Genomic DNA, 57,671 nt, shown 5'->3' on the forward strand with positions numbered 1-57,671 from the left:
AACTCCTGCTCCATCCAGTTTAATCTTACTATTGTCCAAAGCATGAGGATTACTAAGGACATGAGCTATCGGTTTAAAATGTTTAAAAGTAGTTTCTGTAAATTCTAAAACAGGGGGGTGAATGACAGACTCACTACTAAACACTAATACTGCATCAAAAAGCGAAGAGTCTGTTGTTGTATAAGTATCAGTTACTTTAATGGAATCATTGAAATGATAAATTTTATTATCTATGATGCTATAGTTCATTCGGTGCTGTGCAAAAGCTTGAATCCATTCGGACAGAAGGGAGACGCTTGGGTCACCATTTAATAGAATTGCGACATTTTTAGAATCAGATTTAAAAATAGTATTGGACATACTTAGTGCAGGTGATTTTGCATCTGAATTTACTTCGTGATTTTCTTTAGGTAAAGGAGCTCCAACAATGTTAGCGACTTCTTGTGCTAATTGACGATCGACGTGGTTTAGGAGAGCAATTACATTTGCCTTCACCATGTCTGATTTACACTTCCCAACTTCAAAGCAAAAAGCTTCTTTTATGTGCTGCTTTTCAATAGGGCTCATACTATTGTAGAAAAGTTTAGCCTGAGAATAAAAGTTAAGAAAGCTTTTACTACGACCTCTAATTTTATGCCCATCAATCTTTTCTTGATAATGTTCATATCCTCCTTGTTCGGCTTGGACGGTTGCAGGTTGATTGTTATTTAATCCGTTAGGATGATAGCTTGTCTGACCGCGATGAATCTGCATTTGATGCATACCATCACGTTGATTATTATGAAAAGGACATACGGGTTGATTGATAGGGATTTGATGGAAATTAGGGCCCCCTAAACGAGATAATTGTGTATCTGTATAGGAGAATAATCTTCCTTGCAGAAGAGGGTCATTTGAAAAATCAATACCTGGTACGACATGACCAGGGTGAAAAGCTACCTGCTCTGTTTCAGCAAAGAAGTTATCAACATTTTTGTTCAATGTCATTTTACCAACTAATTTTACGGGAACTTCTTCTTCTGGCCATAATTTCGTTGGATCTAAAATATCAAAATCAAATTTATGTTCATCTTCTTCTGGAATTAACTGTAATCCAAGCTCCCATTCAGGATAATCCCCTTTTTCAATTGCTTCGTATAAATCTTGACGATGAAAATCAGGATTTTTCCCAGCAATCCTTTGAGCTTCATCCCATACTAATGAATGAACCCCAAGGGTAGGTTTCCAGTGAAACTTTACGAAATGGGCTTTTCCTGCTGTGTTAATGAGTCGAAATGTGTGAACTCCAAAACCTTCCATCATTCGTAAACTACGCGGAATAGCTCGGTCGCTCATTTGCCACATGACCATATGAGTGGACTCAGGATTATGCGCAACAAAGTCCCAAAAGGTATCATGAGCGCTAGCTCCTTGAGGAATATCATTATGTGGTTCTGGTTTAACTGCATGGACAAAATCAGGAAATTTAATAGCATCTTGGATAAAGAATACGGGCATATTATTACCCACTAAATCATAGTTTCCTTCATCTGTATAAAATTTTGTGGCGAATCCGCGTACATCTCTTACTGTGTCGTTGGATCCTTTAGAACCTTGAACGGTTGAGAACCGTACAAATACAGGTGTTTTCTTTGAAGGATTAGTAAGGAAATCTGCTTTTGTATAGGCTTCTAACGATTCATAAAGCTGAAAATAACCATGTACGCCAACTCCGCGCGCATGAACAATTCTTTCAGGAATTCGTTCATGATCAAAGTGGGTCATTTTCTCGCGAAAGTGGAAATCCTCCATTAAGGTTGGGCCTCTTAAGCCCATCTTTAAAGAAAATTCATCCTCGGCTATTTTTACTCCTTGGTTTGTTGTTAAAGCATGTTTGCGTTGATTATCCGTAACATGGTGCTTCAATTGCTCCATTTTTTTATTCACAATATAGGCCCCTCCTTTACTTTGTTAATTTAATAGATACCCTTTTTATTAGGACGTAAACATGTATTATGATTTTTGTATGTAAAAATCATAATTAAACCCTAAAACATCAAGGGGAAGAAAGGGGGGGTGTATAGCACTCTATGCTTAAGAAAAACAGGAGTAACATACCTAAAGTTTTTAATTAAGTATGAACGATAGGTTTAACATTAAAAAATAAAAAAGCCAAGGAGAAAATTTATTTGCTCCTTGGCTTTTAAGATAATTCTTTTCGTTAAAATGCGGAAATTCTTTGCTTCGTTTTTGGTACAATAATAAATTTGATCCAGAGTAACCCGACAATCATAATGATAAGGATATGTAAAAATTGACCTGTAGCAATGAGTATAACACTCGAAAATACAATGAGTTGAATACTTAGCAATATAAAGATTAAGTGAAGAAATTGCTTCATCCTTTCTTCAGTATGGATTGGATATAATGCTACAATAATATTTCCCGAAAAATATTTCCACAGGGAACGGAGCTGCATAGAAATCATATATAGAACGATGTAAGCGATAGCGCCTTTTACGTATATATTTGGTATGAAATATAAGGCGAAAGCACCGATCAATCTTAAGCGAATATATATACCGAAATAATCATTTCCACGTAAAAATGCTAATGTATGTAAATAGAAGAAAGTTGCTCGTTTTTTATGTAATAAAGGTTCAATCCAATTTGTAAGCCATTTTCTTTTATTTACTTGTTTATTCAGTTGCGGAACATCTGTGAAAATGCTAGCAAATTGATAAAAACGAACGTTCATTTTTTCTTCTTGCTCGATTATGTAATCCCACGGTATTCGTTTTGTAGGCTGTTTTTTCGTATATAGAAGTAGGAAAGCAAGTAGTAAGAGTAGTCCGCCCAATATGAGAACATTTGCGGAATAAAACAGCATGTAAATGATTAGGGCGTTACAAGTAATACGAATGATTAGCCATATATTTTTTTCGTGACTATCACGCCACATCCAATGTATGTACATGTTCCAGGCTTTCGTAATCATTAACACGATAAAGATTGTACATAAAAAAGGTACAGTTAATTGCAATGATTGCATAGCAAGTGGAACGAGAATAAGGAACGTAAATAATAATGGGAAAAGCTGCATGATGTAATTGTATAGAAGAGATTTTTTAAAATAAGATGTTAATTTCTCTTCTAGTGCTAGTAAATAGACAGCATCAGGTTTTTGAATAAATGTACGGATAGGGCATCTCGTTATAATGAATGTAAGTACAATCGTTATAATTATTAAAGATATTCCTTTAGAAGGAGATGCTTTTAGAAACTGAGCATAATAATATGCACCAACGCATGAAATAAAGATAAAGCTATATAGTAAACCGTTAATCATACGTGCAAAGTATGTAATGATATTTTGAATATGTTGTTGGAAGCGACTGCTCCATAGCGATTCGATTGACATGTTTTTCACCTCTTTGTTCTATTATATATGTTTTACAAAAGAAAAAACGAGCAAATTGCGTTATGCAACTTGCCCGTTTTTCTTTTCGTTATTTTTTTTCTGATCACGATTCATTAATGGATAGAAAGCAAATCCGATTACGAATAAACCAATTCCGAGAAGGAACGTTTTTATATCGGATGCGCCCGTTTTAATAACCCATAGTGCGTAGCAAAGTGCGATAACTGCGACTATGCCATCTGTAATTCTTGCCCGCATTTCATTTTTATATGTTTCACCAGTTGCGACTAGTTTTAACTGGAAGATTGGTGAAACGAGATATGGAATGAGGTAGGCCAGTGTCGATACGGTAATAACGAATGTATAAGCTTCCGCAATGGTTCCTGATAATGTTGAGAATAGGAATACTTGCGACATAATGTTTGTTAATCGTAATGAGTAAATTGGACTTCCTTTTTTATTTGTTTTTGTGAAGAAGGAAGGGAAGAAACCTTCTTTTGCTGCTTGATAAGGTACTTCTGAGCTTAATAAAATCCAGCCTAAGATAGAACCGAACAGGGAAGTAAGAGCAAGTAATGCCATCAGTTTCCCGCCGCCGTGACCCATTGCAGCGTTTAGTGCATCTGCTAATGGACGTTCAGAAGCTTGTAATTTATCAACGTGAAGTACACCCATTGTTAAAATTGTGATTCCTAAGTAGATGGCAACTGTAATAAGTAATCCCGCAACTGTTGCGCGTTTTACCGTTTTTGGAGAAACAGCACGGTTTGATAAAAGAACAGCTGATTCAATTCCGATAAACGCCCAAAGTGTTGTAAGAGCAGCTAAATTCACTTGTGAAAGAAGACCGTGTGATGCCCCTGATTTATCAATCATCGGTGTATACCATTGTCCAAATTTAGAAGCTTCGAATGCAAATAACGTAACGACGATGAATAAAAGGAATCCAGTTACTTTCGTTGTTGTTGCTAAGAAGTTTAGTTTTCCAGCTCCGCTTACACCGTTTGTTAATATAATATGAGTTCCCCAAAGTAAGATGGAACAAATCGTAAATGTAATTAGTTTTCCGACTTCTACGTTAAACGAGCCGATTGAAAATAGTAGTCGCGTATCTTTCATAATTGGGAAGAAGAGTGATAAATATCCCGCAAATGATGTAATGATGGCAACGTTACTTGCCCAGTTTGCAACCCAATATCCCCATACCATACTGAAGCCAGCCATTTTTTTCTTTTTTGGTGTTGAGAATAAAGCATATGCATGACTTTGTGGCCCTGTCGTTAAATCAGGACGACGAATTGCTAAATTACCGAAAACAAGAGCTAGCATTAAAACACCGAACCCTGTAGTTAACCAAGCTAAAGTGACACCGAGTGGGCTTGCTGTTTGTGCCAACGTACTTGGCACCATGAAAATACCAGCGCCAACCATGTTACCGACAACGAAAGCTGTTAGTACCCAAAAGCCCCATTTTTTTTGTTGCATAGAAAATACCTCCAAAGTTAGTATAACCAAGTCAAGCGAGGAGATATGTATGTCTTCCTGAGTCAGGAAGAGAAGTCCCAAACAAAACAAAAAAAGCACGTAATTTGCCGCTACATGCTTTCTATCTTATAAGAAACCCACGACATACCTCTCGATAGCTCTCCACAAACGAAACGTTTGTGACAGTTCTGCACTTATTAAATGCAGACCCAGCAAGCGTGCATGGTGGACACGACTTACTTCGGCAACCATTCCTTTCTCATTCCTTCATCAATGCCACTACATCTCCTGAAATGATACTCTTAATGATTGCAACCTCTACCTCACCGAGATACGAATGAGGATTTAAATATTAAATTAACGTCTTTAAGAGTAACAAATGTATTTTTATACGTCAATGGATATAGTAATAATCAGATTATAGAGAAGAGTTTGTGATTAAAAGTAAGAGGGATTGTTATGTGATATTTGAATTTTCGTAATATAATACATGTTATTAGCGCTAGATGATTGAAAAGGGGATGAAGTAAATGTCTGTATGTCATAAACATTCAGTAATAGGTGTGCTAGATTCGGGAGTTGGGGGATTAACAGTTGCGAGCGAAATTATAAGACAATTGCCTAAAGAAAGCATTTATTATATTGGTGATAATAAGCGTTGCCCGTATGGGCCAAGAAGTGTAGAGGAGGTGCAATCTTTCGTATTTGAAATGGTTGAGTTCCTCAAACAGTTTCCATTAAAAGCGCTAGTCGTAGCATGTAATACTGCTGCAGCTGCTGCATTGACTGAGCTGCAAGAAGCACTTTCCATTCCAGTTATTGGCGTTATACATCCAGGAGCAAGAGCGGCAATTAAAGTAACAAAGAAAGGGGAAATCGGGGTAATTGGAACTGTAGGTACGATAAAATCTAATATGTATGAAAAAGCATTACACGAGCTGGATACATATTTGGAAGTGCATAGCTATGCTTGCCCGACTTTAGCCACAGTTGTAGAAAATCAATTAGAAGATACAGCATATGTCACGCAGCAAGTGAAACAAGCTTTACTTCCATTAACGAAAGAAGATATAGATACGTTAATTCTTGGATGTACGCATTATCCACTTTTAGAGTCCTATATAAAAAAGGAACTAGGAGAAGATGTAACGATTATTAGTTCTGCAGAAGAAACGGCGATAGAGTTAAGTACCATTTTACAGCACAAAGGAATTTTGTCTGACAATCTGAATCCGAAGCATCGTTTTTTTACAACGGGATCTGTTTTATCATTTGAACATATTGCTGAGCGATGGCTAGGGTATCAAATTTCTGTAGAATGTGTACATTTGCCTATGAAAAATGCGTGTATGCATAATTAAGATTTAGTAAATTACGTTTTTAAATAAATTAGGTTCGTTTCATAAGAAGGAAAGAATAAGCTTTTAATTGAAATCATTAAGGTCATTTTAATTAAAGGAGAGGTTTGATTATGGAATTATCAAGATCTCAATTATTTGCTTTGGAGTATATTTCAAAATATGCAGAGAACGAAAAACGTGAGGCTAAAGCAACGATTAATCATATACTTAAAATGTCTAATATTACAGATGAAATATTTGAAGAGGCTGTCGCTAATTTAAAATCTCACGCAAGGATTGCTTTACACTTTCATCCAGACAGACTAGATTCGAGTAAGAAAAGTGTTGCTGAAGCACTATTTGAGCAAGGAGTATATAAAAGTCAGTTTGAAACATTGCTATCTAATGGAAGCGTATCTGCTTATCCTGGTGGTGAACGTGACCTTTGGGAAAAGAGAATATTTGGAGGGGCATATCAATTAGAAGGCGTAACGAATGATCAACGTCCAAAATACGGAGCGCTAAATTTAATGTTACATCCAGATGGGCCGGCTCCGCGTTTTGGTTCCTGTTATTTTCTCTTATCTCCAAAAGTTTCTTCGCGTTCTACATATACATATTTAGATTCACATCAAGATCCGAAAGAAAAGGGGACTTATGAGGAGTTTGATATGATTGTAGCTGCTCTTTTGGAAGAGACATTCGTAAGAGATTTTGCAATTGGTGAAGGAAATTTGACTCCAACAATATTAATTAATCATTTACTGGCTAACCTGAAAAGGCCGTTTATAGATGTAGTAAGCAAAGAGCCAGCCCGTAACCTTAATCATTATATTGAAGCGCAGATTCATGGAGAGATTTCTCTAAAAGAAGACGTGGAAGCGCTTGTCGCAGATCCTTCATTTAAGGGTACGGATGTAGGAAAAGTTTTAGAAGAAATTTGCCTGAAGTATGCTATTGATTTGTATTGGCACATCGGTTTTGTACTTGCGGTAGACGAAGTTCCGATGGATTTTAGAGGTTCAAAAATGCCATCTTTAGCAAGACGCATTGCACGGAATCATTGTATCGATGCAAATATAATTGGCTCTGCTGTAGTGGATTTGAAACGCAATCCATTATCTTGGAGTGATCGTGGAACTTATGAAGAAGTGCTTCAGGAATTAAAATTATTATGGCATGTTTTAGTTCGATTTGGAAAACCAAATCGGAAGTAGAATGAAATACTTCGTTTTTGGAAGTATTTATATAGAAAAGAAGCTGATCTATTTATAGATCAGCTTCTTTTTATAAGATTAAACTAAGTTTAATACAGTTACTTTTTCACGTGTCATAGACTCAAGGCTCTTACGAATACCTTGTGCGCCCATACCTGAACCTTTTACACCGATGAATGGGAAGTGGTCAGGGCCGCGCTCTGTGCGTCCGTTAATTTGAACAGAACCAGTTTCGATTTTGTTAGCAATTGCAAATGCTTTGTTAATGTCTTTAGTGAAGACACTTGCTTGCAGACCGAACTCTGATTTGTTAGCAATTTCAATTGCTTGTTCATCTGAAGAAACACGGATGATTGGAAGGATTGGGCCGAATGGCTCTTCCCAAGCAACTTTCATCTCTTCTGTTACGTGATCGATTAATGTTGGGTAAATTAAGTTACGCTCACGTTTGTTACCGATAACGATTGTAGCACCTTTTTCTACAGCGTCGTCAACTAAACCTTGAACGAAGTCAGCAGACTTGTCGTCGATTAATGGAACGATTGTGCTATCTTGTTCTGGAGATCCAACTGATAGTTCAGCTACTTGCGCTTTTAATAAGCTAACAAGCTCGTCCGCTACGTTTTCGTGTACAAGTACACGTTTAATAGCTGTACAACGTTGACCAGAGTAAGAGAATGCACCGCTTACGATATGGTTTGCAGCATCTTGTAAGTCAGCATCTTCACGAACGATACCAGGATCTTTACCACCAAGTTCTAATACAAGTGGAATCATTGAAGCTTTTTTCGCTAAATGTTTACCTGTGTTTGTACCACCTGTGAACGATACCATATTGATGCCTTCGTGTTCTACTAAGTAGTCACCAATTACAGAACCGCGTCCTGTAGCTACGTTTACAAGACCTTTTGGAAGGCCAGCTTTATGAAGTGCTTCAACCATTTTAATACCACTAATTGCACCTTGAGTTGCTGGTTTGAAAATAACAGCGTTACCCATAATTAATGCTGGTGCAAGTTTTGCAGCAGATAAGTTTACTGGGTAGTTAAATGGTGCGATTGCTAATACAACACCAAGTGGTGCGCGTTGGATAATCGCAAGCTTAGATTTTGTACCGCCCGGGAAGCTATCGCCCATCATGCTTTCTCCGTGCATATGTAAAGCTTCTTCGATCGTGTAACGAATGAAGTCAGCTGTACGAACAACTTCTTTCTTCGCATCTTTATATCCTTTACCGACTTCTTTCATAATGATATCGGCAATTTCATCCTGCATATTTACGAGCTCATCAGCCCATTTATATAAGTATTTTGCGCGATCTTGTAGGGAAGCTTCAGCCCATGATTTTTGAGCTTCTTTTGCAGATGCAATTGCTTCATCTACTTCTCCGCGAGTAATTGCTTGTACTTGTCCAATTACTTCGTGTAAGTATGGAGATGGAATTTCGATTGTTTCTCCTGAAGAGCTTTCTCTCCATTCTCCGTTTAAATAAAATTTGTACGTATTGCTAGTTGTCATGATTAGTCCTCCTAAAATAGCAACTTGTAAGAGTGAGTATAAGGTGATTGTAGGGGGTTTGATAACATTTTTCAAATGAAATGTTTGTGAAAACGATTTCTTATTCTTTTTTTATTTTGTATGCCCTTTCTTACAGAACATTCCCTTATTTCAAAATGGTGTATCATATATTTTTATTTAAAGTGTGAAAAAATAATTGACAGAATACTCAATAAAGTTGTAAGATTATAAATGGAAAATAAATGAAAGGGGTGTGCGTAATGATTGTAATCGTAAATGTAATGGGCTTAGCTCTGTTAAATGGCAGAAAACATTCATATCATTACGCAACCCGTACGGATATATAGGGCATCTTTGTCTTATAAGAAGCGTACGTTGCGTATATCGTAACGTACGCTTTTTATGCATTCCTGTGCATATCGTCAAGCGGCGGTATGCTTTTTTTTGTTTATTTTCCCTTGTTTAGTTCCGATAAAAAACTTTGGAAGGTGGAAAAATGTGATGAGATTGTATGGGTTACGAAATGTAAATGTGATAGGTCTGGATAGTGGATAAAGAAATGAGAGGTAAACGAGAAAGAGAAGGGAGAGGTTACATTGTTATCAGTATTACTAAAGCTAAAATGGTTTTTTAGGGAGCACTGGAAGAGATATAGTATTGCCATTGGAGCTCTTTTAATTGTGAATATAGTTGAAGTGATTCCCCCGAAAGTGTTAGGGGTTACGATAGATAACATAAAAACAGGAACGTTATCGAACGAAGCTATTATACAGTCTATTCTTATTTTAATAGGGGTTACGATCGTTGGATATGGCCTTACTTTCGTATGGCAACATCAATTGTTTGGCGGTGCATTCGTACTTGAGAAAACGATGCGCTCTAAATTTATGGGGCATTTACTTAAGATGACGCCGACTTTTTATCAAAAAAATCGTACTGGTGATTTAATGGCGAGAGCGACAAATGATTTGAAAGCAATCGCTATGACAGCTGGTTTTGGTATATTAACGCTTGTGGATTCTAGTTTATATATGCTTACGATTGTCTTTATGATGGGGTTTACAATTAGTTGGGAGCTTACATTTGCAGCGCTTATTCCGCTTCCAATTATGGCGTATGCGATGAATATATATGGAAAGAAATTGCATGAAAGATTTACAGTTGCACAAGATGCGTTTGGTGATATGAACGATAAAGTGCTTGAATCAATCGCTGGTGTGCGCGTTATTCGTGCATACGTACAAGAGAATGCAGACGAGGAAAGATTTCATCATTTAGGAGATGACGTCTACGAAAAAAATATGAAGGTAGCAAAGATTGATGCATTATTCCAACCAACTGTGAAAATGCTTGTCGGTCTTAGTTATTTAATCGGCTTAGTGTACGGTGCATACCTTGTGTTCCAGTCAAAGGTGACGCTTGGTGAACTCGTTTCTTTTAACGTGTATTTAGGGATGATGATTTGGCCGATGTTTGCAATTGGGGAATTAATTAATGTTATGCAAAGAGGAAATGCTTCGCTTGACCGTGTGAATGAAACGTTAGCGTATGAGCCAGATGTAAAGAATCCGAAACATCCAAAGCTTGTGCAAGAGCCGGATTATATTCAGTTTGATGATGTGTCTTTCTCATATCCTTCATCAACTGAAGAAAATTTAAAAAAGGTTTCTTTCACATTAAAGCAAGGAGAAACGCTAGGGGTTGTCGGAAAAACAGGAAGCGGGAAAACGACGCTTGTACGTCAGCTTCTTCGCCAATATCCGCTTGGAGATGGAGATATTGCAGTTTCTGATGTGACTTTAGATAAAATGACGAATGAAAATGTACTCGGCTGGATTGGTTATGTACCGCAGGAGCATATTTTGTTCTCAAAAACAGCGCGAGAAAATATTTTATTCGGAAATAGGGAAGCGACTGAAGAAGAACTAGAGAAAGCAATTGAAATTGCTGCGTTTAAAAAGGATTTAGAGTTTTTACCAGAAGGGTTAGAAACGCTCGTTGGAGAGAAAGGTGTTTCTTTATCAGGAGGGCAAAAACAAAGGATCTCGATTGCACGAGCTGTTATTCAAAATCCAGAAATTTTAATTTTGGATGATTCTTTATCAGCTGTAGATGCTCGTACGGAAGCAGCGATCATTGAAAATATAAGAACGGAAAGAAGCGGAAAGACGACGATTATTACGACGCATCGTTTATCTGCAGTGCAACATGCGGATTGGATTCTCGTTATGGATGAAGGCGCAGTTATAGAAGAAGGTACGCATGATCAGCTTATCCAAAAGGGAGGCTGGTATGCTGAGCAGTTTGAAAGACAACAAGGTGAAAGTGAAAGTGCGGATAGTGGGGTGAAAATATGAGCGTTTCAAAACGGTTGTTTCAATACGCGATGAAAGTGAAGGGGACGATTTTTGCTGCGATGTTAATGTTATTTATTTTCGTCATCGCAGAGCTTGCTGGTCCTTTCGTCGCTAAAACGATGATTGACGATCATATCGTCGGGATAGAGAAACCTTGGTGTGAAACAGAACAGAGTGAAGATGCTGTTTCGTATAATGGGGCTTTTTATAAGCGAAGTGATCGCTTTGAACAAGGCGAGAAAAAAGGAAAAGAAGTACGCGTAATGCAAGTCGGTTTTCAATATTATTTTGTACCGAATAAAGTAAATGCGGAAGGGTCACGGACTGTAAAAGGGGATATGATTACCGTTCAAAATGGTAAGGCGGTGCAAGTGTATAAAGCGAAAGCATTAACGAAAGAAGAAGTGTTTGCATTTTATAAACCAGAAATAAACCGTCTATTATTACTTGGTGGTGGCTATTTCGCTTTATTAGTAGTCGTGTCATTATTTGCATACGGAAAGCAGTTCTTCTTGCAGAAGGCAGCGAACAAAATTATTCAAATTATGAGGGAAGATGTTTTTTCTCATATTCAAACGTTGCCAATTCGGTACTTTGATCATTTACCGGCGGGGAAAATTGTTTCGCGTGTGACGAATGATACAGAGGCCATTCGTGATTTATATGTAACGGTGCTGGCAACATTCGTTTCTAGTATCATCTATATTATTGGGATATTCGCTGCGTTATTTTTATTAGATGTGAAGCTCGCTTCATTATGTTTATTAATTATCCCAATTTTAATTGTTTGGGCGATTCTTTATAGAAAATATGCGTCTGTATACAATCATAAAATGCGCTCTCGCTTATCTGATATTAACGGAACAGTGAATGAATCCATTCAAGGGATGCCAATTATTCAAGCGTTTCGTCAAGAGCGTGAAACGAAAAAAGAATTTGAAGAATTAAATGGCGATTATTTTAAGTATCAAAATAAAATTTTAAATTTAAATGCAGCAACTTCGCATAACTTAGTAGCCGTATTAAGAAATATCGCTTTCACAGGAGTAATTTGGTATTTCGGCGGTGCGTCATTAAGTGCTACAGGTATTATTTCACTTGGGGTACTGTATGCGTTCGTCGATTATTTAACACGATTATTCTCGCCAATTACGAATATGGTGAACCAGCTTGCAAACTTAGAGCAAGCGCGCGTTGCATCAGAACGTGTCTTTGAATTGTTAGAGGAAAAAGGGGAACCGGTAGAAGAAGAACGTATGCCTCGTTTAAAAGGAAATGTAAAATTTGATAATGTATCATTTTCTTATAATGGAAAAGATGAAGTGTTAAAAAATATTTCTTTTGAAGCGAAACAAGGCGAGACAGTGGCACTTGTCGGTCATACTGGATCAGGAAAAAGTTCTATCATGAATGTACTCTTTCAATTTTATGAGTTTGAAAAAGGAAAGCTTACGATTGATGGTCACGATGTAAAAGAGATGCCGAAACAAGCAACCCGTGAACATATGGGAATCGTACTGCAAGACCCGTTTCTTTTTAGCGGGACGGTCGCTTCCAATGTAAGCTTAGAAAATGAAAAAATTTCAAAAGAGCGTATCATAAAAGCATTGCATGATGTTGGTGCTGAAAGATTTGCGAATAATATAAATGAAGAAATTACAGAAAAGGGAAGTACGCTTTCCACTGGAGAACGTCAGCTTATTTCATTTGCTAGGGCGCTTGCTTTTGATCCAGCTATCTTAATTTTAGATGAAGCAACGTCTAGTATTGATACAGAAACAGAGGCGATGATTCAACAAGCACTAGAAGTTGTAAAAAAAGGAAGAACGACATTTATTATCGCTCACCGCCTTTCAACGATTAAAAGCGCAGATCAAATTATTGTGCTCGATAGAGGAACCATTTTAGAAAAAGGCTCTCATGATGAACTCATGAAAAAGCGGGGGCGTTATTACGATATGTATAAAACGCAAATGGAAGGCAATCAGAGTGCTTAATATGCATGGAGGAGAACTTGTGATTTTCACAAGTTCTTTTTTATTGATGAATATGTCGACTCTTTAGCGAATTACGACAGTTAAATAAGAAGTATTGTTTTACCTTTTTCTCCATAAATGCTATATTAAAAAATGTTACTTATTTTTTGTATGTAGCGTTATTTTTCCCTTTTGTTTGATTATGAAGAAAAAGGATAAACTAAATAAGAACATTTTCATTGAAAAATTGTTCAAGATTGCATACAATCAATATAGTTTTTAAATTCCTATCAGAATACTTGGAGGATTACTATCATGAAGAAATTATTTTCAGTGCTTGCAGTAACTACATTAGCGATCGGGATTGTAGCCGGCTGCGGTAAAGAAGAGAAAAAAGATACAGCTAGTCAAGACGCGTTACAAAAGATTAAACAAAGCGGTGAACTTGTAATTGGTACAGAAGGTACATATCCACCATTTACGTTCCACGATTCAAGCAATAAATTAACTGGATTCGATGTTGAATTAGCAGAAGAAGTTGCAAAACGTTTAGGTGTAAAACCTGTATTTAAAGAAACACAATGGGATAGCTTACTTGCTGGCCTAGATGCAAAACGTTTCGATATGGTTGCAAACGAAGTTGGTATTCGTGAAGATCGTCAAAAGAAATACGATTTCTCTAAACCATACATTTCATCTTCAGCGGCATTAGTTATCGCAAAAGATAAAGATAAGCCTGCTACATTTGCTGATGTAAAAGGGTTAAAAGGAGCACAATCTTTAACGAGTAACTATGCAGATATTGCTAAGAAAAACGGTGCAGAAATCGAAGGTGTAGAAGGATTTAGCCAAGCGGCAGAATTATTAGCTTCAGGACGCGTTGATTTTACAATTAATGATAAGTTATCAGTATTAAATTATTTAGAAACGAAAAAAGATGCAAAAATTAAAATTGTAGATACAGAAAAAGAAGCTTCACAAAGTGGATTCTTATTCCGTAAAGGTAGCGATAAGCTTGTACAAGAAGTAGATAAAGCGTTAGAAGATATGAAAAAAGACGGTACGTATGACAAAATAACGAAAAAATGGTTCGGTGAAAATGTATCTAAGTAGTGCATTAGTTTCAGATCGATTGTCTACTTGGATAGATATTATGCAGACTTCCTTCATGCCTATGCTGAAGGAAGCTGTTTTTACAACAATTCCATTAACGCTTATTACATTTATTATCGGTCTTATACTTGCGACGTTAACAGCGCTCGCACGTATTTCAGGTAGTCGTATTTTACAATGGATTGCTCGTATCTATGTATCTATCATTCGCGGAACGCCACTTCTTGTACAGTTATTTATTATTTTCTATGGTCTTCCAACTCTTAATATTGAAGTTGAGCCATATACAGCAGCAGTTGTTGGATTTTCATTAAATGTCGGTGCATATGCATCTGAAATTATTCGTGCTTCTATCCTTTCCATTCCGAAAGGGCAGTGGGAAGCAGCTTATACAATTGGGATGACATATCCACAAGCATTAAAACGTGTTATTTTACCACAAGCAACGCGCGTATCAATCCCGCCGCTTTCAAATACATTTATTAGCTTAGTGAAGGATACTTCATTAGCATCGTTAATTTTAGTAACAGAAATGTTCCGAAAAGCGCAGGAAATTGCGGCGATGAACTACGAGTTTTTAATTGTTTATTTTGAAGCAGGTCTTATTTACTGGGTTATTTGTTTCTTATTATCAATCGTACAACAGATGTTAGAAAAGCGTTCAGAACGCTATACATTAAAATAATCCTTTTACAAAAGGAGTTTTTGTTTTTATGATTTCAATTCAGCACTTACAAAAAAGTTTCGGAGATAATACCGTACTAAAGCATATAGATTTAACAGTTGAGAAGGGCGAGGTTGTTGTTATTATTGGGCCGTCTGGATCTGGTAAAACGACATTCTTACGTTGTCTCAATGTATTAGAAACGCCAAACGCTGGTAATATTCGTATCGGTAATAAAGAGCTTAACTTCTCTCAAAAAGTAACGAAGAAAGATATTGTTAATCTTCGTACGCAAACAGGTATGGTATTCCAGCATCATAATTTATTCCCGCATTTAACAGCACTTCAAAATGTAATGGAAGGGCTCGTTACAGTGAAAAAGATGGGGAAAGAAGAAGCGAAGAAAAAAGCAAACTATTTCCTTGAAAAAGTTGGTTTAGCAGATAAAGTGGATTTATATCCGTTCCAATTATCAGGCGGACAACAACAGCGCGTTGGAATTGCGCGCGCACTTGCGATGGAGCCGGAAGTGTTACTATTTGATGAGCCGACGTCAGCGCTTGATCCTGAACTCGTTCAAGAAGTTCTGAAAGTAATGAAAGAACTTGCTAAAGAGGGCATGACGATGGTTATTGTAACGCACGAAATGCGTTTTGCACATCAAATTGCGAACCGTGTTATTTTCATGGATGGTGGTGTCGTTGTCGAACAAGGTACACCAGAAGAAGTATTTACAAATCCAAAAGAAGAACGCACGAAGAAGTTTTTACAAATGTTGCAATAAATTAAGGAAGGTCTCAAGGCATATGCCTTGAGACCTTTTTGCCATATATATTTATTTGTGGAATCCGCCAAGGCTTTGCTCAGCCATTGCAACTAGACGTTTTGTGATTTCTCCACCAACTGAACCGTTAGCGCGAGCCGTAGAATCTGCTCCTAATTGTACACCAAATTCTTGAGCGATTTCGTACTTCATTTGATCGATTGCAGCTGTTGCACCTGGTACTACTAATTGATTTGAAGAATTTTGGTTTGCCATAGGAATATATCCTCCTTAGAGTTATAAAAGTTTTTTTGGTTGGACTAGCTGGAGTTGAACCAGATTATCGCCCCGGTTGGCGCTAATCCATCGGTAATTAAGTTTGTACTCATAGTATGGATGTTACCTAGAAAGATATACAAAATAATAATTTGTAAATTTTGTCAAAAAAACGTATTGATTTCGTAAATTATGAAATAAGAGTAATCGTTGTATTTTTAAGAAAACAGGCCAAACTAAGGGGGATATTAAATATAATTTTTTCATTGTAGCCTGCTACTTGTAGGCTAATTATTAGCTTCTTATTTATGATTTATTGAAATAAAAATGAAATCGGTAGCAACTTCATAGTTCTATTTTTAAGTAGGGATGGAGTGGGCGCTCCTATGTCTGGATAGGTTGCTCTCTTCACTCTAAAAAAGAGAGGCTTATAAACGATAACGTATGGAGGAATCATGATGGGGATTTGCCCGCTTTGTAACGCATTAGAATCACAAACATATTCTTGTCAAAATTGCCAAAGTATACTCCAAGATTATGGGAAGTCTGTAGATTACATAGACGATTATAGTGCCTATATGGATCAAGAATTATTAAGTGCAGTAGATGGTTTAACGCATAATAATTCAAATGAATATTGCAATCATATTTTTTATTGCAGAGTATGTAACGTGGAAACTGAGGTTGTAGTAAAACTTGTGTAAATAGAAAACTTCCACCTTATTATCTAGGTGGAAGTTTTTGTTTTTGTATTTGTGAGTGAATCATAGGAGAAGGGATATGTTCGGTGTTTGATGAAGCCCCTGATTTTATTTGAGACATTTTTTCTTTTGTATCACGTAAAGAATGTTCAGTTAAGTAGACGGCATATTCGTAAAATAACTGGCGCGTCAGTTCACTTTGCTCTTTTAATTTTTTATCTTGGAATACAGTTCGCCCAGGTTTAGAGTTGGCTTCAAAGAGCCACGGATTTTCCTTTGTGTCTAAACCGATATCAAAACCGATTTCTCCAATATTTCCAGTTACTTGTTCATCGAGCGCGTAACTTATTTGTAAGGCAGTATGTTTTAATTTATTTTCAATTTGAACTTGTTTCGTTGAATCTGGAAAAAGCTCTTGTAATAATTTTGTATCACCGCCACTATTTACGTGCGTTGTTAAACTGCCTTTGCCGGCGATTTTGGCGACGATTGCACTAACTATCCAATTACCGAAATGGTTTTTATTTGTATGAATGCGGAAATCAACAGGTTGCCCATCGAAGCGAAGTAACGAAATACCTTGCTGTACGATAAACTTTTTTAAATCATGTCCTTTTAATACGTGGTTTAGAAGCGTTTCTAATGATTGATACTTTCTCAGTTTATTTTCTTCATTTTCGCGATAACGACAGTAGTAGCAATTCTCTGTTTGAGAATAAAATATTTGATGAATATTTCTACCAAAGCTCCCGTGTATTGGTTTCATGTACACTGATTTATACGTGCCAAGAAACCGTTCTACTTGTTCAAAATGCTGAAATGCTTCTGTATTTGGTAATAAGGGTTTAATTGATTCGTCTTTCGTAAGAAGTTGATGAACTTCCCATTTATTGAAAAAACCTGGGTTAAACCATGGAATGCAGTAGTCTTGTTCTAATTTTCTTTTTGCCCTGACGATTGGTTTATAATTTTCCGCTTGCCGATTCGGTAAGCGATCGTAAATGACATTTGGTAAAGGGACTTTTTTCTTTATCCATTGTTTCTCTTGAAAGAAATATCCTTCAATCGTTTCTTCTTCCCAGTGTATATGTTGAACCCCAAAGACGAATACGAACGGTCGTAATGAGAATGGTGGTGTTAACAACTCACTCAGAGCAATTGAACGATTTCCTAAAGGGTTAGAAGAATCATCATTAAAGCCAGTTGTAAAAATGCCGATTAATGGTCCGAAAATAATTGTTTGGTTTTGTGTAAATGCATGAATAGTAGTTGATTGAGGCAGTAAAAGTTTTTCGGCAATATGCTTTCCGATAATAATTTCGCGAGTAAAGGAATAATGAATTTTCACCTCTTCACTTGCAATATGACGTATGCCGAAGGAGAGAGATGTAATAGGCGGTGTAATAGAAAAAACGTAAGGTAAAGTAATGCTATTTGGATGGTCATCTGAAATATTTAATGTATATATATGCTCTTTCAAAATAGGTTTACCTCCTTTCATTATGGTGTAAAGCGACTGAATTTAAGTGGTCCGTGAAATATCTTTTCAGCTAATGAATCACTATGACGAATGTATTGTTCGTAAGGAGGAATCGTGTTGACATACATAAGCCAAATTGCGCCTTTTTGATCCATAATTGTGGAAAGTTCTAGTTCGAATAATGAAGAATAAGACTGATCTAGTGTTTGGAATACTTCATTTATAATGTCGTGTAAAGCGTCTTGCAATAGTTGCACACCTGTACTAGATAGTACGTATTTAATTTTTGAAAATGAATGCAATGAATCATCGTCTGTTGCTGAGGGTAAAAGTTGATTAGGAAATGAACTTTTTTGTATAAATTGACCTATAACATTCCAAGTTTGTTCTTTGTTTTTTTGCAAAATAGTTCGAATGTGGAGTGGGTATGTTAATTGATTTGGTGGTTGTAGCATGGTATGCACTATGTAGCGTGATGAACGTATGTTAGATTTACACCAAGATATAAATTCATCTGTCCGCTTGATTGAAAGAGAAGTATGGTATTTTTCATTTACTGTATCGATATGAAACGTTTTATTTTTGTAAGCGACTCGATATAAGTTATCTTTAGAATGTATATTAGTGGGGCGTATAATAATATCTTTAGATTTTAACAACAGTTTGAAAATGTTTTGTATCGTTGCCACTTCAAATTTGGGTATATAAGGAGACAGTTTTTTATTAGTGAGAAATAAATCATGTAGTTCACTTAAGTTAATAAGTGTGTTATTTAAAAAGGTAGTGGAAGGACGGTTGTGCAAAGAGTGAATAATTGATTTTGCTTTTTCAAAGTCTGTTTCCTCGTGAAAAGAATAACGATCATATATATAAGAAGGAATAGGGAATGTTTGCTCTTTCCATTTTCCTGTATCTGTATCGTAAATAAGACCAGAAACAAGGTCTGTTTTAGAATCAATACAAAATGGCGTAAACTGGGCAACGACATTATGATAAAGCCGAGCGCGTTTAGCGATTTCGGTGTAATACGTTTGCTCATAATGAAGTTTAGAAGTTAAAAGGCCGAGAACCAACGAAATCACTCCTTTACTACTATTTGCATAATAGGCGAAGCTATATATTGCAAATACGTTTTTATACCATTATACTTTTGTCCGTATGATGATATGCTATAGTTTTGGAGAAGTGAAAGGTTGATTGTAATGAATATATGGTTAAATATGTTAACGACGACAGGACTCGGAGCAATTATTGGGGGATACACGAATCATTTAGCGATAAAAATGTTATTTCGTCCTCATCGTCCTATTTATATCGGAAAGTTTCAAGTTCCATTTACACCAGGGTTAATTCCGAAGCGTCGTGATGAACTTGCTGTTCAATTAGGAAAAATGGTTGTAGAACATTTGTTAACACCAGAAGGAATTGGAAAAAAGCTAACAAATGAAGAGTTTCAAAAAGGTTTAATTCACTGGGCGCAAGTGGAAGTGGATAAAGTAATTACGAATGAACAATCACTGCGACATATGTTAGAAAAATGGAATGTAGCGCATGTAGAAGAAGAAGCGACTCGAAAAATCGAACATGTTATTACAGAAAAAATTCATGCATTTTTAGCAGAGTATTATACATATACATGGGAACAGGCTTTACCTCATTCTGTAAATGAAAAAGTAGAGAATGCGATTCCGAATGTCTCGGCGTTTATTTTAGAGCGAGGAATTAGCTTTTTTGAAAGTGAAGAAGGGAAAGCACGTCTTTCAAAAATGATTGATGATTTCTTTGCTTCTCGCGGAACGCTACTTAACTTAGTCGGAATGTTTTTAGGAAATGTAAGTGTTGTGGATCGTGTGCAGCCAGAAGTTATTAAGTTTTTAGGGCAAGATGCTACAAAGCAGCTTTTAACTGACGTACTGCAAAAAGAGTGGGAAAAGTTAAAAGGAAGAGATGTAAAAGAATTAGAAGCATTTGTAGAGAAAGAAATGATTGTAAGCTCCGTGCTGTCAGCAGTTAAAGTAGAGGAAACAGTGAGTAAGTTTTTAAATCAATCTGTTCAGCAAGTATGTGAACCAGTTCGAGAAACAATTATTGAAAAAGTGGTTCCAAGTGCAGTAGCGAAAGGCTTAAAGTGGGGAACAGAAAATGTAGAGAGTATACTAAATAATCTACACCTTGCGGAAATTGTCCAGCAAGAAGTGTCTACATTCTCAACAGAAAGATTAGAAGACTTAGTTCTGTCTATTACGAAAAACGAATTGAAAATGATTACGTATTTAGGAGCGTTATTAGGCGGAATGATCGGGCTCGTACAAGGATTGTTACTATTGTTTCTTAGATAATAAGGTGAGTACATAGAAATAAAAGTGAAATTTCTTCACATCTCTTGCATAGTTTGATATGGTAAGAAGAGGTGCGTATGTAAATGCACGTAAAAGGCAGTGCGAGTGAAAAGCGCTAGCCTTCTAAAGGAGGAAAAATAAAATGACAAAGAACATTCATGATGTTGCATATGAATTACAAAAAGCAATCGCTGAAAACGAAGACTTCAAAACTTTAAAAGAGAGCTACGCAGCAGTTCAAGCTGACACAGCTTCAAAGAACTTATTCGATGAGTTCCGTACAATGCAACTTAGCCTACAACAGAAAATGATGCAAGGCCAAGAAATCACTGAAGAAGACAACCAACAAGCACAAGAAGTTGTAGCTCGCATTCAACAAGATGCTAAAATTACAAAATTAATGGAAACTGAGCAACGCCTAAACGTTGTAATCGGTGACGTTAACAAAATTATCATGAAGCCACTTGAAGAATTATATAGCGCGCAACAACAAGCGTAATAGTGGAAGACGCTCCTATGGGGGCGTCTTTTTTGTTGTAGAAAAAGGCTTATATTTGGAATAAGGGGAACTGTACGTTTTATATTATATATCCGAATAATTCATGTTCGGTAAAGCGTAATCAATTTTTGATGAAATATGAATAAACTTTCATTAGTATTAACTAAGGTTTTTCTTTAAAATTACATATTAGGACAAGGAGGAAGGTGAACTGTGAGGCGTTGTATCGAGTTATATCACTTTAAATATGAAATATCATTAAAAAAGTTGGTACATGTGATAATGGAAAGTGATTTTTTATCAAAATTCTCAGCTAGTAGGAATTTTACTTATAAATGAATCTGAAATTAGGATAAATAATATTAGTATTACAACTAACAAAGTAGAGATTTATTGAATGAATGATAATGTGAAAGTTATTCTATATCAGAGGATAACTATATTTTTTGTGCTTATAACCGTTAAATGAAATGTGTATGCTTTAATTTATGATGACAAAATGTAGAAAATGGAGTTATTGCTGTAGTTAAAAAGGAGTTTTGTACAAAAGTGATTCGAGTATTTAAGTATGAATATCAATTGATTGTAACGTTACTATCGCTTAGTTTATTTAGTTATTTTGCAATCGAAATTATGTTATATCCTAGGGTAGGGATTGAGATAGAGCATCAAGAAAATCATTTGGTGATTAATAATATTGTGAAAAATAGCTGGGCAGCAGAACAAGATCTAGCAGTCGAGGATATTATTGAAAAAATAGATGGGATTCTCCCTGATGATAACTCTAATATTTCATTATATGGTGCTACTGAAAGGGTAAAGAAAATTACAATCAAGAAAGGGGGAACAATAGAAGAATATAAAGTAGAGTATAATCCGTACGATAAGCAATTGGTTTATCATCTTTTTTTACCAACTGTGTTTTATCTAACGTGTTTTTTTGTGGCTACATATATTTTAATACGTGCTCCATACTTGAATGCAGGAACGAAAGATTTAATCTATTTTCTGCATTGTTTAGGAATGAGTTACATTAGTATTATGGCGGGGTTACGAAAAGATTCAATAGCGTATATTGTAGTTGCTATTTCTTTAACGTACTCAGTTGTCTTTTTTATAAAATTTATGGACATGTTTACGAAAAACTTGAAGATAAGGTTTATAACAAAAACAAAATTAATCTACATAAATATAATAGCGTTTATTTTAGTTTGTTTAACCATTTTTATTTATTTAAAATATAATGATTTATCGACGAGTTATATTATATTGTTAAGTTCTGTTTTGTTTTTATTAACAGTATATGTATTGTTTAGATTTTATTTTAAAAGTAGAAAAAGTTATTATTTTAAGTTTATAAGAGTTATTATTATGAGCACAATCATATCAGCCATGCCATTTATATTCTTATTTTTAATTCCTAATTTGATAAATTACAAAGAAATAATAAGTGTCGAGACGACAGCGATCTTTTTTTTATTGGTTCCAATTTGCATTTTTTATATGATTATTGAAGGGAAAATATTTGATTATAATTTTGTTATTCATAGAGTTCAATATTATGCTTTACTGTCGATATGTCTAACGGGTTTCATCGTTATACTAGGGATTTTAATTTTCCACAATACTAGCGATAACATATTAGATGTTATTCGATTTGCTGGTATCTTGTTTGTTTCGTTAATGCTTTCTTGCTTTATAAAGGATTATTTGGATTTTAAATTAAGGAAAAAATTATATCATTCTCAGAAAAATTATCAGTTTAGTTTACATAGATTTTTACATCAGGCAAAAAATGAATATAAGTTTTCAAACTTAATTGTTAGCATAAAGAGAGAAATCAATGATGTATTAAGAAGAGAAGAAATATGCTGTATTGAAGTGAGTAAAGGGGATAATTCGCTCCAAATTATTGGGGATGGATATGTTTCTGAAGATGTGCTAAAGCAATTGAATGGATATCAGTTAGAGACATATACTGTTGGTTCCATTATACAATTAGAAGATCATTTTGTGTTTGTTTTGTCCATTTCAGCAAAAACAATGATTATATTGTTATGTAAGTCTAATAATAGGAGAGGTTTGAACATTCAAGAAATTGGATGGTTAGAGACATTGTGTAGTTATGCTGATTTATTATTAGAATGCTCATATCAAGTGGAAGAATTAGTGAATCAGTTGCAAACGATAAATGAACCGAAACAGCCTCCAATTTGGCTTTCAAAGTTACTATTTAATTTGTCTGAAAAAGAGCGGACAAATTTGGCGAGTGATATTCATGATGGTGTATTACAAGACCAAATACGCTTGTCTAGGAAATTAGAGGAATATCATAAAGATATTCCAGATGTCGATATGAAAAAAATAATTAACGAAGTATATGAAGATGTCTTAGATCATATTTATGTCATTCGTGAAACATGTAATAACTTACGTCCTCCATTTCTATATGAATTAGGTTTGAAAAAAGCATTATTAGATTTATTTAAACAAGTAAATCTTAAAGCTACATTTTTCTTCTATTATGAAATTCAAGATAATATTATTCTACCTAATGTAGAATATGAACAAGCAATTTATAGAATTATTCAGGAGTTATTAAATAATGCACTAAAGCATTCAAAAGCTTCTAAAGTTACAATTCGATTATATGAGCAAAATGGATATTTGAATTTAACTTATGATGATGATGGGATAGGAATGGGGATAGATTTAGACGAGTTAAATCATTCTTATAGTAGTTTAGGTTTATCCGGGATTGTAGCTAGAATTCATAGTTTAGGTGGAGAAATGTCAATAGATTCAAAGGTGAATAATGGATTAAAGATTAAAGTTAGTATGAAAATTGATTAATTGATTCAATCTTTAGATGTGGAAGGGATGAAAAAATGATTTCTGTTCTTGTTGTAGATGATCACGTTGCAGTTGGCCTAGGGACTAAAGCATTAATTGAAAGATATGATGATATAGAGGCTGATGTTTTCCATGATAGTGAAGAAATAAGAGAAGTTATGCATAATAAACAGTATGATGTATATTTAATAGATTTACAAATGCCAAAAATAAATGGTTTAGAGCTTTCTAAATATATACTTAGTGTGCAACCAGAAGCAGCTATTCTTATTTTTACAGGATTTGATGTGCTTGCACATTATAATTTATTAATAGATAACGGAGTACTTGGTGTATTAAGTAAAACTTCTTCTGAGAAAGAAGTGGTAAACGCAATCCGCCATGCAGTGAAAAAAGAAGTAGTTCTTTCTCATCAACTTGTAAGACAGTTAAGGATAGTAGAAAATGCATCTAATATAAATGTAGAAGGCGAAATGAAAAATATAATTTCTTTAAATGATGAAGAGAAGATGATTCTAGTTGAAGTTGGTAAAGGAAAAACAAATAGAGAGCTTGCCGAAATATTAAACTTAAGTCAAAGATCGGTAGAATATAAATTGACCGACATATTTCATAAGTTACAAGTTTCATCAAGAATGGAAGCAGTACAAAAGGCGAAAGAACTATGGTTTATTCCAACTATAAATTTTTAATGTAGCTCTTTATTAAATTGCGGTATTCACGCAAGAAAAATGCGTGAATACGAGAGGAATGTTCGGTGATATAAATGGAAGAATATAGTATAGTTACATTAAAGGCAAAATAAACTCGCGAGGACTAACAGCTTAATATATTGCCTTTTATTAGGATGTATAGTCGTATTCAAGTATATACTAATTAATAACAATCAATATAAATATAATTATTTGAAAGACAGTCAATTATTTTAAGACACGGTAAAAAATTGCTGTAATCAGTTATTAGTATTGCATTGTTAAAAGAGTAATTTAGGGTTGAGTTACTCCAATTGATAAAAATCCTATACTTTGTCAATATAGTGATTTTATCGTCCATTATTTGTTGTTATTTTGCGTTTGTTGTTTTTGCTTGGGCCTCCTTTAAGGAGGCCTTTTTTTTATAGGAAACGGATGAAGTGCATCCTCAGACATTAAAACTCCCTTTCAAAATAGCCATTTCTTATTGGTTATTTTGAAAGGGGTATACTAATAGCAAGGTACTATAAATTTGTTAATAATGTGAATAGGTGGAAGTATTTTTGTACATTTTTAGAAGAGATATAAAAATGTTATTTTAAGATAAACAAAAGGTTGTAAGCGCATTCTTTAAATCTTGTCAAAATAATGTCGAATTCATATTGTTGGAAAAATAATGCATTTGTAATATAATGATAAATGATACTTCACCACATTAATTAACTAGGTGAAATTAAAATCTTTATTACACACATTATGAAATAAAGGGTGATTAGTTTTGAGTACAGGTGTAAAAGCAAACGACGTGAAGACAAAAACAAAAGGAGCAGATCTTGTTGTTGATTGTTTAATTAAACAAGGTGTTACACATGTTTTCGGTATTCCAGGAGCAAAGATTGACTCTGTATTTGATGTATTGCAAGAAAGAGGACCAGAGTTAATCGTTTGTCGTCATGAACAAAATGCAGCATTTATGGCAGCTGCTATTGGTAGATTAACAGGGAAACCGGGCGTATGTCTTGTAACTTCAGGACCAGGGACATCAAATTTAGCGACAGGTCTTGTTACTGCGAATGCGGAGAGTGATCCCGTTGTTGCTTTAGCTGGTGCAGTACCGCGTACGGATCGATTAAAACGTACGCATCAATCTATGGATAATGCTGCACTATTCGAACCAATCACAAAATATAGCGTAGAAGTAGAGCATCCTGATAATGTGCCAGAAGCACTTAGTAATGCATTTCGAAGTGCGACTTCCACAAATCCGGGAGCTACTTTAGTAAGTCTTCCGCAAGACGTTATGACTGCGGAAACAACTGTAGAGTCTATTGGTGCGCTTTCTAAGCCACAGCTTGGAATCGCTCCCACAAATGATATTACATATGTAGTAGAAAAAATAAAATCAGCGAAATTACCAGTTATTTTACTCGGTATGAGAGCGAGCACAAATGAAGTGACGAAAGCTGTTCGTAAATTAATTGCGGATACAGAACTTCCTGTCGTTGAAACATATCAAGCAGCTGGTGCGATTTCACGTGAGTTAGAAGATCATTTCTTCGGCCGCGTTGGATTATTCCGTAACCAACCAGGTGATATTTTACTAGAAGAAGCAGACCTTGTGATTTCTATCGGTTATGATCCAATCGAGTATGATCCAAAGTTCTGGAATAAACTTGGCGACAGAACGATTATTCATCTTGACGACCATCAAGCAGATATCGACCATGATTACCAACCAGAGCGTGAATTAATTGGTGATATTGCCTTAACGGTAAATAGCATCGCGGAAAAATTACCGAAACTTGTATTAAGTACGAAATCAGAAGCGGTATTAGAACGATTACGTGCGAAATTATCAGAACAAGCAGAAGTTCCAAATCGTCCTTCAGAAGGTGTTACGCATCCACTTCAAGTGATTCGTACACTTCGTTCTTTAATTAGTGACGATACAACCGTTACATGTGACATCGGTTCCCATTCTATTTGGATGGCGAGATGTTTCCGTTCTTATGAACCACGTAGATTATTATTTAGTAACGGTATGCAAACGCTAGGTGTTGCACTTCCTTGGGCAATCGCAGCTACTTTAGTAGAACCAGGTAAAAAAGTAGTTTCCGTATCAGGTGACGGTGGTTTCTTATTTTCTGCGATGGAGTTAGAAACGGCGGTACGTTTAAATTCTCCAATCGTCCATCTTGTTTGGAGAGACGGCACATATGATATGGTTGCATTCCAACAAATGATGAAATACGGCAGAACATCAGCTACAGAGTTTGGCGATGTTGATCTTGTGAAATATGCGGAAAGTTTCGGGGCGTTAGGTCTTCGTGTTAACACGCCTGATGAATTAGAAGGTGTGTTAAAATCCGCGCTAGCAGCAGATGGTCCTGTCATTATTGATATTCCAATTGACTATCGTGACAACATTAAATTAAGCGAAAAATTATTACCAAACCAATTAAACTAATGGAGGCAGATTTGAGATGACTGTTGCGCAATTAATTGATATTGATGCGAAAAAAACGAAAACGAGTAATGAAGTATATCAAACATCTACAATGCTTGCGCTATTAGATGGTATATATGATGGTGTAATTAGCTTTGAAGATTTGAAAAAACATGGTGATTTCGGCATCGGCACATTTGATCAATTAGATGGTGAAATGATTGCATTTGATAATGAATTTTATCATTTACGTTCAGACGGTTCAGCGGAAAAAGTAGAGCCAGAAGAAACAACGCCATTTGCGACTGTAACGTTTTTTGAAAAAGAAATGAGTTATACGGTAGAGCGTCCGATGAATCGTGAAGAAGTTGAAGCGTTATTACATGAATTAATGCCAAGTAAAAACTTGTTTTACGGTATTCGAATGGACGGTACGTTTCGTGAAGTAAGGACGAGAACTGTTCCAAGACAAGAAAAACCGTATACACCGCTCGTTGAAGTGACGAAATCACAACCAATCTTTTCATTTGAAAATACAGAAGGTACGCTTGCTGGATTTTGGACACCAGATTATGCGCAAGGTATTGGGGTAGCTGGATTCCACTTACATTACATTGATGATGAAAGAAGCGGGGGCGGACATGTTTTCGACTATGTTATAGAAAACTGTACCATCCAAATTTGTCAAAAAGCTCATATGCATTTAGCACTTCCAGAAACAGCTGATTTTATGGCGGCTGCATTATCAAGAGAAAATTTAGAGGATAATATTGCAACTGCGGAAGGTGCAGAGTAAGAGGGAAAGACTGTTCCATTTTGGAACAGTCTTCTTTTATTCGTAATGTTATTATTTGTCGATAAATCTATATTTCTTGTCGAACCGTTGATATATTGTAAGTTACGATAGATATATTTGAAAAATCGTTGATATATTGTAAGTTACGATAGATATATTCGAAAAATCGTTGATATATTGTAAGTTACGATAGATATATTTGAAAAATTGTTGATATCGCTTATTTTTTTGAAACAAACGGATGTCCCTCATAATAAAAACGCCACGGATAGTGTACAGCTTCTTCTGCATAGTCGATATTAATACGAGGTCCTGCTGTTATTTTATATTGTGATGATATGTGTTCTTCTTTTGGAACTAATTCAATATGTAACGTATCACTTTGTAACGATACACCGCGTTCTTTTAAAGTGATGCCAAGTGCACGGCATAGTTTGCCAGGACCGTTCGTTAAATTTTTGTACTGCGCTTTTGTAATTTCGGTCTTATTGTAGCGCGCTAGTTTTATTTCTTCTATTCCATCTACCGGCTCAAGAGCTCGAATGAGAACACCTTGTGGGGTGCCCACTGGCGCTGTAATAACGTTAAAGCAATGATACATACCGTAAATTAAATATACGTAAGCATGCCCTGGTGCACCAAACATAACTTCTGTGCGATCTGTCCGTCTGCCTCCATAACTATGTGCGGCCTTATCATCTGGGCCTTTATATGCTTCTACTTCTACAATGATTCCGCTTCGTTTTATTCCGTCTACAATATGAACAAGTTTTTGCCCGAGTAATTTTTTTGCGACTTCTAACGTATCGCCTTCATAAAAAGAAGGAGGTGCCTGCATTGTACTATCTCCTTTGCTAAGTGTATATGTATATAGTAAACCAAATTTTCAGTAGTAATTCTAACTCGTTCTATTTGCTACATTTATTTCATAAATTATGGATAGAGTACAACAGCGAAGAGGGGGAGTGCGACATGATTTATCGCTTACTAGCTCTTAATATAGATGGGACACTACTATACAACAATGGAAAAATTGCAAAAGGATTAAGAGAAACAATTGAATTTGTGAAAAGAAAAGATGTATACGTTACGTTATTTACGAGTCGTAATTTTCAATCCGCCCATAAAGTAGCAAAGGCGTTAAAATTAGATTCTATATTAGTGACACATGGTGGTGCTTTCGTTTCAGCAACGTTAGATAAGCCGTACGTTCAAAGAAGATTATCTGAAGAGAAGACTTTTAACATTGTGCAAGTGTTAGAGCACTTTGATTGTAACGTACGCATTTCTCATGAACGGTTTTCGATAGGAAATCGTGAGAGAAATACACCAAACTTAATTGCGCGCACTGTATTATCAAGCGCAGATCCGTTATTTTATCCAGTTCAATTTGTAGATTCGTTAGGTGACGCGCTTCGTGACCATCCGGTAGCGGCGCCAAAAATTGATGTTCTTTTCCAAACTAAAGGTGAAAAAGAACGCGGGCTAAATACATTAAGAAAAGCGTTCCAAGATGTAGAGTATGTTGAATGTGATTCAAAACGAATAGAAATTTTACCGCAAAATGTATCAAAGTTACGTGGATTACAATTGCTTGGAGAGCATTTAAATATTTCGCTAAATGAAATGGTTGCGATTGGAGATAGTATGGAAGATTTAGAGGTTATTGAAAACGTGGGACTTGGGGTAGCGATGGGGAACTCGCCTGTAGAATTAAAGCAAGCAGCAGATTGGATTACACGTTCAAATAGTGAAAATGGTGTAGAGTACATGATTAAAGAGCATTTCCGTAAGCAATTCCCGCTTCCGTTTTTGAAGAATCATAAAAATACACCGAAACGATGAAAGAAAAACGTAGCTTTTTGGCTACGTTTTTTTGTTGAGCTTATTAAAAGGAATGGAAACGTTTTAAAATGTGAATTGTGTATGAAATCTATACAATTCACTTGAATCCTTTAGAAAACTAATGTAAAGTGAATGATGTTGTCAAAATAGTTACACCACATGAAATATTCTTCATATTAATTTTATTGGGCTCCCATACGTAAAAGTATTTCCGCATGACAGTTTAGTTCACGTATTATTTCAAAAATGAATTGTAGTAATTTTATTAAGTAGTTGTAGCGTTCTTTTGTTGTATTTAAATGGATTATTTTAAGTTAATGTGAGTAAGACCTGGTACATATGAAATGTGCTTCTTTTTGTGATTTTAGGAAGTTTAAAAGGGGGAATGAATTTCTTGAGGAAATCATTTAATCAAAAAATTAAAAAGTTAAGTAGTAGTTTAATAGTTGTATTACTAATATGTATGAATTTTTTAATCCATTTACCATTTAAAGCAGAGGCAGCTACAACAGAGTTAAAAGGTTTAGGTGATGTATCTTATTACAACGCCATCATTTTTGGAGATCATAGTGCAACGAGTGCGGATATTGAAGGTGCGATGGCTGTTCAGAAAAATATGAACGCATCAAGTTATACAGTCGTAGCAGCTGCAACTGGAGCAAATAACTTAGCTGGAGCAACTTGGATAGATGAAGGATATCCATCATTATTACTAGGCGGTCAATTTACGAAAGCGGGAGCAGGACAGGTAATTATTCAAGATGGAACAGTGGCGATGACAAAAGACGGTGACCCAGATGGCGCGATGAAAACATCATATGACCGTATCTCTTATAAAGAGCAAGCGGAGATTGATGCTAAGTTTAAAGAATTTAGAAAAGACGTTGATGGTGTAATTGGGGATGCAAGTAAACTACACACTGATAAGCCAAAACCTAATATGAGTTTTGGAATCGGTGAAGATGTAAATAACCCTAATATTTATGTCTCTTCAGGCCAGACGGGAAAGAAAGCATTTGATGTAAAAGACGTTTTTCTTCCGAATGTAGAGAATAAAGACTTTATTGTTATTTATTCAGATGCAGAAGAAGTGAGTTTTGGTGGCGGTGCAATTTTGTATGATACAAGAAATACTGGGATGGCGACGGATTTAATTAATACATCTCAAGCATACGACCCTATTTCATCTTTTACTGAGTTAGCTAGTAAGGTAATTTGGGTATTTCCTAATGCTACAAAGATAACAACTAAAGGTTATGGTGTAGTAGGTAGTGTGTTTGCACCTAATGCAGTTGTAGAAACAAAAGGTGGTTCTATTAATGGACAAGCCTATGTTGGAGGATTACACCAAAGAGATGGTTTTGAGGTTCATAACTTTAAATTTAACTGGCCAAAATGGAATAGACCAGCAGCTGAAAAAGGACATTTACAAATTAAAAAAGTTGATGAAAACGATGAAAATATTGTTTTAAAAGACGCAAAATTTGATGTTGTAGACAAAGATAATAACGTTGTGGCTACTGTTACAACAAACGAAAAGGGTATTGCGGAAGTTAAAGATTTACCACTTGGTGACTATTTTGTAAAAGAAATAAATGCACCAGAAGGATATATAAAAGTTGATACACCAGTCAAAGTAACAATTGATAATACAAACGTAATTGAACTTGTTATGAAGAATACGAAAAAAGTAGAGAATGGCCAATTTAAATTATTGAAAAAAGATAGTGAATCCGGTCAACTTCTGCCAGGTGCAAAATTTGATGTTATCGATAAAGATGGGAAAGTTGTGGAAACAATTGTTACAGATGATAAAGGTGAAGCCTTATCGAAACGACTTCCAGTTGGAAGCTATACATTAAAAGAAGTAGAAGCACCGAAAGGGTATGAATTATCATCTAGTTCAGTTTCTGTTGATGTAGAGGCTAATAAAGTATTGACTGTAGATGTGGTGAATAAAAAGATTCCCGAAAAAGTAACAGGTCAATTTGAAATTGTGAAAGTAGATGCGGAAGATAAAACGAAGGTATTATCAGATGCAGAATTCGAAGTGTATAAAGAGGGTAAAAAAGTAGATACGTTACGAACAGATAAAACTGGTAAAGTAGTTTCTCAGAAATTAGAACCAGGAAAGTACACATTAAAAGAAACGAAAGCACCACAAGGATATAAATTGCTAAAAGAAGAAATTGAAGTCGTTGTGGAAGCAAACAAAGTAGTAGAAGTACAAGTAGAAAACGCAAAAGAACTAGGAAGCTTACAAGTAACCAAAAAGGATGCAGAGAGTGGAAAAGTTCTAGCAGGTGCAGAATTTAAATTGAAAAATGAAGCTGGTCAAGTAGTTGGAGAAGCGAAAACAACGAATAAAGACGGTGTTGTGAAATTCGAAAACTTAGTGCCAGGAAAGTACACGTTAGAGGAAACGAAAGCGCCGGAAGGTTATAAGGCGTTAGAAGTAACAGTAGAAGTAAACGTTGTAGCGAACGAAGTAGTAAAACAAGAAGTTACGAATGAAAAAGTAACAGGTCAATTCGAAATCGTGAAAGTAGATGCGGAAGATAAAACGAAATTGTTATCAGGTGCAGAATTCGAAGTGTATAAAGATGGTAAAAAGGTAGCGGAACTGAAAACAGATGAGAGTGGAAAAGTGATGTCACCAAAATTACCGCTAGGTGAATACACAGTGAAAGAAACGAAAGCACCAGCGGGCTACAAGCTTTCAAATAAAGAATGGAAAGTAACAATTCAAAACGAGAAAGAAGTAGTAAAAGTAGAGGCAGAAAACGAAAAAATCTTAGGTTCTCTACAAATTATTAAAATGGATGATAAAGATCAAACGAAACGCTTAGCAGGCGCAGAATTTACATTGAAAGATGCGAAAGGAAATGTTGTAAAAGAAGGAATTACAACAGATAAGTCTGGAACGGTTAAGGTAGACGGACTTGTGCCAGGTGAATATACGTTAGAAGAAACAAAAGCACCAGAAGGTTATGAGTTAACAAAACAAATAATTCATGTAACAGTTGACGGTGAAAAAGTTATTGATGTAAAAGTAACGAACGGTAAGAGCCTTGGGCAATTCGAAATCGTAAAAGTAGATGCTCAAGATAAAACGAAAGTATTATCAGATGCAGAATTCGAAGTGTATAAGGATGGTAAAAAAGTAGATACGTTACGAACAGATAAAACTGGTAAAGTAATTTCTCAGAAATTAGAGCCAGGAACATACAAATTAAAAGAAACGAAAGCACCACAAGGATATAAGTTGTTAAAAGAAGAAATTGAAGTCGTTGTGGAAGCAGACAAAGTAGTAGAAGTACAAATAGAAAACGCAAAAGAACTAGGAAGCTTACAAGTAATCAAAAAGGATGCAGAGAGTGGAAAAGTTCTAGCAGGTGCGGAATTTAAATTAAAGAACGAAGCTGATCAAGTAGTTGGAGAAGCGAAAACAACGAATAAAGACGGCGTTGTGAAATTCGAAAGCTTAGTGCCAGGAAAGTATACGTTAGAAGAAACGAAAGCGCCGGAAGGTTATAAGGCGTTAGAAGTAACAGTAGAAGTAAATGTTGTAGCGAACGAAGTAGTAAAACAAGAAGTTATGAATGAAAAAGTAAAAGAAGAAATTACAGGTCAATTAGAAATTACAAAGGTAGATGCTAATAATACAAATAAAACATTAGCAGGCGCAGTGTTTGAAATTTGGAAAGACGGAATAAAAATCGACACATTAACAACAAATAAGAGCGGTAAAGCGACTTCTAAGAAGTTAGAACCAGGAGATTACACTTTAAAAGAAATCCAAGCGCCAGAAGGATATACTTTATCCGATAAGGAAATGAAATTTACGATTTCTAATGAAAAAATTGAAGTTGTAAAGCTTCAAATTACAAATAAAAAAGATACAGATAAAGATCCGGAAAAACCAGGTGAAGGAACAGAGAAGCCTGATGAAGGAACAGGAAAACCAGGTGAAGGAACAGGAAAACCAGGTGAAGGAACAGAGAAGCCTGATGAAGGAACAGGAAAACCAGGTGAAGGAACAGGAAAACCAGGTGAAGGAACAGGAAAACCAGGTGAAGGAACAGGAAAACCAGGTGAAGGAACAGGAAAACCAGGTGAAGGAACAGAGAAGCCAGGTGAAGGAACAGAAAAGCCAGGTGAGGGAGTAGAAAAACCAGGTGAAGGAACAGGAAAACCAGGTGAGGGAGTAGAAAAACCTAATTTACCAGAACAAGGACAAGGTTCTTCTAATAATCAACAACTCCCAGCTACAGGACACAATACGAATTACGTTCCATTCATCGGTTTTATGCTTCTGTTACTAGGAATACGTTTAAGATTCATGGCTAAAAATAGTTAACGAATGTATAAAAGGCATCAGAGATATATAATCTCTGATGCCTTTTAAGTGAATACAGATAAAATGAAAATATCTATATGGAATGATAAATATGTTAAGCTTCAATTACGCTAAGCATTCTGTTTATAAATGCAGCTGCGTGAGCACGTTGTGATGGTCCTTTTGGTACGAATTGATTCAATTCATTACCTTTTACAATTCCATATCCATACACTCTTTGTATTTCTTCTTTAGCGTAAATTAAGTTTTGGTCTACGAATGGTAGTTCAACTTGTTTTGCAAAAATACCAGCGTGTTTTAGAGAACGATCGATCATAATAACAGCTTCTTCGCGTGTAATTGTAGTATTTGGATCAAATGTATTATCACCACGTCCGCGGATTATGCCTGCGCTTGCTGCGCGATTAATACCGTCTCTTAAAGATGGGTGTACTTGTTCTAAGTCTGTGAAATTAGCATTTCCACTTGGTAATTGTAAAGCACGAGTAATTAATGTAGCAAATTCAGCACGCGTTACAAGACGTTCTGGGAAGTACTTGCCGTTTCCTTCTCCTTGCATAATGCCTCTAGCTGCTAATTGACGAATGTCTTGTTCATACCAGCCACCTGTAATGTCATCAGTTATTGGATTTTTTTGATTTTCTTTATAGTATGTTTCAGTTCCTTTTAAGAAAGCATCCCATTGTCCGCGTTGAATCATAAACGCAGGGCAGTTTTTTCCTGACCAAAATTGGTGTTTTTGGACCTTATCTAGAGAAATATTTAAGTCGTTCATTAAATAAGCTGCCAATTTACGGGCATTTTCTACCGCTTTTTCATAGTTTCCATCTTGATTAACGGCAATTTCAATTCCGATAGATTCATAGTTTCCAGTTTTATTTCCAGCATGCCATCCAACTTCATTTACCGGAAGATGTTGATAAATTTCTTTATCATCTACTGTGAAATGCCAAGATGCGGCGCGATCAGCTGTTCCGCGTGCTTGATTATCTAAGAATTTTGCATGATTTAGAGCATTAGCACCTTTCGCTGTATTAGCCGTTTCGTGAATCGTAATATATTTAGGCACCATCGGGTAGCCAGGTCGAATATCGTCATTTCCTTTTGGGACAATCATTTCTTTAAATGTAACGCCATAAATATTGTTTGTTTGTAGAGCTTCTGGCGATCTCAATAAACTGTTTTTAGCAGTACGACTGTTTTTTAATAATGAAGCTTTTGTACCTTCAAATGTAGCAGAAGGTGCATAAATCCATTTTGCTGTTTCGTTTATTTGGACTTTAAACCAATTTCCAGCTTGTTCAGTAGGAGTAATGACTTGTGGCTCTAGTTTCCCTTCTTCTTTAAACGATTGGAACGGAAGTGCATGTATGGAAGCTTCTTCTTTTACGATTAATTTTTGGTTAGATAGTTTATGAATCTCTTGAACTTCTAAGCTATTATCATTGTTATCTATCCATCCAGCGCCAGTTGGCGTCGTTATGTAGTAAGCATTTCCTTTTTTCTTTGTCGCCGTTACGACTTGTTCTGTAATCTCGATATTCGATTTGTTTTTTAAATCATTCGCGGTATATAATGAATGTTTTTTTGAAGTGTATAGTAGGAATTGGCCAGTAACCTCGATATCTTCTTCATGAGTACTATGCTCATTAACATGCTCCTTAATACTTTTAAAAACTTGATCCTCCGTATATACTTCGGCGGATTTTTCAGCACTCTCTGCAAATGAATAAGTAGGTGCAAGAACAGTTTGTAATGCAAGAGAGAGAGTTAATACACTATAAAATTTCTTTTTCATATTTGTTTTTAACACATTAGATTGTGGAATCTAGTGTTAACAGTCCTCCTTTTTATATTGTATTTTCACTATGTATCGATTTTAACACTAATAAATTTTAACAAGAGAAAATCATGATGTCTATATACATGAGCAATATTCATAAAAAGAATTATTTGAAAAAATGTAAGAGAAACAGGTAAAACCTTCTGTATTGACCTGCAAACGCCCTTCAAGTAAACTAAAGAGAGTTTGCAAATGAAAAGGTGATAATGTTGTTAATTTCAATTAAAACGTTACAAGATGATCGTTTTTTACGTCCGCTACAAAATATTGGCGGCTTATTTTTTGAAGAGAGTACGATTGGATTTGAACAAGAGGAAGCAAATCTTATCGTTGATATACACATTGAAGAGAATGTGAAAGCATCTGCTCGTTTAACAGATGTTGCGACTGGAAATGTGTATGAAGAAACATTCGCAAAAGATTTATCTGCTTTTACAGATGAAAAAGAGCGTATGAAGCAAGTGAAACACGTTGTTTCTTATGTATATCTTTCTGTTCTTCAGCAGTTAACTGGTATTGAACAAAGCTGGGGTATTTTAACGGGAGTACGTCCGACGAAACTTCTTCACAAAATGCTTCAAAATGGTATGTCAAAAGAAGAAGCGCATCAAGAACTTCGTGAAAGTTATTTAATTCATGAAGAGAAAATTGAACTTCTTCAGCGCATTGTTGATTGCCAATTAGCAGTTGTTCCGGATTTATACCGTTTGAAAGAAGAAGTAAGTATTTATATCGGTATTCCGTTCTGCCCAACGAAATGTGCATATTGTACATTCCCGGCTTATGCAATTAATGGACGCCAAGGATCTGTTGATTCGTTCTTAGGTGGTTTACATTATGAAGTTCGTGAAATTGGTAAGTTTTTAAAAGAAAAAGGTGTAAAAGTTACGACGATTTATTACGGCGGCGGTACACCTACAAGTATTACAGCAGAAGAGATGGATATGCTGTATGAAGAAATGTATGAAGCGTTCCCAGATGTGAAAAATGTGCGTGAAGTAACAGTTGAGGCAGGTCGCCCAGATACAATTACGCCAGCAAAGCTAGAAGTGTTAAATAAATGGAATATTGACCGTATTAGTATTAATCCGCAGTCATACCATCAAGAGACACTAAAAGCAATTGGACGTCATCATACTGTAGAAGAAACAATTGAGAAATACCATTTAGCTCGTGAAATGGGAATGAACAATATTAATATGGACTTAATTATTGGTCTTCCTGGTGAAGGGTTAGATATCTTCAAGCATACGTTAGATGAAACAGAAAAGTTAATGCCAGAATCATTAACAGTTCATACGTTATCATTTAAACGTGCTTCTGAAATGACGCAAAACAAACGTAAATATAAAGTAGCAGGTCGCGAAGAAATTACAGCGATGATGCATGAAGCAGAAGAGTGGACGCAAAAGCATAATTACGTACCATATTACCTATATCGTCAAAAGAATATTTTAGGTAACTTAGAGAACGTTGGTTATGCAATGCCGACGCAAGAAAGTATTTACAACATTGTCATTATGGAAGAAGTACAATCAATTATCGGACTTGGTTGTGGTGCATCAAGTAAATTTGTTCACCCGAAGACGGGAGCAATTACGCACTTTGCGAATCCGAAAGATCCAAAATCATATAATGATGGCTTTGTGAAATATACAGAAGATAAACTGAAAATTTTAGAAGAGCTATTTGCATAAGAAGAAAGAGGTTGTTCCGAGTCGGAACAACCTCTTTTTTATCCTGCAGTAACGGGCGGTCCGATTATATCTTATTAGTTTTTGTCGGTAAGTCGATATATTCGAAAAATCGCTGATATAAATTGAGTTGTGGTTGATATATTTCAAGTTACGGTCGATATATCTGGAAAATCGCCGATATAATTTCATTTACCGTCTAGCGGTACCGTATGTAAAACTATGTCGATAATAATCAGAAAAATTAGTCACATCATTAGAGGACAATGTCTACTTATGGACGAAATGATAGATTTATGAAAGAGAAAAGGGGGAAATTGTTGGCATGTATATGACGATAGGGAGAATTTTTGATTTATCAGTTGGTAAGTATCCAAATAAAGAGGCGTTAGTGGAACCTGAAAAAAATATTCGCTGGACGTATAAACAGTGGGATGAACAAATAAATAAAACAGCGCACGCTCTATTAGAAGAAGGGGTAAGAAAGGGAGATACGGTATCTGTTTACTTATATAATTGCCATGAATTTGTAAACGTTTACTTAGCCTGTGCGAAAATTGGAGCGATCTTTAACCCGATTAATTTCCGCTTAAAAGCAAAAGAAGTATCTTATATTCTTCAGGACGCATCCTCGAAAGTCGTTGTCTTTGAAAAAGCAGTTGAGTCAACTGTTGCTATAATTGAAAGAGATTTTCCAAATACATCTTTTTGGTCTATAGAAAACGATAAACCTTCCTATGCAAGTTCCTACCATGAAAAAGTGAATGAAGCATCTTCTGAGAAAGTAAATATCGAAATTGATGAAATGGATTATTGTTCTATGCTGTATACGAGCGGTACGACAGGTCATCCGAAAGGCGTGTTACATCGCCATCGTGAAATGGCTGAGCATAGTATGATTTGTACGTATTTCCTAAAATATAATAGAGATAGCGTTGGGCTTGTTGTTGCACCTTTATATCACTGTGGTGAATTAAATGCCGGAATCATACCACGCATTCAAGTTGGCGGAAAGAATGTTATTTTGCATCATTTTGATACAGAAACAGTATTACATACGATTCAAGAAGAAAAGATTACGACGTTCTTTGCAGCGCCGACGATGTGGAATATGTTGTTGCAAAAAGATTTAGCTCAGTATGATTTAACGTCAATGAAAATCGGTATATATGGCGGAGCAGCAATGGCACCGGCGTTAGTGAAGGAATGTAAAGAACGTCTTTATATTGATCTTGTTCAAATATACGGAATGACAGAAATGGGGCCAGTTGTTGCATTTCTCGTAGAGGAGGATCAAATTACGAAAGCTGGTTCAGCAGGCACGCCATGTTTTAGCCATGAAGTTCGTATTGTGAAACCGAACGAGGATGCACCGGCAGAACCAGATGATGTATTACCTCCTTATGAAGTGGGAGAAATTATTTTACGCGGCCCAACTATGATGGCTGGCTATCATAATCGTGAAGAAGCGAATAAAAAATCGATGTATAAAGGATGGTATCATTCTGGTGATCTAGGCTATTTTGATAAAGACGGTTATTTATTCGTTGCTGATCGCGTTGATGATATGGTAATTAGCGGTGGCGTAAATATTTATCCTCGTGAAATTGAAGATTTCCTTCATAGTCATCCAGGTATATTAGATGTGGCGGTACTTGGTGAGCCAGATGAATTATGGGGAGAGCGTGTTGTGGCAGTTATTGTGAAGAAAGATGAAACAATAACAGAAGCTGATTTAGAAACGTATTGCAAAGAAAGTGATGAACTAGCAGATTATAAACGTCCGCGTCATTATTTATTTGTAGATGAACTCCCTCGTAATGCGAGCGGGAAGTTGCAGAAGTTTGTACTGAGGGAGTCGTTGAAAGGTGCGAAAAAATAGAAAATGCAGGATGCCCCATATCTATGGGGTATCCTGCATTTTTCTGTATTAAACAGAAGAAACAATATCTTTGTTAATTCTAATTTTTTCTTGGTGAAGGTTAATTAGCGCATTTGAAATAAGGTGGAAACACAAAGTGGATGTAATACAAAAAGAAAAGACACCCTAAGGTGCCTTTCTCCGACTTGAACCATTTCATTTCATACGAATCGGAATCTATCCGTATTACCATTACCCCTTTGTTATGAGTGTAAACACACACTATAAAGCAGAATCGTCTATATACACTAGATTGTTAGTTCACAAAAGACAAGAGATTTGAGATCAATATTGAAGTGACGCCACATCCCCTATAATAATTGATATGTTACGCCTTTTAAAAGAATCTGCTTTATAGAACGTGCCCACAAGTTATATTTTACTACATGTAATATTCATTCAGTGTATTTTTTGATGAATATGTATAATTACATAAACTGTATGAAAAAAAGAGAGTATACTCTGATGTTGTGTAATAAAGATAAAGCCCGCCTACGGAATAGGGGGCTTTTCTTACTTTTTATAAATATTTATTCCAATTATATTATCAGATGAGTCTAAACGAATATAAACGTCAGCTGATAAAAGGTGTGCATTATATATTCGTTGTTTATATGTTGATATCTCGAAGCGTTTTCCATTTAATTCACATTCTAGAATAATCATATCGCCATGTTCTTTCCAAGTTATTAATTTAGCAGTTGTATTCATATAAACCTCCTCTGAATCATTTTATGAAAATTAATAGAGATAGTGTGAGAAAGGAGTTTATATAACAAAAAAAGACACCTTAAGTGTCTTCTTTGATTACTATAAAAGTCGTTGAATAAAATAGGTTTCTATTTTTATTTGCGTGAAAAGCCTTCTTCATCAAGGTATTCCGCAGCTTCTGGATAAGAGTTGAATGTACCGTCTAAGTTTACACCAGCGTACACGTTCCACATGTCATCCTCTGAAATAAGAGTAAGAATATGACCATCTTCGTTCTGCCATTCTTCTTCTTTCGCAGGTTCTACAGGTGCTACTACTTCTTCTTGTGATAGAAGGTCAATTGATTTCTCAATTACTGAACGTAACTCCTCTGCTGAAAACTCACGGATGTTAACCATGCCTTTATCATCTGTTTTATAACCTTTAATACCGCTTGCATATACAAATCCATTTCCATTTGGGTGTAAATGAAATACAACGTTCTTTTTATCTAAACGACTTTCTTCAAAGTGGAAGTTTACACGTTTTAATGATACGTTCTTTCTTTCTAGTTCTGGGAAAGATTCAATAATCGATAATTTTTCTTCAAAAGTTAGCATAGTGCCTCCAAGTATATAGTAAAAGATTTAATTTGTTCATTATAGCATAGTTGCAATTGTTTCCAAAGATAAGGGGGAAACTTTTCATTGAATACGTTTACGTCACGAGAATGTAAAAAGTGAGCTAACGAATGTATCTTTTTAGGTGTACAATGGAACATGGACTTTATACAAAGGTGGTTTTTTTATGTTTCAAAAAATAGCAAAGGAATGTTTAGCAGGATTTACTGTTGCGATTGTTGCGTTACCACTTGCGATTGCATTTGGTATTGCCGCGACAGGAACGTCTGAGGGAGCGCTTGTTGGATTGTATGGTGCGATTTTTGCAGGTTTATTCGCAGCGTTATTTGGCGGGACACCTGGGCAAGTAACAGGGCCAACTGGACCAATTACCGTTATTGCAACAGGAGTTATTGCGACGCACGGGTTAGAGGCAAGTTTTATTGCCTTTATGATGGCAGGGTTATTTCAAATTTTATTCGGTGTATGTAAGCTCGGTTCTTACGTTCGATATATTCCGTATCCTGTCGTTTCGGGATTTATGAATGGTATTGCATTAATCATTATTTTAGGCGAAATAAAGCACGTACAAAATAGTTTTTTACTTGTTGTGTTAACGATTATTGTAATGATTGTTTCTGGTAAATGGATTAAGGCGATTCCGTCTAGTTTAGTAGCACTAGTCGGTGTGACAGCTTTGCTTCCTTTATTTTCTTCCTTACTCGAAGGACTTACAGTAAAGTTACCGATTATCGGAAATCTTTCACTAAATAAAGTAATTGAAAAGATTGGAACCATTCCAGAAGCGATGCCTACGCTTCATATTCCATCTTTAAGTGGAACAGGAATAGCAGCACTTATTTTGTCAGCGCTTAGTATTGCTTTATTAGGATCGATTGACTCGTTGTTAACATCGGTCGTAATGGATAATGTGACAGGTACACGTCATAAAAGTAATAAAGAACTGGTCGGACAAGGTATCGGTAATATGATGAGCGGATTGTTTGGCGGATTAGCAGGTGCAGGTGCGACTGTAAGGTCTATCGTGAATATAAGAAGTGGCGGTAAAACGGCACTTTCGGCATGTATGCATAGTGTTATCTTATTTATTTTTATTATGGGTCTTGGTTCGGTCGTACAATATATTCCACTTGCTGTATTATCAGGTATTTTAATTTTAACTGGTATTGGAATGTTCGATTGGGGAAGCATGAAAAAGATGCATGTCGCTCCTAAAGGTGATGTCGTTGTTATGCTCGTAACGATGATTGTAACGGTGAAGTTCGATTTAATGATTGCTGTTGCATTCGGTATTATTCTTTCGTTCATCATATATATGGTGAAATGTAAAGAACGTAAAACTTCTATCGTAAAAGAAAAAGAAGAAACGTACAAAATTCAAGGACCGCTCTCTTTCCTATCAGTAGATCGTATTTTCTCTACTTTACAAGATGTGAAGTCACCGGTTATTTTACGTATGAAAGATGTGCGTTATATGGATGTATCAGGAGCTATGGCCTTATTAAATTTTGTTGAGCAATCAAATAAAGTAGGAGCAAGTGTAAAGCTTGAGCAAGTACATCCGAGTATTGAAAAAACAATCGCAGTAATGGCAAGCGATGAACAGAAAGAGCAATTGAAAATTTTAAGTGTTTAGATGGTAATTAGAATATCTCACAATCTTACATAAATTATAATGTAGAGTTGTGGGATATTTTTATAATGTTTTTAGTAATATGTATCGCAGTGATAGGGAGGAAGGGCTCTTTTTGCGTAACAGAAACGGTTATAGTGTGTACATACATAATGGAAGGAATTAAAAAAAATATTGTGAAGAGACAGGCTTAAATGGGTTCTCTTTTCTATTTTGAAAAAAAAACCAAGTATTCAACCTATAATAAATTTGTTATGATAACCAATGGGATAAAGTGAATTCCTATCGTTTAAAACAATATGTTTGAGAGTATATGTATAAAAGAAAAGAGAAAAAATATGAATAAAACATTTGTAAAAGGAGCAGCAATTTTAACCATTACAACTTTTTTGTCGAAATTGCTGGGTAGTTTTTTTCAAATTCCATTACAAAATATTGCAGGAGATGAAGTGCTCGGTATTTTCCGCCTTGTTTTTCCTGTATATATGATTGCTCTTACATTATCGGTAGCCGGAGTTCCACTTGCAATTTCGAAACTAATTGCAGAGTTGAACGAAAAAAATAAGCAAAAGGAAATTGCAAAATTATTTAAATCAGCGTCAATTATTGGGATAGCATTTGGCGTTTTCGGCTGTTTAGTCATTGTATTATTTTCTATTGAAATTGCAAATATGCTTGGTGGACAAGAAACTAGAATGCCGTTGCTTATTACTTCATTAGCGTTACTCATTGCGCCATACATGGCGGTGTATAGAGGGTATTTTCAAGGTTTCGGTGATATGAAACCAACAGGGGTATCACAGGTCATTGAGCAATTTGTACGTGTGTTTTTTATGTTAATAATTGCTTACATACTAGTATCATGGGATAAGAGTAATACTGTTATTACTAGTGGTGCGATGGTTGGCTCTTTTCTTGGAGTCATTAGTTCGCTTATATATTTGCGTATAAAATATAATAGAAGTCCATACTACAATAAAAGCAATTCCTATTCGCTCCGAGATTTAAGAGAAAACGGCAAAAAGATATTGCGGGTATCGATCCCAATCGCTATTGGAGCTTTATCAATGCCACTTTTAAATTTAGTAGACTCGCTTACAATACCGCATGTATTACAAGGATCATCAACAGAAATTCAAGAACAATTTGGAATATACAGTCGCGGTTTTGCATTCACGCAAATAATTGTTATTTTTGCAAGCGCAATTGTATTTCCGTTAATACCACTCTTAACTTCCGCATTGGCCAAAAGAGATATAAATTTGGCGAAAATAACAATTCAAAATACAAATCGACTAGCGCATGTTTTGACAGCACCGTTAACAATATGGTTGATGGCATTAACAGTACCGTTAAATGTCGGATTGTTCACAGATGTAAAAGGCAGTAGTATGTTAACAGTTATGATTGGCAGTTCGTATTTTACTGCGGTTATGGTATTATCAATAGGTGTTTTACAGGGCATTAACCGTTCTGCGCAAGCTGCATGGATTGTTATTGGTGCGAGTTGTGTGAAAGTCGTGTTAAACATAATGTTCGTGCAGAAGTTTGGCATAGATGGAGCGGCGTATAGTACATTCATTACTTACGTATTGGTTTGTATTGTAAATCATTTGTATATTCGAAGCTATATTGCCTATTCTATTCATTTAAAAAGCTTTTTTGGTGTGCTAGCAATAGCATGTATTTTGGGACTAGGATTGTATGAACTATGTAATGTGATAAATATTACATCTTCAAGAATTATGACGTTATTATTCAGTGGTATAGCATTAAGTATTACAACCATTTTGTATGGTGTATGTGCTTTGAAATTAAAATGGATATCAATAAACAAAATACCATTTTTGAAAAGATAAATATAGAAATTTAATTTTTTATTATAATTCATATGAACTGATAAAGAGGAAACTATGTAGGGTATCAAGTGTTTAGGTAAGGAATGGGTACTAGTTTATGTTAGATGAAATAAACGGTTACCTAGTTTTGGAGGAGATTTAGGGTGCGTTTAGTCTTATCAGGATATTATGGTTTTTATAATGTTGGAGACGAGGCGATTCTACAATCAATTATTGAATCGTTAAGTAAAGAGAACCCGGATATAGAACTAGTAGTACTATCAAATGATTCTAAATATACAAAGGAAATGTATGGTGTAGAATCGGTAGATCGCTGGGATATAAAAGCTGTTTATCATGCGATAAAAAACAGTGATGGAGTTATTAGCGGTGGCGGGAGCCTTCTTCAAGATCAGACAAGTACGAAGAGTATTCTATATTATACGGGTATTATGGGACTCGCTCGATTATTAAAAAAGCCGTATTATATTTATTCACAAGGAATAGGTCCAATTACAAAAGGATATAATCGTCTATTAGTAAAATGGAACTTGTCAAAAGCTTCCTATGTATCAGTTCGAGATGAGGATTCGTTTTTATATTTAAAAGAACTTGGCATAAAAAACGATATTGAAATTGTTCCAGACCCTGTTTTAACATGGAAACGGACAAAACAATCGGATTGGTTGCAAAAGCATTCGATACATGGAAAAGTAATTGCGGTTAGTGTGCGTTATTGGAATGCAAAAGAAGATTATATAAAAAAATTAGCTGCGGCATTAAAAAAATTAAAGCAAGAAGGATACCAAATTCTATTTGTTCCAATGCATGAGCCATTTGATCAAAAAGCTTCGCGTGAAGTAGTAGACTTAATGGGAGAAGAGACGTATATGCTTCCATATAAAATGGATATCGACGAGAAAATATTCATTTTATCACAATGTTCATTACTAATTGGTATGCGTCTTCATGCACTAGTTTTTTCTGCTGTAGCCAAAACTCCAATGGTCGGGATTTCATACGATCCAAAAATTGATTCGTTTTTAAGTCAAGTGAATCAGCCAGTTATAGGAAGTGTGGATGGCGAATGGAGTGCTGAATATTTATATGAAATTGCGAAAAAGCAATTAATGCAACAAGGAACTGTGCAGCAAGAGTTACAATTGACAATAGATGAGCTTCGGTTGCAAGGCAAACAGGCAACAAAGAAACTCATTGATCATATGGAAAAAGGCACTTTATTAAAAAAGTAAAGTGTCTTTTATTTTGTTTTGAATGTAATGAAAATTCAAATTAAAAAACGTTTTATTTTAATTCCTATTTATTATGCTAAAATGATTGTGATTATTATATAATCAAATTTGTGATAATAAATTCGTAGATTACGAGGAGGATAACCTTGAAGACTTTTTCAAAAGGTATAACAGCAGTGGCATTAACGGGATCATTACTTTTAACTCCTATTTCAAGTTATGCGGCAAATGATGATATTACAGGACATATGTTTGAGACGAATATGCGCTCACTTATTACTAAAGGAGTTTTAATGGGGTATGGGGACAATGTATATGCGCCTGATAAATTAGTAACAAGAGCAGAGTTTGCTACATTCATAGCAAGGGCTTTAAATTTACCGAAAGCTGATTCGAATTTCGAGGATGTGCCGAAGACTTACGGTTTATATGATGGTGTAAGTAGAGCATATGGAGCGAAAATTATTAATGGTCGTACGAACGAGACATTCTCACCAAATGATGTGATTACACGTGAAGAAATGTCGATCATGGTAAAGCGAGCGTTAGACTATAAAAATATTAAAGTAGCTGTAAGTCCGCTTACCTTTACTGACAAAGATAGTATTAACTATAAAGAGCATGTGCAAGTTATGGTGGCTACTCAAATTATTAAAGGGTATCCAGAAGATAATACATTTAGACCACATTTATCAGCTACAAGAGGGATGGCTTCAGCTATGTTGGATCGCATGCTTCAGACGATTGAAAAAAACGGAAATACCAATCCTGTAGAAACTAAGAAATATGTTGTGACAAATGTAAGAGAAAACGGAACAGAGCAAGAAGTAGAGCGCTATAATACGTATAAAGAAGCGGTTACGGCTGCTCAAAATAAAGGTATGAATGCGGTAAAATATGAGAACGAATTTTTATGGATTAAAGATGGTTTTGCAAGTGCGAAAAGAATAACTGGGCAAAACATCATTAATATTTATGATGAGAATTTAGCAACAGTATATACGTATATTCAGTATGGAACAGAATTGAAAGTGTTAGAAGTTGGCGAAGATCGTGTGAAAGTTCAACTTTCTGGTTTGACAGGTTATGTGAAGAAGAATGAAATCACTTTAATTCCTACAAATGAAATGAAACAGTCGTCTTATTATGTGAAATCAGATGGATATTTATACCATAAATATTATACATATAATACAAGTTCACCTGGATATACAGAATTTAGATATGGTGTGGCACCTTCTTTCATGAAGCAAGGACAGCAAATGTATAGTGTAGATGGAAAGACATTCGGAGACGAAACTTTCTATCAATATTTCAATTATTTATCATTACGTTCGAAAACAGATTATACAGCTGAACAACTAGATAGTTATGTGAAATCGATTAAGCCAGACTCTCCATTAATTGGTTTAGGAAAGAAATTTAAAGAAGTAGAAAGCAAGTATAATGTAAATGCATTATTCTTATATTCATTAGCAATTCATGAAAGTTATTATGGAACAAGCGCTCTTGCAAAAGACAAAAATAATTTATTTGGTTTAAAAGCAACAGACGATAGCCCATATGGTAACGGGGAAGCATTTAATTCAAAAGAAGATTGTATTGAACATGCAGCAAAATTATACATGAATGAAGGATATTTAAATCCAGGACATTGGCGTTATACAGCAACATATACAGGTGATAAAGCTGCTGGTTTAAATGCGAAATATGCATCTGATGCGAACTGGGGTAAAAAAGTAGCGGGGCATATGAACCGTTTTGATTCTTATTTAGGTAAAAAAGAATACAACAAGTACAAACTTGCACGTGTGATGAATAACGTGGAAGTGAAAAAGAATCCTAGTATATCAAATGAGCGACTGTATCGTTTAAATACAAATGTAGTTGTCACAGTTACTGGTGAAGAAATAATAAATGGAAAAGCGTGGGTTAAAGTTATTTCAGATAATCCTACTGTAACAGAAGCGTATATTGCAAAAGAAAGCTTAGAATACGTAAAACATTAATTAAATAAAAAAGAAGGTGCTACTAATATTTCGTAGCACCTTCTTTCTATTCAATTTTAAAATCAACAATGATATAAGCGAGAATAACAACGAAGAAAATACTAACGGCTGGCGCTGTTAATACGTGGCCAGACATAAAGCCAATGCCAAGTGATAGAATGAGTGTGCTCGCTAATAGCATATACTTTACGGTCATGATTTTCTTAAAGTTTGTGATCATGCGGATGAATAATTTAATACCAAAGTATAGAAGTGGTATTAAGTAAATAAGGAAACCGACAATGCCAAATGCGAAAAATAGGTCATGGAAGTCCATTTCAATTAATTTAATTTTATCTGTGTAGTTACCAGCGTAACCCATTCCGAATAGTTTTTGTGAAAGCGGTGCGTCTTTATAGTACTGTTTGTATGTTTTTAAGAATTTGTCGCGATCGCTGTAAATTAAACTTTTTACTTCAGAATCTGTAAGTTCACCTTTTGCATGTTTTTTTGCATCTTCTGGATCTTCTTTAATTACTTTTCCTTCTTTTCGATCTTTTTCTTCTTGTACTGATTTTTTGTATTCGTATATTTGCATGTGAATGCCCATATTTTTTGCGATAGGAGTATGCGGTGTAAGAACAATTAAACCTCCTAGTATAACAGCGGCAACAACGGTATTTACAATATGTGTGAATCCTTTTCCTTCTTTTTTACGATTTATCATGTACTCAATGAATGAGAAGAAAAGTGCTACGCCTAATGTAATAACAATTGCGCCATATCCGACTTTCGTTCCGACCATAATACTTGCATACATCGCAAGTATTGTTGGAATCCAGTAATATATTTTCGAGAAAGAAGTTGTTTTATGAATCGAATATAAGACAATGATTGGGAACATAATGGCGAAAAGAGAACTTAAATCATTTCCAGCGAAGAACCAACCTCTTGAACCGATTTTTGAGTGCGGATAGCTTGGGAAATCCGTTCCAGTTTGCATTGCGACAATCATTGTGATGCTTAAAATTAAAGTTGCATATAAGAAATATGTAATGATTTTATGAAATACATACTCTTTATTTTTTAGCTCTTTAAAGGCGATAATATATCCAAACAGTAGCACAATTGGATATACGCTCTTTAAGATAAATTTAACTTCTTCTCCAAATGAAACTGGAGATTTAACCATCATATTATTTACAAGACCGATTGCGAGTGCGATTCCAAGTAAACATAAATAGAGGATGTACTTTTTCGCATCTTGTTGTTTGTGATGAAGAAGTAGGTATCCTAATGCAAGAAGCATAAAGGCGAAACGGACTACAACTCCAACTGTTGCGCTCATGTGTAGTATATAGATTGAAAAAGATGTTAATAAATCTAAAATTGGTTGAAACACAATGAATAGCAATAGGAAATGTGGGAAGTAGTTATCCGTTTGTTTCAACTTATTAACCATATGTTCCTCCAGTTCTTCATTCCTTTATTACAACACCCAAAATATGGGTATAAAGCCTTTTTTACATAGTAAGGCGAATGAATTTCAATATTTGTTTTTTTATCAAACTTAAGAATACACCATTTCATTGTAATGGTAAATAGATGAAAAGCATGGATAAACCGACTTTAATTTCTATATTTTTCAACGGAATTGTATGTTTTATACGGTATATGTACAAATTGCGAGATTATTAGACAGAAAATTGAGAAAAAAGAAGGATTTTTCAATGGTTTTCTATAATTATATAAGTATAATCTTTATGGAGAAAAGAGGGGTATATATAATGGAAATAACACGTAAAACAGAATCTGTCGTTGTGAAATATGAAGGCCACGTTGCAACGGTTATGGTCAATCGCCCAGAGGTGTTAAATGCGTTAGATGAGCCGACCTTAAAAGAGTTATTACAAAAGTTGAAAGAAGTAGCGGAAAGTTCTGCGCATATCGTTGTGTTATGCGGGAACGGCCGTGGTTTTTCTGCGGGTGGGGATATTAAATCGATGCTTTCAAGTAATGATGAAAGTAAGTTTGATGGTATTATGAATACTATTTCTGAAGTTGTCGTGACGTTATATACGATGCCAAAGCTTGTTATTAGTGCAATTCATGGACCGACTGCAGGTCTTGGGTTAAGTATTGCGTTAACAGCTGATTATGTAATGGCGGATATATCATCTGTTATTGCGATGAACTTTATTGGAATCGCTTTAATTCCAGATGGAGGCGGTCATTTCTTCCTTCAAAAGCGCGTCGGTGAAAATATGACGAAGCAAATTATTTGGGAAGGTAAGAAATTATCAGCGACAGAAGCGCTTGATATCGGCTTAATTGATGAAGTAATCGGCGAAGATTTCCAAACGGCTGTGAAGCAAAAAATTAATGAATGGTCACAAAAACCGATTAAAGCAATGATTCAAACGAAGCAAATTTTATGTGAAGTAAATCGCTCTAATTTAGAGCAAACATTGCAATTAGAAAAGCGTGGTCAATATGCAATGAGACAAACAGCGGATCATAAAGAAGGTATTGCTGCGTTTTTAGAGAAACGTTTACCAGCATTTAAAGGGGAATAAAGTGAAGTGAGGATTTTGTCCATTCCTCACTGATTATTAGCTCGTTAATTCGGGATAAAGGGGAGAAAGTGCTAACACATTTTAGTATAATTGTGTTAGCACTTTTTTTAAGGAGTAATACATGAAGAAAATGATCGGTGTTATCACTATTATTTTGCTTACATATTCTGCTTTGCATAGTACACCATCTTTGGCAGTTCGGACTGCGTTGTTTTTTGAGGGACATCCAAGTGTTGCATTTTCTGACGGGGTGACGAAAGAAAAAGATGTGAAAAAAGAAGCGATTCCAGATGAGTATCAAACTCTATATGGTAAGGACGAAGACTTAGAGCACTATTTCTTTCCACATGTAAGAGCACATGGATCAGGAATTGATATGTTAAGTGCGTGCGTGAAGAAAAAATGGTTTTTCTATAAAGCAGAGCTCGGATGTTATTAAATATAGGAGGATGAATGATGTCAGCATATAACAAGTTAGTAAGAGATCGTGTTCCAGAGAAGATTTTAATGTCTGGAAAAACGTATACAGCACAAAAATTAACAGGTCAAGCATACATACAAGCTTTAGCGAAAATTGGAACGGAAGAAATTCGTGAATTTGCTTCTATGAAAGAACGCGAACATGCACTAGATTCTCTTGCAGATGCGCTAGAGGTTATCATTTCATTAGCGCGTGCAGAAGGTGCATCGATTGAAGATGTGGAACGCCTTCGTAAGCAAAAAGAGATAGAACGCGGTGGATTTGAAAGAGGGATTTATTTATTAGATGTTTCAGAAGAATAGTTTTATAGGAAAAGCATAGCGTTACTGAGTAACGCTATGCTTTCTTGTTGCAATGAAGCTAATAATGAAGAAGATAGCTGTTAATATCCAGCCGATTGTAATAGAAGTAGTAGTATGAATGGCATAAGAGATTTGTAAACAAAATAATGATGCTAAAAACCAAATGAGTGCAATGTGTATATATTTTTTTGATATATTCATATTTCAGGGCTCCTTTTGTATACTAAAAAGAATTTTACTACAATTTAGAAAATTAGGCCATATAAGTAGAGGTTTTCTGGCGAATTTTGTATACTGAATAGTAGAGAAAATGAGGAGGAAACGACAATGGCACACCATACGAAAGAAACGATGGAACTGATTAAGGAGCTTGTCTCTATTCCGAGTCCGTCTGGAAATACAGCAAAAATTATTAATTTCATTGAAAACTATGTCAGTGAGTGGAACGTAGAAACGAAACGTAATAATAAGGGAGCTCTTATTTTAACGGTAAAAGGGAAGAATGATGCGCAGCACCGCTTATTAACGGCACACGTTGATACGTTAGGTGCGATGGTGAAAGAAATTAAGCCTGATGGTCGCCTGAGTCTTTCTATGATTGGTGGATTTCGCTGGAACTCTGTAGAAGGGGAATATTGCGAAATTGAAACATCAAGTGGCAAGACATATACAGGAACGATTTTAATGCATCAAACATCTGTACATGTATATAAAGATGCAGGTGAAGCAAAACGCGATGAGAAAAATATTGAAGTTCGTATTGATGAGCGCGTATTTTCAGCTGATGAAGTACGCGAATTAGGAATTGAAGTAGGAGACTTCGTTTCATTTGATCCGCGTGTTCAAATTACAGAGAGTGGATACATAAAATCCCGTCATTTAGATGACAAAGTAAGTGTTGCGATTTTATTAAAATTAATTAAAAGATTACAAGATGAAAACGTAACATTACCATATACGACGCATTTCTTAATTTCTAATAATGAAGAGATTGGATACGGTGGTAATTCTAACATTCCTGAAGAAACTGTTGAATACTTAGCAGTTGATATGGGAGCGTTAGGTGATGGACAAGCATCTGATGAATATACAGTATCTATTTGTGCAAAAGACTCTAGCGGCCCGTATCATTACGCACTGCGTAAACATTTAGTAGAGCTTGCGAAAACGAATCATATTGAATATAAAGTAGATATTTATCCATACTACGGATCTGATGCATCAGCTGCGATTCGCGCGGGATTTGATGTGAAACATGCTTTAATTGGAGCGGGTATTGATTCTTCTCACGCATTTGAACGTACACATGAAAGTTCTATTGCGCATACAGAAGCATTAGTGTATGCATATGTAATGTCTAATTTAATTGAAGAATAATTTCATAGATAATAGAGAGCTGATTAAAGATATTATTTTTAATCAGCTTTTTATTTGGCAAAGCGATTAGGAGACATGTTCTAATCGCTTTTTAATCCCGCTATTTGTGGGCTGATTAAAGTTTTTTTATATACATTCATTATAAGTTATATATATGCGATTTTTGTTATACGGCCGGAAACGTATTTACTATAGATATATAATGTTATACACTATTGAAAGGAATTAATTAATAGTTAATATTTTTAGTTAGCTTTATTAACAAAATTGTATGAATATGAAGTTTTGAGAGGAGATTTATTTTTCATGAAGTACAAAGCAATAGCCGCAGGTTTATTAGCAGCACATTTACTAGCACATCCAATTAGTAGTTTAGCAGAAACGAAGAAATTTCCTGATGTTTCAGATAGTGCGTGGTCGAAAGACGCAATTTATTATTTAGTAGAGAGAAATGTAATTAACGGTATGCCAGATGGTAACTTTATGCCATACGGAAATTTAACACGTGCCCAGGCAGCAAAGATTATCGCAACAGCAATTGGTGCTAAAGTAGATCCAAATGCAAAGCCGTCTTATAATGATGCAAAAAATAGTTGGGCAGCTTCATTTATTGCAGCCATGGAAAAAGAGAATATTATTAAAGGGCGAGAACCAGGAGTATTTGATCCTGAAGGAAAAGTAACTCGTGCTGAAATGGCAGCTATGCTTGTAAGAGCATATAATCTGAAAAGCAAAGTAACAGGACCAGTTCCTACAAAATTCGCTGATTTAGAGAATCATTGGGGTAAAGAAGAAGTTAATATTTTAGTAGAATTAAAACTTTCTTTAGGTACAGAGAATGGCTGGAAACCGAATGATTCTATTACGCGTGAACAAGCAGCTCAGCTTACTGCGCAAACAGATAAATTTAGCAAGAATAGTGATCGTCCAGTAGAAACAAAGAAAATGTACATAGATAGAAAATTCATTACATATCACGCACCATCATTAAGTTCTGGGATTAGTGCGAATCAGCATAATCCACAAACGGTAGAAATTAAAGAAGAACGAGATGGATGGATCAAAATTGCAACAAGTAACGGTGATAAATGGACACCTTTAGTAGAGAAAACAGAAGTTATTAATGAAGGATTCACTACTTATGCAGAAGCTTCTTCTTCGTCAAAAGTAATGGGAACACATAACGCACAGCAAGTAACTGTTATTGAAGAGAACGGCAGCTGGATTCGTATCCGCATGGGCGCTGGTTTCCAATGGGTTAATAAAAATCAATTAAATCCAGTGAAGCAAGGGAATTTCTTAGAAGGAAAAGCGATTATCATTGATCCAGGTCATGGTGGGGTTGATCCAGGGCATTCTGGTGTGAAAATGGATGAAAGTGCTATTGTATTAGATACATCTTTACGTGTACAAAAACTATTTGAACAAAAGACACCATTTACTGTTTTATTAACACGTAATGATGATACGCGTCCGGGAAATACTCCTGGTGAATCTTTGAAAAAACGTGTAGAATTTGCACAAGAAAATAAAGGTGATATTTTCGTAAGTATTCATGCAAACGGGTTTAATGAACAAGTAGAAGGAACAGAAACGTTCTACTACAGATCGGCAACAAATCCAAACTCAGAAGAAAGCCGTGTACTAGCAGAAAAAGTACAAAAACGTTTAGTACAAGCACTTCAATCAAATGATAGAGGTGTAAAGACAGAAAACTTCTATGTAGTGAAATACAATACAATGCCTGCTATTTTAGCTGAACTAGGTTTCATCGATGCTAAAGGTGAAGGTGAAAAACTAGCTACTGAAGAATGGAGACAACGTGCAGCGGAAGCGATTTATCAAGGCATTTTAGATTACTATGAAGAAATGGGTAACAACGTGTCTTCTTTCCGTTAATAAATAATAAGAGATTGCCATTGGCAGTCTCTTTTATTTATTAACGTTTCTCTTTATTTCCGGCATATGATATCATTTAATTTTATATACAAAAGTATTTGAGTAATTGTAATTAGAACAACTTTAAACGATAGAGGATGATAATAGATTGAATAATCATAGTAAAACACCTGCCTGTATATATACGTATGCATTTCGTGAGGAGGAGCGTGCTTTATGTTACTTGGAAATGCGCTCGTTCTTTGGAATGGAGTCCCACGTTAATATTTTAAAAAGTGATGTCAAAATTGACCCGAGTAGAAGTGCGTTTATGAAAGAGCGAATTGAAGTTATGTATGAAGGGGACGACTTAGAAAGCATTTTAAAACAAGTGGAACAAATTGATTTGGCGGGAGCGACATTTAAAGTTATCTTCGTTAAAATCAATGACCTCGTTGGGGAGAATAAAATTGAATATGGAGAAAGACGTCTTATTGAACGAGACCTTGGCATGCATATTGAAGGAGAAGCGGATGTTCGTAATCCAGAGCGTGTATTCGGGATTGTTCCTCTTGGAGGACGCTGGTACTTCGGGCACTATGTAGAAAGCGAACCAGTTTGGTATCATCACATAAAAAAACCGCATAGTTATTCGACATCTCTTAGCACACGTGTTGCGAGATCAGTTGCAAATATCGCTGTACCAAATCCAGAGGGAGTACGAGCAATTGACCCGTGCTGCGGTATTGGAACAGTAGTAGTAGAAGCACTTTCTATGGGGATTAACATCGTTGGTAGAGATATAAATCCACTTGTAGTTCTTGGAACAAGAAAAAATATCGCACATTTCGGATTTGAAGGAACAGTAACAAAAGGACCAATCGAGGAAATTACTGAGAACTACGACGTTGCCATTATCGATATGCCGTACGACCTATTTACGCATGCCACACCAGAAGACCAGCTCTCCATTCTTTCAAGTGCGCGCCGCATCGCTAAAAAGGTAGTCGTTGTAACGATGGAGACAATGGACGACATGATCCATGAAGCAGGGTTTGAAATTACAGATCGCTGTATTACCAGAAAAGGATCATTTACTAGACAAATTCTTGTTTGTGAATAAGAAAGGAAGGTCACCCGTTTGGGTGACCTTTTTAGTGTAGTTTGATGTGTGATTGATTGGCAGTTTGTAGGCGGCGATAAGTTGATATTGTGATAGGAGAATCTATTACTGTTCTTTTAATTTCTCTTGTTGTGCGATTAATAAATTGCGTAATACGTGTCCGCGGTAACTTTCTAATTTTCGTCCTTCATGATAGCGTACGCCTAATTTTTTTAGTTCAGCTACGTACCAGCCCTTTGTTCCGTAGTACATTGGATCACTTCCTTTTTGCTTTTGAACAGTATATGTTGGGGAGCGAAGTAACTTTACATTGAAAATAATAAGACTGGTTGTATCAAGGGGGCCCCCATAACATAGACTCTGGACAGTGTATAAAAAAATAGACAGTAGTGTATGTTTTTCTAAAAATGCATACAAATTTATACCCTATGCGTTGGCATGATATTTGCAATGAAAAGAGTATCAACGTATAGGGGAGAGATCGAAATGAAGGTTAGTAAAATATATACAACGATTGATGCACACGTAGCTGGGGAGCCGCTTCGAATTATTACGGGCGGAGTGCCAGAAATAAAAGGAGAAACGCAGCTGGAAAGACGCGCCTACTGCATGGAACATTTGGATTACCTTCGTGAAATTCTGATGTATGAACCGAGAGGGCATCACGGAATGTACGGTTGTATCATTACACCGCCAGCAAGTGCACACGCTGATTTTGGTGTGTTATTTATGCACAATGAAGGTTGGAGTACGATGTGTGGTCATGGTATTATCGCTGTTATTACAGTAGGAATTGAAACAGGTATGTTTGAAGTGACAGGTGAGAAACAAAAATTCATTATTGACAGCCCTGCTGGGGAAGTCATTGCGTACGCAACATATAGCGGGAGTGAAGTAGAGTCCGTATCATTTGAAAATGTTCCTTCATTTGTATACAAAAAAGATGTTCCTATTAAAATAGATAGCTATGAGTTTCAAGTAGATATCGCGTTTGGCGGAGCTTTTTATGCTGTTGTAGATAGTAAAGAATTTGGTTTGAAAGTTGATTTCAAAGATTTATCTGCTATTCAAATGTGGGGCGGTAAAATTAAACATTATATAGAGAGCAAAATGGAAGTGAAACATCCACTTGAAGAAGGATTGAAAGGAATATACGGCGTTATTTTCTCAGATGATCCGAAAGAGAAAGATGCAACTTTACGAAATGTAACAATCTTCGCTGACGGACAAGTAGACCGTTCTCCTTGCGGCACAGGAACTTCCGCAAGAATCGCAACTCTTTTTGCAAAAGATGCCCTGCAAAAGGGAGAAATTTTCGTCCATGAATGCATTACTGACGGGAAATTCGAGGGAGAGGTATTGTCCGTAACAGCGGTACATACATACGAAGCTGTCGTTCCGAAAGTAACAGGGAATGCATTTATTACAGGATTTCATCAGTTCGTTGTAGATCCGAGAGATGATTTGAATCGGGGATTTTTGTTAGGATAAAGTGAAACTTTAATCAGTGGAGGGGTTCCCCACTGATTATTAGTTGAACCAATCGGGTTTTTACGGGCAGTTGATCTCCCGTGTAACTTCTTTGTCCAACCAAATTTTTAGATGGGAGTCTTACTGCCCGTTAATACGGGATAGAAGGAGGAGGTGGAAAGATATGCTAGTTATAAGCGCGAACGAACAAAGAAACTTAGTAAATATGAATGAAGTTATTGAATACGCGGCGCTTGCTTTAAAAGAATTTTCCGCAGAAAGAACGATTACACCAATAAGAGGCTCATTACCATTTGCGAACGAGCAAAATACGGCATTAATTATGCCTTCAGTAGCGGAAGGACTTGAGGCACTTGGAGTAAAAATAGTAACGGTAGTCCCGCAAAATAAACAGATAGGAAAGAAAACGATCAATGGGATTGTGATGCTATCAGACTTTCAAGCGGGAGAACCGCTCGCACTTCTAGAAGGATCGTACTTAACGATGATCCGAACGGGCGCCTTATCAGGAGTAGCGACAAAATATTTAGCTCGTCATAACGCAAAAACTTTATGCATTATCGGCACGGGCGAACAAGCGAAAGGAATTGCCGAAGCAATATTTGCGGTTAGAGATATTGAAAAAGTCATCTTATACAATCGCACAGAAGAAAAAGCGTATGCATTTGCGCAATATATACAAGAGAAATTTGGTAAACCTGCTTACGTTTACAAGGATCCAAATGAAGCAGTACGTGAAGCAGACATCATCGTTACAACTACGAACGCAACCACACCAGTCTTCTCAGAAATCTTGCAAAAAGGCGTCCACGTAAACGCCGT

Annotated in this window: 44 protein-coding genes and 1 riboswitch (2 of these 45 only partly in view); of the genes, 30 read left to right on the plus strand and 14 right to left on the minus strand. The window is 35.7% G+C overall.

Annotated elements, in window-relative coordinates; genetic code table 11:
- The 3 genes from BC_RS04330 to BC_RS04340 all read right to left on the minus strand — a co-directional run.
- A protein-coding gene (locus BC_RS04330; protein WP_001035777.1) for a catalase crosses the window boundary here: on the minus strand, window positions 1-1,926 show its 5' portion. The gene continues 72 nt to the left of window position 1, outside the view; only the first 1,926 of its 1,998 coding nucleotides appear in the window; its start codon is at window positions 1,924-1,926; its stop codon lies off the left edge, out of view.
- A 274-nt stretch (window positions 1,927-2,200) separates the two neighbouring features.
- A complete protein-coding gene (locus tag BC_RS04335) occupies window positions 2,201-3,400 on the minus strand; it encodes an ABC transporter permease (protein ID WP_000021372.1) in 1,200 nt (399 codons plus the stop codon).
- A gap of 60 nt (window positions 3,401-3,460) precedes the next feature.
- Window positions 3,461-4,885 (minus strand): amino acid permease, encoded by a 1,425-nt coding sequence (locus BC_RS04340; RefSeq protein ID WP_001186301.1) that lies wholly within the window; start codon window positions 4,883-4,885, stop codon window positions 3,461-3,463.
- Window positions 4,886-5,032: 147 nt separating this feature from the next.
- A riboswitch (Lysine riboswitch) is annotated at window positions 5,033-5,214 on the minus strand.
- A 201-nt stretch (window positions 5,215-5,415) separates the two neighbouring features.
- On the opposite strand from BC_RS04340, the gene racE reads away from it, so the two are divergent.
- Both racE and BC_RS04350 read left to right on the plus strand, forming a co-directional pair.
- The gene (gene racE / locus BC_RS04345) at window positions 5,416-6,246 is read left to right on the plus strand and encodes a glutamate racemase (RefSeq protein WP_000109674.1); all 831 of its coding nucleotides are present in this window, start codon (window positions 5,416-5,418) and stop codon (window positions 6,244-6,246) included.
- 110 nt (window positions 6,247-6,356) lie between these two features.
- On the plus strand, window positions 6,357-7,442 hold the full coding sequence (locus BC_RS04350; RefSeq protein ID WP_000423684.1) for a DUF3626 domain-containing protein: 1,086 nt from the start codon (window positions 6,357-6,359) through the stop codon (window positions 7,440-7,442).
- Between the two features lie 78 nt (window positions 7,443-7,520).
- Here BC_RS04350 and gapN read toward each other — a convergent pair whose 3' ends face one another.
- A complete protein-coding gene (gapN, locus tag BC_RS04355; RefSeq protein ID WP_000213634.1) occupies window positions 7,521-8,960 on the minus strand; it encodes an NADP-dependent glyceraldehyde-3-phosphate dehydrogenase in 1,440 nt (479 codons plus the stop codon).
- A gap of 596 nt (window positions 8,961-9,556) precedes the next feature.
- Here gapN and BC_RS04360 point away from each other — a divergent pair.
- The 5 genes from BC_RS04360 (at window position 9,557) to BC_RS04380 (ending at window position 15,854) form a co-directional block, all read left to right on the plus strand.
- A complete protein-coding gene (locus BC_RS04360; protein WP_000953783.1) occupies window positions 9,557-11,317 on the plus strand; it encodes an ABC transporter ATP-binding protein in 1,761 nt (586 codons plus the stop codon).
- Complete coding sequence (locus BC_RS04365) at window positions 11,314-13,314, plus strand: ABC transporter ATP-binding protein (protein ID WP_000116608.1); 2,001 nt, start codon at window positions 11,314-11,316, stop codon at window positions 13,312-13,314. Before BC_RS04360 ends, BC_RS04365 begins: the two co-directional genes overlap by 4 nt.
- Window positions 13,315-13,608: 294 nt before the next feature.
- Window positions 13,609-14,406, plus strand: coding sequence for an amino acid ABC transporter substrate-binding protein (locus tag BC_RS04370; RefSeq protein WP_000732840.1), 798 nt, complete (start codon window positions 13,609-13,611; stop codon window positions 14,404-14,406).
- Window positions 14,393-15,091, plus strand: a complete 699-nt coding sequence (locus tag BC_RS04375) for an amino acid ABC transporter permease (RefSeq protein ID WP_000281501.1) — start codon at window positions 14,393-14,395, stop codon at window positions 15,089-15,091. Before BC_RS04370 ends, BC_RS04375 begins: the two co-directional genes overlap by 14 nt.
- 28 nt (window positions 15,092-15,119) lie before the next feature.
- On the plus strand, window positions 15,120-15,854 hold the full coding sequence (locus BC_RS04380; protein ID WP_000623610.1) for an amino acid ABC transporter ATP-binding protein: 735 nt from the start codon (window positions 15,120-15,122) through the stop codon (window positions 15,852-15,854).
- Between the two features lie 51 nt (window positions 15,855-15,905).
- Here the strand turns inward: BC_RS04380 and sasP are convergent, their stop codons facing one another.
- Entirely contained in the window at window positions 15,906-16,109 is a 204-nt protein-coding gene (sasP, locus tag BC_RS04385; protein ID WP_000013338.1) for a small acid-soluble spore protein, SasP family, read from the minus strand.
- A gap of 458 nt (window positions 16,110-16,567) precedes the next feature.
- Here sasP and BC_RS04390 point away from each other — a divergent pair, with 458 nt between their 5' ends.
- The gene (locus tag BC_RS04390; protein ID WP_000510476.1) at window positions 16,568-16,813 is read left to right on the plus strand and encodes a hypothetical protein; all 246 of its coding nucleotides are present in this window, start codon (window positions 16,568-16,570) and stop codon (window positions 16,811-16,813) included.
- A 19-nt stretch (window positions 16,814-16,832) separates the two neighbouring features.
- On the opposite strand, the gene BC_RS04395 is transcribed toward BC_RS04390, so the two are convergent.
- Both BC_RS04395 and BC_RS04400 read right to left on the minus strand, forming a co-directional pair.
- Complete coding sequence (locus BC_RS04395) at window positions 16,833-18,290, minus strand: YheC/YheD family protein (protein WP_000658062.1); 1,458 nt, start codon at window positions 18,288-18,290, stop codon at window positions 16,833-16,835.
- A 20-nt stretch (window positions 18,291-18,310) separates the two neighbouring features.
- On the minus strand, window positions 18,311-19,363 hold the full coding sequence (locus BC_RS04400) for a YheC/YheD family protein (RefSeq protein ID WP_000242825.1): 1,053 nt from the start codon (window positions 19,361-19,363) through the stop codon (window positions 18,311-18,313).
- Window positions 19,364-19,492: 129 nt separating this feature from the next.
- On the opposite strand from BC_RS04400, the gene BC_RS04405 reads away from it, so the two are divergent.
- The 6 genes from BC_RS04405 to alsD all read left to right on the plus strand — a co-directional run bounded on the left by BC_RS04405 (window position 19,493) and on the right by alsD (window position 27,915).
- On the plus strand, window positions 19,493-20,629 hold the full coding sequence (locus tag BC_RS04405; RefSeq protein WP_002195186.1) for a DUF445 domain-containing protein: 1,137 nt from the start codon (window positions 19,493-19,495) through the stop codon (window positions 20,627-20,629).
- Between the two features lie 142 nt (window positions 20,630-20,771).
- Window positions 20,772-21,128 (plus strand): YlbF/YmcA family competence regulator, encoded by a 357-nt coding sequence (locus BC_RS04410; protein ID WP_000164614.1) that lies wholly within the window; start codon window positions 20,772-20,774, stop codon window positions 21,126-21,128.
- A gap of 549 nt (window positions 21,129-21,677) precedes the next feature.
- Window positions 21,678-23,981 carry an ATP-binding protein gene (locus BC_RS04415; RefSeq protein ID WP_000621686.1) on the plus strand — a complete coding sequence of 768 codons (2,304 nt, stop codon included), beginning with the start codon at window positions 21,678-21,680 and terminating at the stop codon, window positions 23,979-23,981.
- Window positions 23,982-24,016: 35 nt separating this feature from the next.
- Window positions 24,017-24,673, plus strand: a complete 657-nt coding sequence (locus tag BC_RS04420) for a response regulator transcription factor (protein ID WP_000626498.1) — start codon at window positions 24,017-24,019, stop codon at window positions 24,671-24,673.
- A 778-nt stretch (window positions 24,674-25,451) separates the two neighbouring features.
- Entirely contained in the window at window positions 25,452-27,140 is a 1,689-nt protein-coding gene (gene alsS, locus BC_RS04425) for an acetolactate synthase AlsS (RefSeq protein WP_000103533.1), read from the plus strand.
- 16 nt (window positions 27,141-27,156) lie between these two features.
- Window positions 27,157-27,915, plus strand: a complete 759-nt coding sequence (gene alsD, locus BC_RS04430) for an alpha-acetolactate decarboxylase (protein WP_000215022.1) — start codon at window positions 27,157-27,159, stop codon at window positions 27,913-27,915.
- A gap of 220 nt (window positions 27,916-28,135) precedes the next feature.
- Here the strand turns inward: alsD and BC_RS04435 are convergent, their stop codons facing one another.
- Window positions 28,136-28,753, minus strand: a complete 618-nt coding sequence (locus BC_RS04435; protein ID WP_001148797.1) for a DNA-3-methyladenine glycosylase — start codon at window positions 28,751-28,753, stop codon at window positions 28,136-28,138.
- Window positions 28,754-28,887: 134 nt separating this feature from the next.
- Between BC_RS04435 and BC_RS04440 the strand changes: the two genes are divergently transcribed.
- Both BC_RS04440 and BC_RS04445 read left to right on the plus strand, forming a co-directional pair.
- Window positions 28,888-29,760, plus strand: a complete 873-nt coding sequence (locus BC_RS04440; RefSeq protein WP_000640431.1) for a Cof-type HAD-IIB family hydrolase — start codon at window positions 28,888-28,890, stop codon at window positions 29,758-29,760.
- 394 nt (window positions 29,761-30,154) lie between these two features.
- Window positions 30,155-34,120 carry a SpaA isopeptide-forming pilin-related protein gene (locus BC_RS04445; protein ID WP_001232021.1) on the plus strand — a complete coding sequence of 1,322 codons (3,966 nt, stop codon included), beginning with the start codon at window positions 30,155-30,157 and terminating at the stop codon, window positions 34,118-34,120.
- A 94-nt stretch (window positions 34,121-34,214) separates the two neighbouring features.
- On the opposite strand, the gene BC_RS04450 is transcribed toward BC_RS04445, so the two are convergent.
- Window positions 34,215-35,918, minus strand: coding sequence for an S-layer homology domain-containing protein (locus tag BC_RS04450; RefSeq protein WP_033685442.1), 1,704 nt, complete (start codon window positions 35,916-35,918; stop codon window positions 34,215-34,217).
- Between the two features lie 251 nt (window positions 35,919-36,169).
- Between BC_RS04450 and BC_RS04455 the strand changes: the two genes are divergently transcribed.
- Both BC_RS04455 and BC_RS04460 read left to right on the plus strand, forming a co-directional pair.
- Window positions 36,170-37,660 carry a coproporphyrinogen III oxidase gene (locus BC_RS04455; protein ID WP_002025370.1) on the plus strand — a complete coding sequence of 497 codons (1,491 nt, stop codon included), beginning with the start codon at window positions 36,170-36,172 and terminating at the stop codon, window positions 37,658-37,660.
- Window positions 37,661-37,982: 322 nt separating this feature from the next.
- Entirely contained in the window at window positions 37,983-39,539 is a 1,557-nt protein-coding gene (locus tag BC_RS04460) for a fatty acid--CoA ligase (RefSeq protein WP_000281991.1), read from the plus strand.
- Between the two features lie 552 nt (window positions 39,540-40,091).
- On the opposite strand, the gene BC_RS04465 is transcribed toward BC_RS04460, so the two are convergent.
- Complete coding sequence (locus BC_RS04465) at window positions 40,092-40,289, minus strand: hypothetical protein (protein ID WP_001098262.1); 198 nt, start codon at window positions 40,287-40,289, stop codon at window positions 40,092-40,094.
- A gap of 134 nt (window positions 40,290-40,423) precedes the next feature.
- A complete protein-coding gene (locus tag BC_RS04470; RefSeq protein WP_000954998.1) occupies window positions 40,424-40,888 on the minus strand; it encodes a hypothetical protein in 465 nt (154 codons plus the stop codon).
- Window positions 40,889-41,075: 187 nt separating this feature from the next.
- Between BC_RS04470 and BC_RS04475 the strand changes: the two genes are divergently transcribed.
- The 4 genes from BC_RS04475 to BC_RS04490 all read left to right on the plus strand — a co-directional run bounded on the left by BC_RS04475 (window position 41,076) and on the right by BC_RS04490 (window position 47,642).
- Window positions 41,076-42,545, plus strand: a complete 1,470-nt coding sequence (locus BC_RS04475) for a SulP family inorganic anion transporter (protein ID WP_000486659.1) — start codon at window positions 41,076-41,078, stop codon at window positions 42,543-42,545.
- A gap of 335 nt (window positions 42,546-42,880) precedes the next feature.
- Window positions 42,881-44,401 carry a putative polysaccharide biosynthesis protein gene (locus tag BC_RS04480; RefSeq protein ID WP_001044001.1) on the plus strand — a complete coding sequence of 507 codons (1,521 nt, stop codon included), beginning with the start codon at window positions 42,881-42,883 and terminating at the stop codon, window positions 44,399-44,401.
- 143 nt (window positions 44,402-44,544) lie between these two features.
- Window positions 44,545-45,633 carry a polysaccharide pyruvyl transferase CsaB gene (csaB, locus tag BC_RS04485; RefSeq protein WP_001241591.1) on the plus strand — a complete coding sequence of 363 codons (1,089 nt, stop codon included), beginning with the start codon at window positions 44,545-44,547 and terminating at the stop codon, window positions 45,631-45,633.
- A gap of 146 nt (window positions 45,634-45,779) precedes the next feature.
- Window positions 45,780-47,642: an S-layer homology domain-containing protein gene (locus BC_RS04490; protein WP_000847509.1), complete on the plus strand. Its 1,863-nt coding sequence runs from the start codon at window positions 45,780-45,782 to the stop codon at window positions 47,640-47,642.
- A gap of 46 nt (window positions 47,643-47,688) precedes the next feature.
- On the opposite strand, the gene BC_RS04495 is transcribed toward BC_RS04490, so the two are convergent.
- On the minus strand, window positions 47,689-49,083 hold the full coding sequence (locus tag BC_RS04495) for an O-antigen ligase family protein (RefSeq protein ID WP_000247526.1): 1,395 nt from the start codon (window positions 49,081-49,083) through the stop codon (window positions 47,689-47,691).
- Window positions 49,084-49,384: 301 nt separating this feature from the next.
- Between BC_RS04495 and BC_RS04500 the strand changes: the two genes are divergently transcribed.
- The 3 genes from BC_RS04500 to BC_RS04510 all read left to right on the plus strand — a co-directional run bounded on the left by BC_RS04500 (window position 49,385) and on the right by BC_RS04510 (window position 50,980).
- Complete coding sequence (locus tag BC_RS04500; protein ID WP_002195190.1) at window positions 49,385-50,197, plus strand: enoyl-CoA hydratase; 813 nt, start codon at window positions 49,385-49,387, stop codon at window positions 50,195-50,197.
- Between the two features lie 121 nt (window positions 50,198-50,318).
- Entirely contained in the window at window positions 50,319-50,636 is a 318-nt protein-coding gene (locus tag BC_RS04505) for a hypothetical protein (RefSeq protein WP_000738198.1), read from the plus strand.
- 17 nt (window positions 50,637-50,653) lie between these two features.
- A complete protein-coding gene (locus tag BC_RS04510; RefSeq protein WP_001277350.1) occupies window positions 50,654-50,980 on the plus strand; it encodes a nucleoside triphosphate pyrophosphohydrolase in 327 nt (108 codons plus the stop codon).
- 21 nt (window positions 50,981-51,001) lie between these two features.
- Here the strand turns inward: BC_RS04510 and BC_RS04515 are convergent, their stop codons facing one another.
- A complete protein-coding gene (locus BC_RS04515; RefSeq protein WP_001027085.1) occupies window positions 51,002-51,181 on the minus strand; it encodes a hypothetical protein in 180 nt (59 codons plus the stop codon).
- Window positions 51,182-51,307: 126 nt separating this feature from the next.
- Between BC_RS04515 and BC_RS04520 the strand changes: the two genes are divergently transcribed.
- From BC_RS04520 to BC_RS04530, 3 genes are all read left to right on the plus strand, one after another.
- Window positions 51,308-52,357, plus strand: coding sequence for a M42 family metallopeptidase (locus tag BC_RS04520; protein WP_000930085.1), 1,050 nt, complete (start codon window positions 51,308-51,310; stop codon window positions 52,355-52,357).
- Between the two features lie 306 nt (window positions 52,358-52,663).
- Entirely contained in the window at window positions 52,664-54,256 is a 1,593-nt protein-coding gene (locus BC_RS04525) for an N-acetylmuramoyl-L-alanine amidase (protein WP_000875317.1), read from the plus strand.
- 148 nt (window positions 54,257-54,404) lie between these two features.
- A complete protein-coding gene (locus BC_RS04530; RefSeq protein WP_001059319.1) occupies window positions 54,405-55,358 on the plus strand; it encodes a TRM11 family SAM-dependent methyltransferase in 954 nt (317 codons plus the stop codon).
- A 105-nt stretch (window positions 55,359-55,463) separates the two neighbouring features.
- Here the strand turns inward: BC_RS04530 and BC_RS04535 are convergent, their stop codons facing one another.
- Entirely contained in the window at window positions 55,464-55,739 is a 276-nt protein-coding gene (locus tag BC_RS04535; RefSeq protein WP_113732248.1) for a YflJ family protein, read from the minus strand.
- A 105-nt stretch (window positions 55,740-55,844) separates the two neighbouring features.
- Here BC_RS04535 and BC_RS04540 point away from each other — a divergent pair, with 105 nt between their 5' ends.
- Window positions 55,845-56,849, plus strand: a complete 1,005-nt coding sequence (locus BC_RS04540; RefSeq protein WP_000868678.1) for a proline racemase family protein — start codon at window positions 55,845-55,847, stop codon at window positions 56,847-56,849.
- A 163-nt stretch (window positions 56,850-57,012) separates the two neighbouring features.
- On the plus strand, window positions 57,013-57,671 hold the 5' portion of the coding sequence (locus BC_RS04545; protein ID WP_000960316.1) for an ornithine cyclodeaminase family protein. It continues 319 nt past the right edge of the window; the window shows 659 of its 978 coding nt (coding positions 1-659); it begins with the start codon at window positions 57,013-57,015; the stop codon falls past the right edge of the window.

Source organism: Bacillus cereus ATCC 14579, from assembly GCF_000007825.1.
GTDB classification, from domain to species: Bacteria; Bacillota; Bacilli; order Bacillales; family Bacillaceae_G; genus Bacillus_A; species Bacillus_A cereus.

Excerpts from the sequence above, each read along its gene's own strand:
- BC_RS04335 (WP_000021372.1), bottom strand. The coding sequence starts at position 3,400 with ATGTCAATCGAATCGCTATGGAGCAGTCGCTTCCAACAACATATTCAA.
- BC_RS04340 (WP_001186301.1), bottom strand. The coding sequence starts at position 4,885 with ATGCAACAAAAAAAATGGGGCTTTTGGGTACTAACAGCTTTCGTTGTC.
- racE (WP_000109674.1), top strand. The coding sequence starts at position 5,416 with ATGTCTGTATGTCATAAACATTCAGTAATAGGTGTGCTAGATTCGGGA.
- BC_RS04350 (WP_000423684.1), top strand. The coding sequence starts at position 6,357 with ATGGAATTATCAAGATCTCAATTATTTGCTTTGGAGTATATTTCAAAA.
- gapN (WP_000213634.1), bottom strand. The coding sequence starts at position 8,960 with ATGACAACTAGCAATACGTACAAATTTTATTTAAACGGAGAATGGAGA.
- BC_RS04365 (WP_000116608.1), top strand. The coding sequence starts at position 11,314 with ATGAGCGTTTCAAAACGGTTGTTTCAATACGCGATGAAAGTGAAGGGG.
- BC_RS04370 (WP_000732840.1), top strand. The coding sequence starts at position 13,609 with ATGAAGAAATTATTTTCAGTGCTTGCAGTAACTACATTAGCGATCGGG.
- BC_RS04375 (WP_000281501.1), top strand. The coding sequence starts at position 14,393 with ATGTATCTAAGTAGTGCATTAGTTTCAGATCGATTGTCTACTTGGATA.
- BC_RS04380 (WP_000623610.1), top strand. The coding sequence starts at position 15,120 with ATGATTTCAATTCAGCACTTACAAAAAAGTTTCGGAGATAATACCGTA.
- sasP (WP_000013338.1), bottom strand. The coding sequence starts at position 16,109 with ATGGCAAACCAAAATTCTTCAAATCAATTAGTAGTACCAGGTGCAACA.
- BC_RS04390 (WP_000510476.1), top strand. The coding sequence starts at position 16,568 with ATGGGGATTTGCCCGCTTTGTAACGCATTAGAATCACAAACATATTCT.
- BC_RS04405 (WP_002195186.1), top strand. The coding sequence starts at position 19,493 with ATGAATATATGGTTAAATATGTTAACGACGACAGGACTCGGAGCAATT.
- BC_RS04410 (WP_000164614.1), top strand. The coding sequence starts at position 20,772 with ATGACAAAGAACATTCATGATGTTGCATATGAATTACAAAAAGCAATC.
- BC_RS04420 (WP_000626498.1), top strand. The coding sequence starts at position 24,017 with ATGATTTCTGTTCTTGTTGTAGATGATCACGTTGCAGTTGGCCTAGGG.
- alsD (WP_000215022.1), top strand. The coding sequence starts at position 27,157 with ATGACTGTTGCGCAATTAATTGATATTGATGCGAAAAAAACGAAAACG.
- BC_RS04435 (WP_001148797.1), bottom strand. The coding sequence starts at position 28,753 with ATGCAGGCACCTCCTTCTTTTTATGAAGGCGATACGTTAGAAGTCGCA.
- BC_RS04440 (WP_000640431.1), top strand. The coding sequence starts at position 28,888 with ATGATTTATCGCTTACTAGCTCTTAATATAGATGGGACACTACTATAC.
- BC_RS04450 (WP_033685442.1), bottom strand. The coding sequence starts at position 35,918 with ATGAAAAAGAAATTTTATAGTGTATTAACTCTCTCTCTTGCATTACAA.
- BC_RS04455 (WP_002025370.1), top strand. The coding sequence starts at position 36,170 with ATGTTGTTAATTTCAATTAAAACGTTACAAGATGATCGTTTTTTACGT.
- BC_RS04460 (WP_000281991.1), top strand. The coding sequence starts at position 37,983 with ATGTATATGACGATAGGGAGAATTTTTGATTTATCAGTTGGTAAGTAT.
- BC_RS04465 (WP_001098262.1), bottom strand. The coding sequence starts at position 40,289 with ATGAATACAACTGCTAAATTAATAACTTGGAAAGAACATGGCGATATG.
- BC_RS04470 (WP_000954998.1), bottom strand. The coding sequence starts at position 40,888 with ATGCTAACTTTTGAAGAAAAATTATCGATTATTGAATCTTTCCCAGAA.
- BC_RS04475 (WP_000486659.1), top strand. The coding sequence starts at position 41,076 with ATGTTTCAAAAAATAGCAAAGGAATGTTTAGCAGGATTTACTGTTGCG.
- BC_RS04480 (WP_001044001.1), top strand. The coding sequence starts at position 42,881 with ATGAATAAAACATTTGTAAAAGGAGCAGCAATTTTAACCATTACAACT.
- BC_RS04495 (WP_000247526.1), bottom strand. The coding sequence starts at position 49,083 with ATGGTTAATAAGTTGAAACAAACGGATAACTACTTCCCACATTTCCTA.
- BC_RS04500 (WP_002195190.1), top strand. The coding sequence starts at position 49,385 with ATGGAGAAAAGAGGGGTATATATAATGGAAATAACACGTAAAACAGAA.
- BC_RS04505 (WP_000738198.1), top strand. The coding sequence starts at position 50,319 with ATGAAGAAAATGATCGGTGTTATCACTATTATTTTGCTTACATATTCT.
- BC_RS04510 (WP_001277350.1), top strand. The coding sequence starts at position 50,654 with ATGTCAGCATATAACAAGTTAGTAAGAGATCGTGTTCCAGAGAAGATT.
- BC_RS04515 (WP_001027085.1), bottom strand. The coding sequence starts at position 51,181 with ATGAATATATCAAAAAAATATATACACATTGCACTCATTTGGTTTTTA.
- BC_RS04520 (WP_000930085.1), top strand. The coding sequence starts at position 51,308 with ATGGCACACCATACGAAAGAAACGATGGAACTGATTAAGGAGCTTGTC.
- BC_RS04525 (WP_000875317.1), top strand. The coding sequence starts at position 52,664 with ATGAAGTACAAAGCAATAGCCGCAGGTTTATTAGCAGCACATTTACTA.
- BC_RS04540 (WP_000868678.1), top strand. The coding sequence starts at position 55,845 with ATGAAGGTTAGTAAAATATATACAACGATTGATGCACACGTAGCTGGG.